At 71.9% G+C, this 56,616-nt stretch carries 52 protein-coding genes (2 of these 52 only partly in view); 23 read left to right on the top strand and 29 right to left on the bottom strand.

Annotated elements, in window-relative coordinates; all coding sequences use genetic code 11:
* A protein-coding gene (locus tag AB0J97_RS07800) for a hypothetical protein (protein ID WP_364085957.1) crosses the window boundary here: on the bottom strand, positions 1–1,423 show its 5' portion. 302 nt of this gene lie to the left of the window's left edge; 1,423 of the gene's 1,725 nt are visible here — the first part of the coding sequence; it begins with the start codon at positions 1,421–1,423; the stop codon falls past the left edge of the window.
* The gene (locus tag AB0J97_RS07795) at positions 1,420–2,355 is read right to left on the bottom strand and encodes a hypothetical protein (protein WP_357705833.1); all 936 of its coding nucleotides are present in this window, start codon (positions 2,353–2,355) and stop codon (positions 1,420–1,422) included. The genes AB0J97_RS07800 and AB0J97_RS07795 overlap by 4 nt, the downstream gene beginning before the upstream one ends.
* A 162-nt stretch (positions 2,356–2,517) precedes the next feature.
* On the opposite strand from AB0J97_RS07795, the gene AB0J97_RS07790 reads away from it, so the two are divergent.
* From AB0J97_RS07790 to AB0J97_RS07745, 10 genes are all read left to right on the top strand, one after another.
* Positions 2,518–2,766 (top strand): acyl carrier protein, encoded by a 249-nt coding sequence (locus tag AB0J97_RS07790; protein WP_357705834.1) that lies wholly within the window; start codon positions 2,518–2,520, stop codon positions 2,764–2,766.
* The gene (locus AB0J97_RS07785) at positions 2,741–3,499 is read left to right on the top strand and encodes an SDR family oxidoreductase (protein WP_364085952.1); all 759 of its coding nucleotides are present in this window, start codon (positions 2,741–2,743) and stop codon (positions 3,497–3,499) included. Before AB0J97_RS07790 ends, AB0J97_RS07785 begins: the two co-directional genes overlap by 26 nt.
* The gene (locus tag AB0J97_RS07780) at positions 3,499–4,815 is read left to right on the top strand and encodes an AMP-binding protein (protein ID WP_364085950.1); all 1,317 of its coding nucleotides are present in this window, start codon (positions 3,499–3,501) and stop codon (positions 4,813–4,815) included. Before AB0J97_RS07785 ends, AB0J97_RS07780 begins: the two co-directional genes overlap by 1 nt.
* A gap of 91 nt (positions 4,816–4,906) precedes the next feature.
* Positions 4,907–5,938: an acyl-protein synthetase gene (locus AB0J97_RS07775; protein ID WP_364085947.1), complete on the top strand. Its 1,032-nt coding sequence runs from the start codon at positions 4,907–4,909 to the stop codon at positions 5,936–5,938.
* A complete protein-coding gene (locus AB0J97_RS07770) occupies positions 5,935–7,203 on the top strand; it encodes an acyl-CoA reductase (RefSeq protein WP_357705838.1) in 1,269 nt (422 codons plus the stop codon). The genes AB0J97_RS07775 and AB0J97_RS07770 overlap by 4 nt, the downstream gene beginning before the upstream one ends.
* A 513-nt stretch (positions 7,204–7,716) precedes the next feature.
* Entirely contained in the window at positions 7,717–9,813 is a 2,097-nt protein-coding gene (locus AB0J97_RS07765; RefSeq protein ID WP_364085944.1) for a hypothetical protein, read from the top strand.
* Between the two features lie 106 nt (positions 9,814–9,919).
* Positions 9,920–11,170, top strand: coding sequence for a glycosyltransferase (locus AB0J97_RS07760; RefSeq protein WP_364085941.1), 1,251 nt, complete (start codon positions 9,920–9,922; stop codon positions 11,168–11,170).
* Positions 11,157–11,855 (top strand): class I SAM-dependent methyltransferase, encoded by a 699-nt coding sequence (locus AB0J97_RS07755; protein WP_357705841.1) that lies wholly within the window; start codon positions 11,157–11,159, stop codon positions 11,853–11,855. Before AB0J97_RS07760 ends, AB0J97_RS07755 begins: the two co-directional genes overlap by 14 nt.
* A gap of 173 nt (positions 11,856–12,028) precedes the next feature.
* The gene (locus AB0J97_RS07750) at positions 12,029–12,703 is read left to right on the top strand and encodes a polysaccharide deacetylase family protein (RefSeq protein WP_364085937.1); all 675 of its coding nucleotides are present in this window, start codon (positions 12,029–12,031) and stop codon (positions 12,701–12,703) included.
* Between the two features lie 28 nt (positions 12,704–12,731).
* Positions 12,732–14,189 carry a hypothetical protein gene (locus AB0J97_RS07745; protein WP_364085934.1) on the top strand — a complete coding sequence of 486 codons (1,458 nt, stop codon included), beginning with the start codon at positions 12,732–12,734 and terminating at the stop codon, positions 14,187–14,189.
* Here the strand turns inward: AB0J97_RS07745 and AB0J97_RS07740 are convergent.
* The 4 genes from AB0J97_RS07740 to guaA form a co-directional block, all read right to left on the bottom strand.
* Positions 14,186–14,650 carry a response regulator gene (locus AB0J97_RS07740; protein ID WP_357705844.1) on the bottom strand — a complete coding sequence of 155 codons (465 nt, stop codon included), beginning with the start codon at positions 14,648–14,650 and terminating at the stop codon, positions 14,186–14,188. The genes AB0J97_RS07745 and AB0J97_RS07740 overlap by 4 nt on opposite strands.
* On the bottom strand, positions 14,647–16,233 hold the full coding sequence (locus AB0J97_RS07735) for a CHASE3 domain-containing protein (protein WP_364085930.1): 1,587 nt from the start codon (positions 16,231–16,233) through the stop codon (positions 14,647–14,649). Before AB0J97_RS07735 ends, AB0J97_RS07740 begins: the two co-directional genes overlap by 4 nt.
* 32 nt (positions 16,234–16,265) lie before the next feature.
* Positions 16,266–17,444 carry a SpoIIE family protein phosphatase gene (locus tag AB0J97_RS07730; RefSeq protein WP_364085927.1) on the bottom strand — a complete coding sequence of 393 codons (1,179 nt, stop codon included), beginning with the start codon at positions 17,442–17,444 and terminating at the stop codon, positions 16,266–16,268.
* 287 nt (positions 17,445–17,731) lie between these two features.
* The gene (gene guaA / locus AB0J97_RS07725) at positions 17,732–19,279 is read right to left on the bottom strand and encodes a glutamine-hydrolyzing GMP synthase (protein ID WP_357705847.1); all 1,548 of its coding nucleotides are present in this window, start codon (positions 19,277–19,279) and stop codon (positions 17,732–17,734) included.
* A 97-nt stretch (positions 19,280–19,376) separates the two neighbouring features.
* On the opposite strand from guaA, the gene AB0J97_RS07720 reads away from it, so the two are divergent.
* Positions 19,377–20,330, top strand: a complete 954-nt coding sequence (locus AB0J97_RS07720) for a hypothetical protein (protein ID WP_364085924.1) — start codon at positions 19,377–19,379, stop codon at positions 20,328–20,330.
* Here AB0J97_RS07720 and AB0J97_RS07715 read toward each other — a convergent pair.
* The 4 genes from AB0J97_RS07715 to AB0J97_RS07700 form a co-directional block, all read right to left on the bottom strand.
* Positions 20,275–21,159, bottom strand: a complete 885-nt coding sequence (locus tag AB0J97_RS07715; protein WP_364085921.1) for an SDR family NAD(P)-dependent oxidoreductase — start codon at positions 21,157–21,159, stop codon at positions 20,275–20,277. The two genes, AB0J97_RS07720 and AB0J97_RS07715, sit on opposite strands and share 56 nt — an antisense overlap.
* Before the next feature lie 39 nt (positions 21,160–21,198).
* Positions 21,199–22,689 carry a DUF885 family protein gene (locus AB0J97_RS07710; protein ID WP_357705850.1) on the bottom strand — a complete coding sequence of 497 codons (1,491 nt, stop codon included), beginning with the start codon at positions 22,687–22,689 and terminating at the stop codon, positions 21,199–21,201.
* Between the two features lie 10 nt (positions 22,690–22,699).
* Positions 22,700–23,941: an MFS transporter gene (locus tag AB0J97_RS07705; protein ID WP_364085917.1), complete on the bottom strand. Its 1,242-nt coding sequence runs from the start codon at positions 23,939–23,941 to the stop codon at positions 22,700–22,702.
* A 106-nt stretch (positions 23,942–24,047) separates the two neighbouring features.
* On the bottom strand, positions 24,048–25,046 hold the full coding sequence (locus AB0J97_RS07700) for a LacI family DNA-binding transcriptional regulator (RefSeq protein ID WP_364085913.1): 999 nt from the start codon (positions 25,044–25,046) through the stop codon (positions 24,048–24,050).
* Positions 25,047–25,096: 50 nt separating this feature from the next.
* On the opposite strand from AB0J97_RS07700, the gene AB0J97_RS07695 reads away from it, so the two are divergent.
* Entirely contained in the window at positions 25,097–25,810 is a 714-nt protein-coding gene (locus tag AB0J97_RS07695) for an alpha/beta fold hydrolase (protein WP_364085909.1), read from the top strand.
* On the opposite strand, the gene AB0J97_RS07690 is transcribed toward AB0J97_RS07695, so the two are convergent.
* Genes AB0J97_RS07690 through AB0J97_RS07670 form a run of 5 tightly spaced genes read right to left on the bottom strand, consistent with a single transcriptional unit; the run spans position 25,785 to position 31,288 of the window.
* Positions 25,785–26,750 carry a pyridoxal-phosphate dependent enzyme gene (locus AB0J97_RS07690; RefSeq protein WP_364085905.1) on the bottom strand — a complete coding sequence of 322 codons (966 nt, stop codon included), beginning with the start codon at positions 26,748–26,750 and terminating at the stop codon, positions 25,785–25,787. The two genes, AB0J97_RS07695 and AB0J97_RS07690, sit on opposite strands and share 26 nt — an antisense overlap.
* Positions 26,751–26,773: 23 nt before the next feature.
* Positions 26,774–27,514 (bottom strand): MBL fold metallo-hydrolase, encoded by a 741-nt coding sequence (locus AB0J97_RS07685; RefSeq protein WP_357705855.1) that lies wholly within the window; start codon positions 27,512–27,514, stop codon positions 26,774–26,776.
* Between the two features lie 5 nt (positions 27,515–27,519).
* Positions 27,520–28,125: a TetR/AcrR family transcriptional regulator gene (locus AB0J97_RS07680; protein ID WP_364085901.1), complete on the bottom strand. Its 606-nt coding sequence runs from the start codon at positions 28,123–28,125 to the stop codon at positions 27,520–27,522.
* Between the two features lie 2 nt (positions 28,126–28,127).
* Positions 28,128–29,786, bottom strand: coding sequence for a GMC family oxidoreductase (locus AB0J97_RS07675; protein WP_364085898.1), 1,659 nt, complete (start codon positions 29,784–29,786; stop codon positions 28,128–28,130).
* Positions 29,783–31,288: a succinic semialdehyde dehydrogenase gene (locus AB0J97_RS07670; RefSeq protein ID WP_364085895.1), complete on the bottom strand. Its 1,506-nt coding sequence runs from the start codon at positions 31,286–31,288 to the stop codon at positions 29,783–29,785. Before AB0J97_RS07670 ends, AB0J97_RS07675 begins: the two co-directional genes overlap by 4 nt.
* Before the next feature lie 124 nt (positions 31,289–31,412).
* Here AB0J97_RS07670 and AB0J97_RS07665 point away from each other — a divergent pair, with 124 nt between their 5' ends.
* Both AB0J97_RS07665 and AB0J97_RS07660 read left to right on the top strand, forming a co-directional pair.
* A complete protein-coding gene (locus tag AB0J97_RS07665; protein WP_364085892.1) occupies positions 31,413–33,533 on the top strand; it encodes a serine/threonine-protein kinase in 2,121 nt (706 codons plus the stop codon).
* A gap of 32 nt (positions 33,534–33,565) precedes the next feature.
* The gene (locus AB0J97_RS07660) at positions 33,566–35,611 is read left to right on the top strand and encodes a beta-propeller domain-containing protein (RefSeq protein WP_364085889.1); all 2,046 of its coding nucleotides are present in this window, start codon (positions 33,566–33,568) and stop codon (positions 35,609–35,611) included.
* A gap of 46 nt (positions 35,612–35,657) precedes the next feature.
* On the opposite strand, the gene AB0J97_RS07655 is transcribed toward AB0J97_RS07660, so the two are convergent.
* Together AB0J97_RS07655 and AB0J97_RS07650 are read right to left on the bottom strand one after the other, a co-directional pair.
* A complete protein-coding gene (locus AB0J97_RS07655) occupies positions 35,658–37,394 on the bottom strand; it encodes a glycerol-3-phosphate dehydrogenase/oxidase (protein ID WP_357705916.1) in 1,737 nt (578 codons plus the stop codon).
* Positions 37,395–37,463: 69 nt separating this feature from the next.
* Complete coding sequence (locus AB0J97_RS07650) at positions 37,464–38,234, bottom strand: DeoR/GlpR family DNA-binding transcription regulator (RefSeq protein ID WP_364085885.1); 771 nt, start codon at positions 38,232–38,234, stop codon at positions 37,464–37,466.
* Between the two features lie 128 nt (positions 38,235–38,362).
* Here AB0J97_RS07650 and AB0J97_RS07645 point away from each other — a divergent pair, with 128 nt between their 5' ends.
* Genes AB0J97_RS07645 through AB0J97_RS07630 form a run of 4 tightly spaced genes read left to right on the top strand, consistent with a single transcriptional unit; the run spans position 38,363 to position 42,102 of the window.
* Positions 38,363–39,235 carry an SIS domain-containing protein gene (locus AB0J97_RS07645; protein WP_364085882.1) on the top strand — a complete coding sequence of 291 codons (873 nt, stop codon included), beginning with the start codon at positions 38,363–38,365 and terminating at the stop codon, positions 39,233–39,235.
* Positions 39,232–40,365: an N-acetylglucosamine-6-phosphate deacetylase gene (nagA, locus tag AB0J97_RS07640; RefSeq protein WP_364085879.1), complete on the top strand. Its 1,134-nt coding sequence runs from the start codon at positions 39,232–39,234 to the stop codon at positions 40,363–40,365. The genes AB0J97_RS07645 and nagA overlap by 4 nt, the downstream gene beginning before the upstream one ends.
* Positions 40,365–41,267: a 1-phosphofructokinase family hexose kinase gene (locus tag AB0J97_RS07635; RefSeq protein ID WP_364085876.1), complete on the top strand. Its 903-nt coding sequence runs from the start codon at positions 40,365–40,367 to the stop codon at positions 41,265–41,267. The genes nagA and AB0J97_RS07635 overlap by 1 nt, the downstream gene beginning before the upstream one ends.
* A 10-nt stretch (positions 41,268–41,277) precedes the next feature.
* Positions 41,278–42,102: a class II fructose-bisphosphate aldolase gene (locus AB0J97_RS07630; protein WP_364085873.1), complete on the top strand. Its 825-nt coding sequence runs from the start codon at positions 41,278–41,280 to the stop codon at positions 42,100–42,102.
* Here the strand turns inward: AB0J97_RS07630 and AB0J97_RS07625 are convergent.
* The 3 genes from AB0J97_RS07625 to AB0J97_RS07615 are packed head-to-tail and all read right to left on the bottom strand — an operon-like array spanning position 42,092 to position 43,873.
* Positions 42,092–42,526, bottom strand: a complete 435-nt coding sequence (locus AB0J97_RS07625) for a GNAT family N-acetyltransferase (protein ID WP_357705866.1) — start codon at positions 42,524–42,526, stop codon at positions 42,092–42,094. The genes AB0J97_RS07630 and AB0J97_RS07625 overlap by 11 nt on opposite strands.
* Complete coding sequence (locus AB0J97_RS07620; protein WP_364085869.1) at positions 42,523–43,299, bottom strand: aminoglycoside phosphotransferase family protein; 777 nt, start codon at positions 43,297–43,299, stop codon at positions 42,523–42,525. Before AB0J97_RS07620 ends, AB0J97_RS07625 begins: the two co-directional genes overlap by 4 nt.
* Before the next feature lies 1 nt (position 43,300).
* Positions 43,301–43,873 (bottom strand): TetR family transcriptional regulator, encoded by a 573-nt coding sequence (locus AB0J97_RS07615; protein ID WP_364085866.1) that lies wholly within the window; start codon positions 43,871–43,873, stop codon positions 43,301–43,303.
* A 70-nt stretch (positions 43,874–43,943) separates the two neighbouring features.
* Between AB0J97_RS07615 and AB0J97_RS07610 the strand changes: the two genes are divergently transcribed.
* Positions 43,944–44,510, top strand: a complete 567-nt coding sequence (locus tag AB0J97_RS07610; protein WP_364085862.1) for a dihydrofolate reductase family protein — start codon at positions 43,944–43,946, stop codon at positions 44,508–44,510.
* Here AB0J97_RS07610 and AB0J97_RS07605 read toward each other — a convergent pair whose 3' ends face one another.
* The 4 genes from AB0J97_RS07605 to guaB form a co-directional block, all read right to left on the bottom strand.
* A complete protein-coding gene (locus AB0J97_RS07605) occupies positions 44,511–45,188 on the bottom strand; it encodes an SDR family NAD(P)-dependent oxidoreductase (protein WP_364085858.1) in 678 nt (225 codons plus the stop codon).
* A gap of 11 nt (positions 45,189–45,199) precedes the next feature.
* Positions 45,200–46,417, bottom strand: a complete 1,218-nt coding sequence (locus AB0J97_RS07600; RefSeq protein ID WP_364085855.1) for an RNA polymerase sigma factor — start codon at positions 46,415–46,417, stop codon at positions 45,200–45,202.
* Positions 46,418–46,555: 138 nt separating this feature from the next.
* Complete coding sequence (locus AB0J97_RS07595) at positions 46,556–47,677, bottom strand: GuaB3 family IMP dehydrogenase-related protein (RefSeq protein WP_357705872.1); 1,122 nt, start codon at positions 47,675–47,677, stop codon at positions 46,556–46,558.
* A gap of 4 nt (positions 47,678–47,681) precedes the next feature.
* Positions 47,682–49,163, bottom strand: a complete 1,482-nt coding sequence (gene guaB, locus AB0J97_RS07590) for an IMP dehydrogenase (RefSeq protein WP_357705873.1) — start codon at positions 49,161–49,163, stop codon at positions 47,682–47,684.
* A gap of 435 nt (positions 49,164–49,598) precedes the next feature.
* On the opposite strand from guaB, the gene AB0J97_RS07585 reads away from it, so the two are divergent.
* Together AB0J97_RS07585 and AB0J97_RS07580 are read left to right on the top strand one after the other, a co-directional pair.
* Entirely contained in the window at positions 49,599–50,609 is a 1,011-nt protein-coding gene (locus AB0J97_RS07585; protein ID WP_357705874.1) for a LuxR C-terminal-related transcriptional regulator, read from the top strand.
* A gap of 39 nt (positions 50,610–50,648) precedes the next feature.
* Positions 50,649–51,026 carry a DUF5319 domain-containing protein gene (locus tag AB0J97_RS07580; protein ID WP_090930411.1) on the top strand — a complete coding sequence of 126 codons (378 nt, stop codon included), beginning with the start codon at positions 50,649–50,651 and terminating at the stop codon, positions 51,024–51,026.
* Here AB0J97_RS07580 and AB0J97_RS07575 read toward each other — a convergent pair.
* The 5 genes from AB0J97_RS07575 to AB0J97_RS07555 form a co-directional block, all read right to left on the bottom strand.
* Complete coding sequence (locus AB0J97_RS07575) at positions 50,987–51,187, bottom strand: hypothetical protein (protein WP_357705875.1); 201 nt, start codon at positions 51,185–51,187, stop codon at positions 50,987–50,989. The two genes, AB0J97_RS07580 and AB0J97_RS07575, sit on opposite strands and share 40 nt — an antisense overlap.
* The gene (locus tag AB0J97_RS07570) at positions 51,184–51,819 is read right to left on the bottom strand and encodes a sigma-70 family RNA polymerase sigma factor (RefSeq protein ID WP_090930520.1); all 636 of its coding nucleotides are present in this window, start codon (positions 51,817–51,819) and stop codon (positions 51,184–51,186) included. Before AB0J97_RS07570 ends, AB0J97_RS07575 begins: the two co-directional genes overlap by 4 nt.
* 553 nt (positions 51,820–52,372) lie before the next feature.
* On the bottom strand, positions 52,373–53,992 hold the full coding sequence (gene groL, locus AB0J97_RS07565; RefSeq protein WP_364085840.1) for a chaperonin GroEL: 1,620 nt from the start codon (positions 53,990–53,992) through the stop codon (positions 52,373–52,375).
* 69 nt (positions 53,993–54,061) lie between these two features.
* The gene (gene groES, locus AB0J97_RS07560) at positions 54,062–54,376 is read right to left on the bottom strand and encodes a co-chaperone GroES (protein ID WP_226899011.1); all 315 of its coding nucleotides are present in this window, start codon (positions 54,374–54,376) and stop codon (positions 54,062–54,064) included.
* Between the two features lie 171 nt (positions 54,377–54,547).
* Positions 54,548–55,402: an NAD-dependent epimerase/dehydratase family protein gene (locus AB0J97_RS07555; RefSeq protein ID WP_364085836.1), complete on the bottom strand. Its 855-nt coding sequence runs from the start codon at positions 55,400–55,402 to the stop codon at positions 54,548–54,550.
* A gap of 104 nt (positions 55,403–55,506) precedes the next feature.
* On the opposite strand from AB0J97_RS07555, the gene AB0J97_RS07550 reads away from it, so the two are divergent.
* Both AB0J97_RS07550 and AB0J97_RS07545 read left to right on the top strand, forming a co-directional pair.
* Positions 55,507–56,001 carry a MarR family transcriptional regulator gene (locus AB0J97_RS07550; RefSeq protein WP_364085830.1) on the top strand — a complete coding sequence of 165 codons (495 nt, stop codon included), beginning with the start codon at positions 55,507–55,509 and terminating at the stop codon, positions 55,999–56,001.
* Positions 56,002–56,043: 42 nt separating this feature from the next.
* A protein-coding gene (locus AB0J97_RS07545; protein ID WP_364085826.1) for a class I SAM-dependent methyltransferase crosses the window boundary here: on the top strand, positions 56,044–56,616 show its beginning. The gene runs 609 nt beyond the window's last position; the window shows 573 of its 1,182 coding nt (coding positions 1–573); the start codon lies at positions 56,044–56,046; its stop codon lies beyond the right edge, outside the window.

Raw genomic sequence — 56,616 nt, 5'->3', positions numbered from 1 at the left:
CCAGGTCGAGGTCGCCCGGGTCGCAGGGACGGCCGGCCATGCCGCAGAGCGTCAGCGTGAGCTGGTCGGCCTCCAGCGGCCACGGCCAGGGGTGGTGGTGGCCGGCCGCGAGCAGCCGTACGGCGAACCGCCACAGGATCCTGCACAGCACCACACGCGGCTCGGGCGGGACGGTCGGCGCGGCGGTCTGGACGATGGCGGCGAACCGCTCGCCGTCGTGGACCAGGCCGTCGGCGGTCACACAGGGACCGCCGTCGGCCTCCAGCCAGGCGGCCAGCGCCGACAGCAGCTCGCGCACGGTCCTGGTGTCCTCGCGGGCGCACGCCTCGACCAGGATCTCCTCGACCACCCGGCCGGCCGGGACGGGACGCTCCTCGCCGTCGGGCAACCGCCGCACACCGGCCCTGGTCAGCTCGTGGACGACGGCCCCCTCCTCGATCAGCCCGAGCGGCAACGCGACCACCCCCTCGGCCGCCGGTTGCCGGGTTTCGGCGCCTTCGCCCTCGGTCTCCGGCCGGCGGGCTCGCGCGCCTGCCTCCTCGGCCTGCGGCGCCCGCCCGGCCGCGCTCCGGTTGGCGGACTCCGGTGTCGGGGGCCGGGTGGCGACCGCGAGCCACAGCGGGGCCAGCTCCTCCCCCAGCCGGTGCCGGAACACCAGCCGGGTCAGCCGCAGCGGGTCGGCCACGTGCATCCGGTCGCCGCCCCTGGCGCTCAGCGGGAACGTGACCGCCTCCGGCAGGTCGAAGGCGAGCGCCTCGCGCGCCAGCAGCGCCCGGGGGGCCTGCCGCCCCGGATAGGCCGCGTAACAGCGCTCGACGCTCAGCCCCGCCGCCTCAAGGGCGCCGTCGAGCGCGCCCGGCCCGCTCGGGTAGCTCGGGTCGAACCCGTGGGGGGCCCACTGGTCGTCGCCGCCCTCCCGGTCGGCGGGCCTGGCCTCGATGAACCTGTCGACGCCCAGGTCGTTGCGCACGCCCAGCACGAGGCGCCCGCCGGGCGCGACGAGCGCGGACAACGCGTGCAGCGACTCGATCCACGCCGCCGCCGGCGCCTCGGCCGAGTGCGTGCGCAGCAGCCCGTCGAGCGCCAGCACCAGCTCGTATGGCTCGTCCGCGTCGAACACGTCGAGCCGCCCGCAGTGGACGGCGAGCTCCGGATGCCGTTCGCCGAGGGCGCAGGCGTCGGGGTAGGACCGCAGCAGCACGGCCGTCTCGCCCGCCCGGCCCACCACGTCGTCGACCAGGACCTGCGGATGCGGCCCGACCAGCAGCACCCGGCCGGTCGCCGGGATCATCCGCCCGACCAGCTCAAGGGCCGCGCCGCGCCAGTCGGTGACGCCGGCCATGTTGGACAGGTCCGACCACAGCAGCATCTCGCCGCCGATCAGGCGGACGTTGTCGGGCGCCTCGTTCACGCGCTCGCTCATGACGTCACCCCGTGGAGCAGGACCGGCCGCCCTGAGGCGGTCGCCTTCGCCCATGGCTCGGGCCGCCCGGCCCCCGCCGCGCCTCCTCCTGCCGGCGCTCCTCCGGGCACCCGCTTCCATCCGAACATTCGCCGTAGCTCCTCCGGTGTCGCCTGATGTTCGAATCCCAGCTCCTGCCGCGCCACCTCGGCGGCCAGCTCGGGATCGACGTGCGTGCCGTGCAGCTCGGGCCAGAGCCGCATGCGGCGCGCCGTGCCGCCGTACTCGGGGCGCTCGTCCTCGTACTGCATCGGGTCTCCGTACACGGCGACCTCGCAGCCGACCGAGGCGCCGTAGAACAGCGCGCTGCCGAGCCGGTTGGAGGCCACCCTGCGGTGGCGCCGCAACTGGATCAGCTGCCGGCGCAGGAAGTCGCGCCCCTTGGTCTCCCACCGGGAGCCGCGCTCACCGTGACAGATGACCTTGAATCCCCTCGATTCGTACGCCCGCCGGATGTCCGGATTCGCATATTCCAGCCAATATAGACAGACAGTTACCGGTTCGGTCTCGACATTTCGGATTTCGTCGGCGAGGTGGGCGTGGTCCCCGATCACGGAGGACTTTTCCCAGCCATGAAAGGGATACCAGATCGTACCCTTCCGCTCGGAGACCACGCCGAGATCCGGCTCCAGGTGAAGGAGGTAGATCCAGGGCGCGCCGATGAGATAGTGGCCACGTCTGCCCATCGACCAGCCTCGACGACGAAGCACGTCAGACCAGACGAAACGGGGATATCCGGGGCTGCACCAGTGGTCGTTCGGGGGAAATCCGTGGAGATAGTTCCATCCGTGTTGAAGGAAGCCCTGGATTCGCTTCGGCGTCTCGTCCGGCACGTCGCAGTACCTGCCCAGAATGCGCGAGTGCCCGTACCAGTGATTGGATTCGTCCATCATTCCCCCTGTAGCGGTTGGCGCGCCTCTTGGGACATTCCCAGCCCCGAACGACGACCACGCGCCGTTATACGCTTCCATTACTCACGTCGGGGGTTTGGTTTCTCCTGCCACCGCAATCACCGCTACACTTCGTCATGGCTTGAGGACAGAGAGTGAGACATTATGAGTCATCTCGACCGCCTGCGGGCCGTCTTCCGCACGGCGCTCAACCTGCCGGCCGACACACACGTCGACCGCCTCGAATACCGCGGCATCCCCCAGTGGGACTCCCTGGCCCACATGGCGTTGATCGCGGCGATGGAGGACGAGTTCTCCGTCATCATCGACACCGACGACATGATCGACATGAGCTCGTTCGCCAAGGCGGGCGAGCTGCTGGAGAAGCATGGAATCGGCGCAGCCGCGGTCTGAGGCCCGCGTCGCCCTGGTCACGGGGTCGACGAGGGGCATAGGCCGCGCCATCGCCACCACCCTGGCCGCGGCGGGCCACACCGTCGTCCTCCACGGCCGCGACGCCGAACGCGCCGACAAGGCCGCCGCCGAGGTGGCCGCGGCGACCGGCGGCCAGACGTGGTCCGTCCACGGCGACGTCGCCGACCGGGCCACGGTCGCCGGTCACATGCGCGACATCGCCCAGCGCCACGGACGGCTCGACGCCCTGGTGGTCAACGCCGGCGTCTACGCGTCCGGCCCGCTGGCCATGGCCCGCGCCGAGACCCTCGACGAGCTCTACCGCACCAACGCCCTGGCCCCGGCCCACACGCTGCAACTGGCCTTCCGGCTGCTGCTGCGCGGGCAGAGCCCGGCCGTCGTGCTGGTCTCCTCGCTCATGGGCCGCGCGGGCGGCGCCAACCAGGCGGCCTACTCCGCGACCAAGGCGTCCGTCATCGGGCTCACCGTGGCCGCCGCCAGGGAGATGGGCCCGGCCGGCATCAGGGTCAACGGCGTGGCCCCCGGCTACGTCGAGACCGACATGCTGAAGACGCTCCAGCCGGAGGCCCGCGAGACGGCGATCTCGGTGACCCCGCTCCGGCGCATCGGCAGGCCCGACGACGTCGCCCAGGCGGTCGCCTTCCTGCTCTCGCCCGGCGCGTCGTTCATCACCGGCCAGGTGCTCGGGGTCGACGGCGGGCTGGTGCCGTGATGTTCCCGTCCGGGCAGGCCCGGCTCGTCGTCGCCGGTGACCAGGAGGGGCTGGGCGGCGACGAGCTGACGCGACGCGTCGGCCGCGTGGCCGACGCCCTGTCCAGGCTGCGGCCGGGGCCGCTGTTCTGCGGCATGCGCAACAACCTGGCGTCCGTGCTGCGGTATCTGGCCGCCTGGCAGACCGGCAGGCCGATCGCGCTGCTCGACCCCGATCTGTCGGCCGCGGCCCTGGCCGACCTGGTGAACCGATTCCGGCCCGCGGCGCTGGTGGGGTTCACCCACGCGCCCGACGGCCCGCCGGGCTCCCGCGGCCAGGCCCCCGACCCGCATCCCGACCTGGCCGTGCTCCTGGCCACCTCGGGCTCGACGGGCAACCCCAAGCTGGTGCGGCTGTCCCGCGAGGCGGTCTCGGCCAACGCCGCCGCCATCGCCTCGGCATTGTCGATCATGCCCGGCGAGATCGCGCCCACGAGCCTGCCGCTGCACTACAGCTACGGCCTGTCCGTGCTCAACAGCCACCTCCACGCGGGGGCGACGGTCGTCCTGACCGAGGCCGGGCTGCTCGAACGTTCCTTCTGGACGCACCTCGACGAGCACAAGTGCACCTCGCTCGCGGCCGTCCCCTACCAGTACGAGATGCTGCGCAGGCTCCGCTTCGACCGCGCCGAGCATCCCACGATCTGCACGCTCACCCAGGCGGGCGGGCGGCTCAATCCCGAGCTGGTGTCCCTGTTCGCCACCCAGGCCGATCGCTTCTTCGTCATGTACGGGCAGACGGAGGCCACGGCCCGCATCGCCGTCCTGCCGCCCGACCGGCTCGCCGACAAACCGGGCTCGGCGGGGCAGGCCGTCCCCGGCGGGCGGCTGACGATCCACGACGGCGAGGTCGTCTACCACGGGCCCAACGTGATGATGGGCTACGCCGAGACCGCCGCCGACCTGGCCAGGGGCGACGACCTGGGCGGGGTGCTGCGTACCGGCGACCTCGGCCGGCTCGACGACGAGGGCTTCCTCCACATCACCGGCCGGCTCAGGCGCATCGCCAAGATCTTCGGCGTACGGGTCAACCTCGACGACGTCGAGCTCCTGCTGCGCGACACCGTGCCGGTCGCGGCGACCAGCGGCGACGACCGGGTGACGGTGTGGGCGGAGGGGCTCGACGCGGCCGGGTGCCGCAACCTGGCCCGCCGGTTGGGCGCCGAGCTGCGGCTGCACTGGAGCGGCATCGACGTACGCGCCGTCGAACGACTGCCGCTGCTGCCCACCGGCAAGATCGACTACCGGACACTGGAGTCGAACCCGGAGGCCGGGTGATGGGGCTGTCCACGGTCGGGGTGGGTGTTCCGGAGGCGCGGACGATGCGGCTGTCCACGGTGGGGGTCGGGTTGTGGGGGGAGGCTGGGCGGTGAGTGTGTTCACGCTCGACGCCGCCGCGCGGGAGGCGGTGCTGACCGGGGAGCTGGCGGCGCTGACCGAGCGGCACCGGCGGGCGTGCCCGCCCTACCGGCGCATCCTCGACGCGATCGACTCCCGTCCGCCCTACGAGCGGGTGATCGACCTGCCGTGGCTGCCGGTGCGGCTGTTCAAGACGCACGAGCTGCGCAGCGTCCCGTCCGAGGAGGTGTTCCGGGTCCTGACCTCCAGCGGCACCACCGGGCAGCGCCCGAGCCGGGTCTACCTCGACCGGGAGGCGGCCGCCGCGCAGCCGCGCATGCTGGCCGCGACCCTGCGGGCGGTGCTGGGCGAGCGGCGGCTGCCGATGCTGATCGTCGACGGCCGCTCGGTCGTCCGCGACCCGACCCTGAGCGCCCGGGGAGCCGGGGTGCTCGGGATGATGAACTTCGGCAGAGATCACACCTTCGTCCTCGACGAGCAGGGCGAGGTCGACACGGAGGCCGTCGAGGCGTTCCTGGCCCGCCACGGCAGGAAGCCGTTCCTGATCTTCGGGTTCACCTTCATGGTCTGGCTCTACCTGCTCGATCTGGGGGCCGACCTGTCCGAGGGGGTGCTGATCCACTCGGGCGGCTGGAAGCGGCTGGCCGAGCAGGCGGTCGACAACGACGGGTTCCGCCGGCGGCTGGCGGCCGACTGCGGGCTGACCAGGGTCCACAACTTCTACGGCATGGTCGAGCAGATCGGCACGGTCTTCCTGGAGGGCCCCGACGGCGACGGGCTCTACTGCCCCGACTTCGCCGACGTCGTCATCCGCGACCCCGACACCTGGCGGGAGGTCCCGCCCGGCGTGCCGGGGCTGATCGAGGTGGTCAGCACCCTGCCCACCTCCTATCCCGGCCACGCACTGCTGACGGAGGACCTGGGCATGGTGCACGGCGTCGACGACGGCCACTGGCCGGGCAAGCGGTTCACCGTACTGGGCAGGCTGCCGAGGGCCGAGGCGCGCGGTTGCAGCGACACGTTCGGGCAGGGCGGCCGATGACCGATCAATCGATCACCGCCCGGATGCCGCGGCTGGGCGACGCGGCCGGGGTCGTGGTGCGCTTCCCGCCCGGCGCCTCGCCCGTCGCCGTCGAGGACCTGCTCGCGCAGATGCGGCAGGGCGTCCCCCTTGAGGTGGGCGACGAGCGGATGCGGGCGTTCCTGGCGGCGTTCGGCAAGCGGCTGCTGCGGCCCGCGCTGGCCCGCCGCCATCCCGAGCTGGGCTCGCTGGGGTTCTTCCTGCGGCCCAGCGAGCTGGCCCGCACCCTCGAAGGGCTGCGCACCTCCCACGTACGCGTGCCGCGCGGCCTGGTCTTCCACCTGCCGCCCGCGAACGTCGACACCGTCTTCGTCTACTCCTGGGCCCTGTCGGCCCTGATGGGCAACCGCAACGTCGTCCGCCTGTCGCCGCGCGCGGGGGCGGTGGCCGAGGTCATCATCGACACGCTGCGGGAGGCGCTGGCCGACGCCGATCCGGTGGTGGCGGCCACGCAGCGCATCGTGTCCTACGACCGGCGGGCCGAGGCCGTCACCGCAGGTCTGTCGGCGGCCTGCGACCTGCGGGTGATCTGGGGCGGCGACGACACCGTACGCGAGGTGCGCCGCCATCCGCTCGCGCCGCACGCCCGCGACCTGACTTTTCCCGACCGGTCGTCGTTCGCGGTGGTGAGCGCGGCGGCGTGGCTGTGCGCGCCGCGCGCGGCCCGGGTGGCGGCGGCCGAGGGGTTCGTCAACGACAGCTACTGGTTCGACCAGGCCGCCTGCTCCTCGCCCCGGACGGTGTTCTGGGTGGGGGCCGACGGCGACTGCGAGGCGGCGCGGGGTGACTTCACCGAGCAGGTGTCGCGGGTGCTGGCCGGGCGCGGGTGGGAGGTCGACGCGGCGATGGCGGTGGAGAAGCGGGTCTCGGTCTACGGGCTGGCCGCCGACGGGCTGGTGGACCTGATCGAGTTCCGGGGCAACGCGCTGGCCAACGTCACGCTGGCGGCGGCGGCCGCCATGCCCCGGCGGTGGCTGGGTGCGGGCACCTTCGCGCACGCGCGGGTGTCGACTCTGGCGGAGCTGATCCCGATGGTCGAGCGTAAGGACCAGACGTTGACGCACTTCGGGTTCTCGCTGGGTGAGCTGGAGGAGCTGGCCCGGGGGCTCGCCGGGCGTGGGGTTGATCGCATGGTGCCGGTGGGGAGCGCGTTGAGCTTCCACCGGGTGTGGGACGGGGTCGACCTGCCGGGCGAGTTCACGCGACTGGTGACCGTGGTCAGATGAGCCCTCGTCGGACGAACCGGCCGCGCACGGGGCTGGGCCACCGATGACGGCGCTCTCTCCGCCTGCCGCCAGGCGTCTGCTGACGACCGTCCCACCACTCGAAGGCACACCACCCCGAAGCCCAGACGCCCACGCCCTCTGTCCCGCCGCTTGGTGCTGAGGGGGTCCTGAGGGAGGGGCCGCCGGCCGAGGGTGAAGCGGCCGGCGTTCTGAGGGAGGGGCCGCCGGTTGAGGGTGAGACGGCTGGTCCGCTGCCTGGGGCTGTCGTTCGGGGGTGAAACGGCTGGTCCGCTGCCTGGGGCTGTTGTTCGGGGGTGAAACGGCTGGTCCGCTGCCTGGGGCTGTCGTTCGAGGAGGAAACGGGTGTGCCTTCCCGTTCGCTGGGGGCTCGGCAGGAGGGTCGGGTTTGTGGGGTTGGTTGAGTAGGGGGTTGGTGGGATGACGGTTGTTCTGGCGGAGGGGGTGGCGGGGCGGCGGGGGCTCCGGTTTCCGGGGCGGGGACTGTTGGGGTGGGTGCCGGCGGGGGTCGTGCTCGGTGCGGCGGTGTGGGTGCTGCTGTGGTGTGGGGTTTCGGTACGGGACCTGGCGGCCTTCGCCGCGTACGTCGGGCTCGGGGTGGCGCTGCCGGGGACGTTGCTGTGGCGGGCCCTCACCGGCGGCGGACGGACGCTCGCCGAGGACGTGGCCGCCGGGCTGGCACTCGGGTACGCGGTCGAGGTCCTGGTCTACATCCCCGCCCGCGCGGCGGGCCTGCCGCTGCTCGTGCTGGGCTGGCCCGTCACGGTCGTCGGGGCGTTCCTCGTGGTGCCGCGGTTGCGGCGTCACTGGCGGGGCCGGGCCGAACGCGAACGCATGCCCTGGTGGTGCGCCTGGTCGCTGGCGGGGGTCGCCGGTTACCTGCTGGCCTTCTGCGCCCGGTCGCTCTACCGGGTGCCGATCACCGACGCGTACGTCGACATGCCCTACCACCTGGCCCTGCTCGGCGAGGTCAGGAACCACGTGCCGCCCACGGTGCCGTCGGTGCTGGGCGAGCGGCTGTCCTACCACTGGTTCGTCTACGCCGAGATGGCGGCCACGAGCTGGGTCACCGGGATCGAGCCGCTGACGCTGGTCTACCGGCTGTCCACGCTGCCGATGACGTTCGCGATGGTCGTGCTCGTGGCGGTGCTCGGGCGGCGGCTCGGCGGCCGGTGGGGGGCGGGGGTCGCGGCGGTCGGCGTCACGTACTTCCTGTTCGCCCCGGCGCTGCAGGAGGGCGTGGTGTTCACCTCGCGGTCGATGTTCACCGCGTGGGCCAGCCCGACGCAGACGTTCGGCGCGTTGTTGTTCGCGCCCGTGGTGCTGGTGCTCACCGCCATGCGGCCGAAGGGGTGGGCGGCGGTGGCCGTGCTGCTGCTCGCGCTGACCGGTGCGAAGGCGACGTTCCTGCCGATGCTGCTGGCCGGGCTGGTGTTCGTGCTGGTCGTGCGGTTGCCGGTGGACCGGCGGCCGCGGCTGGAGTGGGTGGTGCCGACGGCGATCACGTTCGGTTGCCTGCTGATCGCGCAGTTCGTGGTGTTCGGACGGGGGGCGCAGGGCACGGTGGTGGCGCCGTTCGCCACGATGCGCACGTTGTGGGGGGTGGTGGCGGACGTGCAGCCGCCCGCGCTGGCCGCCGAGCCGTGGGGGCCGGTGCTGGTGTTCGCCGGCGTCCACCTGTTCTGCCTGGTCTGCGTGTGGGGCGGCGTGGCGGGGCTGAAGGCGCGGCTGCTGGACCCCGCGGTGCTGTTGCCGGTCGGGATCGGGCTGGCGGGCATCGGCGCGATCATGGTGCTCGGCCATCCCTCCGACGCGCAGCTCTACTTCCTCGAAGGGGTGCGGCCGTACCTGTCGGTGGCCGCGGTGTGCGGGGTGACGGCGGCCATGGATCGGCGGCGGGTGCCGTGGGCGGTGGTCGCGGGCCTGGCCGGGCTGGGGGTCGCGGTGGCCGTCGTGGCCGCGCGGTTGGAGCCGCCGGGCGAGACGCTGGTGCGGGTGATGGTGCCGTACCTGGTGCTCGCGGCGGTGGCCGTGGTGGTGCTGGCGTTCCGGCGGAAGGGGTTCTCGCTGGCGGTGGTGGCGCTGCTGGCGGGGTACGCCGTGCCGACCTCGCTACGGGAGGTGGTCGTGCACGTCGCGCCCGAGTCGTGGGAGCGCGAGCGGCTGATCCCGGCCGGGGCGCTGGAGGCCGGGCGGTGGCTGCGCGACCACTCCTCGCCCGGCGACGTGGTCGCCACCGACCTGCACTGCCGCAACCCGGCGCCCCGCCGTACGTGCGACAGCAGGCACTTCTGGGTCTCGGGGTTCACCGAGCGCCGGGTGCTGGTCGAGGGCTGGGCGTACGCCGAGAGCACGCTGTCGCGCGCCGAGCTGTTCGTGACCCCCTACCTCCAGGTGCCGTTCGCCGACCAGGCCAGGCTGGCGGACAACGACGCGGCCTTCCGCGAGCCGTCGGCCGCGAACGTCCGCAGGCTCCGGCAGAAATACGGCGTCAAATGGCTGTTCACCGGCAATGATCCGGCGTTGGGGAAATACGCCGAACTGCGCTTCCGCAACGCCGACTCCTCCGTGTACGAGCTCACAGCCGGGTAAAGCTTGTCCCCGTTCATGGAATGGTGACGAGAAACGGCACGCGCCCCGCTGGACGCCCCCAGCACCATTTCCGTGAACCTACCGCCACAAGCGATCAGGGAACTCTATGGACACGCGCGCCGCCATGGCCCCTAGCCCCAACGTCCTGGACACCTCGGCCGGCCTGGCGACCGTCGACATCGTCATACCGGTGCTCAACGAGGAACGGGCGCTGCCGGGCTGCGTGCGCACGCTGGCCGGGTTCCTGGAGGACAGGTTCCCGCTGCCGTGGCGCATCACGGTCGTGGACAACGGCAGCACCGACGACACCTGGAACATCGCCACCGGGCTGGCCGCCGAGCACGAGCGGGTGCATGCCCGCCGGCTCGACATCCGGGGCCGGGGGGCCGCGCTCAAGGCGGCCTGGCGGGAGAGCCCGGCCGACATCGTCGCGTACATGGACGTCGATCTGTCCACCGACCTCGGCGCGCTGTTCCCGCTGGTCGCGGCGGTGGCGAGCGGGCATTCCGAGATCGCCATCGGCACCCGGCTCGCGCACAGCGCCCGCACCCTGCGCTCGATCAGGCGCGAGGTGGTCTCGCGCAGCTACAACGCGCTGCTCCGGTACGGGTTCGGGGTCAGGTTCAGCGACGCGCAGTGCGGGTTCAAGGCGGCCAGGACCGACGTGGTCAGGCCGCTCATGGACAAGATCGAGGACGACGCGTGGTTCTTCGACACCGAGCTGCTGCTGCTGGCCGAGCACAACGGCCTGCGCGTGCACGAGGTGCCGGTCGACTGGATCGAGGACACCGACTCGCGCGTCCGGGTGGTCAGGACCGCGATCGACGACCTGAAGGGGCTGGCCAGGGTCGCCTGGTCGATGTCGATGGGCCGGGCCGAGGTCGAGGTGACGCGTTCGGAGCTCACGCCCACGCATCCCGACGCGGTGGTCGCCCGGCCGAGGGCGGTGACGCTGGCGAAGTTCGCCTCGTTCGCCGCGATCGGCGTGTTCTCCGTCCTGCTGTACGCGCTCATCTACCTGCCGTTGCGCGGCGTCTGGGCGCCCGCGCCGGCCAACCTGGGCGCGCTCGTGCTCACCGGGTTCGTCAACACCGAGGCCAACCGGCGGTGGACGTTCAACCGGCTGGGCGGGCGGCGTACCGCGATGCACTTCCGGGCGGCGCTGCTCTTCGTGGCCAACTACCTCCTGACCACCTCCGCCGTGCTCGGGCTGCGCAGCGTCTCTCCGGGGGCCGGGCGGCTGATGGAGATGAGCGCGGTGGTCGCCACGTACGGACTGCTCACCCTGATCCGCTTCACCGCACTGGACCGCTGGGTCTTCTCCCGCACAAGGAACCAGGTACATGGAAACCACTGAAATCCGTCGGCTGCTCGACCTGGAGGACACCCACTGGTGGTACCGGGAGCGGCGCGCGATCCTCCGCAGGGAGCTGCGCGAGCTCGGCCGTCCCGGGCGGGCCCTCGACGTCGGCGCGGCCGGCGGCGGGAACACCCGGGTGCTGGTCGAGGCGGGCTGGGACGCCACCGCGACGGACTACTGCGAGACGGCGGTCGAGGTGGCCAGAGAGCGCGGGCTCAAGGCCGTGCACGCCGACGCGCGGGCGCTGCCGTTCGAGACGTCGAGCATGGACCTGGTGACCGCGTTCGACGTGCTCGAACACATCCACGAGGACCATCTCGTCACCGAGGAGATCGCCCGGGTGCTGGCGCCCGGCGGGCACGCGCTGATCGCCGTCCCGTGCGACATGGCGCTGTGGTCGGCGCACGACGACGCCGTGGGGCACGTACGCCGCTACGGCCGCGACACGTTGACCGTCGTGGTGGAGAAGGCCGGGCTGAAGGTGGACCGGCTGTGGAGCTGGAACGTGCTGCTGCGCCCGCTCGTGGCCCGGCACCGGCGGCGGTCGCAGGGCAGCGACCTGCAGCGGACGCCCGCGGTGGTCAACGCGGGCCTGTCGATGGTGGTGCGCGCCGAGCGCTACCTGCCGGTCAGGTCACTGAAGGGCGTGACGCTCTTCCTGCGGGCCAGGCTGGGACGGTAGGCGCGCGGGCTGCCGGAGCCGGGCCGAGGGCGGGTCCCACGCCGGAGCCGGATCGAGGGAAGGTCCCAAGCTCGCGGAAGGTCCCACGCCGGAGCAGGCCGCGAGCCAGGGCGCAGGTCTCAAGTCGATGTCCGCGCGCACGGGCGGGCCCGGATGGTTCTAGGCTGTCGCCTGTGGTGATTCACGCCCTCCTCGCGGCCACTCTGGCCCTGACCGCCACGCCCGCGGCCGCCGCCCCGAAGATCGACTGTGCCCGGCTCAAGTGCCTGGCGCTGACCTTCGACGACGGCCCGAGCGAGCACACGGCGACGCTCCTCAAGGTGCTCAAGAAGGAAGGGGCCAAGGCCACCTTCTTCCTCGTCGGCAAGCAGGTCGAGCGGCGTCCGGCGCTGGCTCGGCAGGAGGCCGCCGAGGGGCACGCGATCGGCGACCACACCTACTCGCACCCCTCGCTGCCGACGCTGCGCGACGACGACATCATCGAGGAGCTGCGCACCACGCAGGCCCTCATCGAGGACGCCACGGGTCGCCGGCCGAAGATGTACCGCCCGCCCTACGGGCACACCGACGAGCGCGTGCTGCGGATGGCCGACCAGCAGGACCTCGCCGAGATCCTGTGGACGGGCACCACCCTCGACTGGAAGCTGCGCGACGCCAAGAAGATCAAGGCGACGGTGCTCAAGCTGGCCAAGCGCGACGGCGTCATCCTCATGCACGACACGGTCCCGCAGACCGTCAAGGCGATGCCTGAGATCCTCAAGGAGCTCAAGAAGCAGGGCTACACCCTCGTCACCGTCCCGACGCTGTTGCGCGGCAAGGTGCCGGAGTCCGGAGTGAGCTACTTCTGAGCACGCCTCCCTCCGAAGTGCTGGAGCCATGGAGAGTGTCGGTGCCGTAGCGCGTCCCAGGCCGTGGGGCGCGCTCGCGACCTTCCTGATCATCCAGGCGGTGCTCGCCTGCTGGTGGGCGGCCTTCTACCCCGGGCTGTTCAGCCGCGACTCGGTGCTCTATCTCAGCCACACGGTCGTCGGGCCGTGGATGAGCGATCATTCGGTGGCCTACGACGCGCTGCTGTGGCTGAGCTTCACCAAGACCGGTGACCTCGGGGCGGTCTCGTTCGCCCAGACCACGGCGATGGCGGGGGCGCTGACCTATCTGGCGCGGTCGCTCGGGGCGTCGGGGGCGCCGCGGTGGGCCACGACGCTGGTGGCGGTGCTGGCGCCGGTGACGCCGACGGTCGGGGCGTTCACGGTCACGCTGTGGAAGGATGTGCCGTTCACGATCTGCGCGATCATGATCGCGGGGGTCTGCGCGCGCATGGCCGCGCGCCGGCGGGTCTCCCTGGCCGGGCTCGGCGTGCTCATGACGCTGCTCGGGCTCTTCCGCGCGAACGGCTTCCTCGTCGTGGGCATCGCCGTCGTCGTCCTGCTGGTGGTCGTCGCCACGCGACGGGTACGCCTCGCGCTCGTCGGCACGGTGGCGGCCGCCGTGCCACTGCTGCTCACCAACCTCCTGTTCCCGCGGTTCGGCATCACGCCGCCGTCCAGCACGTACGTCTACCACACGGCCTTCGCCGACGTGGCGGTGGCGTTCAGGGAGCGTCCTGAGCTGTTCACCGAGCAGGACAAGGCGCTCATGACCTCGGTCGCGCCGCTCACCAGGTGGTGGGAGGGCGGCACCTGCGCCACGGTCAACCTGCTCATCTGGCGACGCGACTTCAGCTGGCAGGCCGCCGACGCGCACGCGACCGAGCTGCTCGACCTGTGGAAACGGCTGCTGACCAGCGAGCCCGGGATGATCGTCGACGCCCGGTTGTGCCGGGGGGCGATCGCGTGGAGCCCGGTGCAGGACCCGTTCGTGGTGGGCGGGATGACGTACCGGTTCTCCCGGCGGCCCACCGCCGACACGTACGTGGGGCCCGGCAAGGTGCCGGACTTCGCCGGTCGTGGGGTGTTCTCGCTCCGGCCGCTGTCGGCCGAGCTGAACCAGGTGGCCGAGCCGTGGTTGACGGGGGCGCTGGCCCCGGAGTGGGACTGGGTGTTGTGGCGGGGGGCGTCGTGGGCCTACCTGTCGTACGCGGCGGTGGCGCTCGGGGCGCTGGCCCTGCGCAACCGCTATGTGCTCGGGGTGGCGGCGGTCGTGGCCGGGCAGCAGCTCGCCGTGCTGGCCAACATCTCGGCGCAGGACTTCCGGTACATGGCCACGCCGATCTTCGTCGGGCTGCTGCTGGTGCCGCTGCTCGTCGGGAGCGTCGGACGACTGCTGCTCGCCGCGGCCAGGTGGGCGTGGCGGGCGCTGCGCCGCCGGGCCACGCCCGCCGCGGAAGGCGGCTAGGCCAGATCCTGGCCGTCGGGCAGCCGGGTACGGCCGGGCAGCCGCACCACGGTGACGAAGAACTCGTCGATCTGCCGGATGACGGCCATGAACTGCTCCAGGTCCACGGGCTTGGTCACGTACGCGTTGGCGAACAGCTTGTAGCTGCGCAGGATGTCCTCCTCGGCCGAGGAGGTGGTCAGGACGACGACCGGGATCGCCCGCAGCTCCGGATCGCCCTTGATCTTCTCCAGCACCTGCCGCCCGTCGTACTTGGGCAGGTTGAGGTCGAGCAGGACGAGGTCGGGCCGGGGCGCGCCGACGTGCGCACCGCGCTGGTAGATGAAGTCGAGCGCCTCCAGGCCGTCGCGCACGACGTGGAGGTTGTTGCGGATCTTGTTGTCCTCGAACGCCTCGCGGGTGATGAGCTCGTCACCGGGATCGTCCTCCACCAGGAGCACTTCGATGGGCTGGACGGTCATTCGGGTGCTCCTTCGTCGGTGACGGCGGGCAGGGTGAAGCTGATCCGGGCTCCCTCGGTGTGGCCGGTGTCGAGCCAGATCGTACCGCCGTGGTTCTCCACGATCTTCTTGCACATCGCCAGGCCGATGCCGGTGCCGCTGTACGCCTCCCGGCTGTGCAGGCGCTGGAAGATGACGAAGATCTTATCGGCGAACTCGGCGTCCACGCCGATGCCGTTGTCGGTGACCGAGAACAGCCACTCCTTCTCCCGCTGCTCGCAGGTGATCCGGACGCGGGGTGCGCGGTCGGGGGCGCGGAACTTCAGCGCGTTGCCGACGAGGTTCTGCCAGAGCATGCCGAGCATCGTGGGGTCGCCGATCACGTTCGGCAGCGGGTCGGGCCGCTCGATCTCGGCGCCGGTCTCCTCGATCACCGTCGACAGGTCCACCAGTGCCTTGTCGAGCGACTCCTCCAGCTCGACCGGCTTGCGGTCGTCGTACAGGCGGCCGACGCGGGAGAAGGTGAGCAGGTCGTTGATCAGGACCTGCATGCGGGTGGCGCCGTCGACGGCGAAGTGGATGTACTGGACGCCGCGCTCGTCGAGCACGTCGCCGTAGCGCTTCTGGAGCAGCTGGCAGAACGTGGCGATCTTGCGCAGCGGCTCCTGGAGGTCGTGGGAGGCGACGTAGGCGAACTGCTCCAGCTCGGCGTTCGACCGCCGCAGCTCCTCGGCCTGGGCGTCGAGGCCCGCCGCCTGCTCGCGCAGCAGGACGTGCTGCTTGCGGGAATCGTCGAGGGCGAAGACGATCTTCGTGCGCATCGACTCCACGTCCCGTGCGACCTCGCGGATGTCGGCCGGCCCGCTGACGGGGATGACCCGGTCGAAGTCGCCGCCGGCGATGTCGCGGGCGGCTTCGCGCAGTTCGTCGAGCGGACGGCCGATCGCCCGCCGCAGCAGGACCGCCATCGCGACGCCGGCCAGCAGGAACAGGATCAGCATGATGACGAAGGCCAGGTTGCGCACCTGCTCGACCTGCGCCAGCTCCTCCTGGGCGCGCTGGCGGGTCTTGGCCAGCCGGTCGTCCTGCCGGTCGAGCAGCGCCCTGATCTCGTCGAAGGCGTGCTTGCCGCTCTCGATGCGGCTCGCGGAGATGACGCCGTCGGCCCGCTTGTCGGCGGTGAGCGGCTCGGCGTAGTCGCGCCGCCAGGCGGCCGCCGTGTCGCTGACGGCCTGCAGCTCGCCCTTCAGCTCCGGACGGTCGCCGATGAGCGCGGCGATGCGTTCGCGGCTGCGCCGCTCGGCCTCCACGCCCGCCGTGTACGGCTCAAGAAAGTCCTCGTTGCCGGTCAGCAGGAAGCCGCGTACGCCGGTCTCCTGGTCGATGAGCGTGCTGCGCAACTGGGCGGCCTCGATCCTGGCCGGCGAGATGCGCAGGATGACCTGGTCCGACAGCCGGGCGGTGCGGTCGAGCATCACGGTGGCGACCACGACGCAGGTGACCACCAGGACCGACACGGCCGCGATCATCAGCACGAACCAGCCGTGCACGGTCAGCCGCCGCCAGCCCTGCTCATCCGCCCGCGTACGGGAAACCTTCTGCACGGCCCGCCTCTCCGGAGCAGACGCCTGTCCGCTCACGATTCGTCTTTCCAGCGCAGGTGCACGACGGCGACGTCGTCGGCCGTCGCGTCGTGGACGGAGGCCGCCTCGACGTCGGCGAGGATCGCGTCGAGCAGGGCCTCGCTGCCGAGGCCGGTCCACCGGTGGGACAGCTCCAGCAGGCCCTCCTCGCCCAGCCACCGCGGCGCCTCCCCCGGCAGCCGTCGCTCGAAGAGGCCGTCGGTGTAGAGCGTCACGCCGCCGCCCTCGGGCAGCTCCAGCAGGTCCTCCTCCCAATCGGCCTCGATGGGCAGGCCGAGCGCGGGCCCCTGCCGGGGGTCGGCGAGGAGCACCGAGTCGGCCGTGTGCAGCAGCAGGCCGGGATGCCCGGCGCGCCAGACGCGCATGGTGTGCCGGTCGGGCTCCAGGACGACGGTGGACATCGTGACGAAGATCTCCGAGCCGGCCCGTTCGGCCAGGAGGATGCGTTCGAGCTGGCGCAGCAGGGGGACGCCGGTCACGCCGTTGAGCACCAGCGCGCGCCAGGCGATGCGCAGGCAGACGCCGAGCGCGGCCTCGTCGGGTCCGTGGCCGCACACGTCGCCGATCACCGCGTGCACGACCTTGTCGTCGGTCTCGACGACGTCGAAGAAGTCGCCGCCCAGCGTGGACGACCCGCGGCTGGCCCGGTAGCGGGAGGCGACCTCCAGCGGCATCTGCTGCAGCAGCGGCGACGGCAGCAGGCCGCGCTCCAGGCGGGCGTTCTCCTTGGCCCGCATGCGCTCGGTGTGCAGCGCCACGGCCGCCTGCTCGGCCTGCTTGCGCTGGATGGCGTAGCGCAGGGTGCGGCCCAGCCATTCGGCCTCGACCCGGCCTTTGACCAGGTAGTCCTGGGCTCCGGCGGTCACCGCGGCGAGGCCCGCGCCCTCTTCGGCCAGGCCGGTCAGCACGACGACGGCGGCGTCCCCGGCCTCCTCCAGCACCGACGACAACGCGGAGAACTCGTAGGAGTCGGGCAGGCCGAGGTCGAGCAGCACGCACTGGGGGCGCAGCCGGGCCAGCGCCCTGCGCGCCTCGTCGACCGAGCGCGCCCACTCCAGCCGCACGGCGAGGCCGCTGTCCTCCAGCAGCTCCTGGACGATCAGCGCATCCTGCGGATCGTCCTCCACGAGCAACACCAACGGCTGCCGGTCATCCTCACTCGCATGGGCCATGTTGGCAATTGCACCCTTCGTCACCGGCACCGAGCTCTAGCGAATCGACGCCTCAGGTGCCCCACTGCCCACTCCGGCCAAGATTTGGCCCAAACTCACCGACTTTTCCCAGAAAACTTTCCGGTATGCGTCCACGGGCTGAGCAATCGTCACGGGCCAGGATCCGGCGGGCACGGCGAATCGACCTCTTTCCACCATAACCAATGCTCTGACCTGCATTAACCGCTCATGGCCGGACATGCGAACGGTCCGGACCGAAGCCGGCCCGGACCGTCAGCACAACGGCGTCACTCCCACTCGATGGTGCCCGGGGGCTTGCTCGTCACGTCGACGACCACCCGGTTGACCTCGCGTACCTCGTTGGTGATGCGGGTGGAGATGCGCGACAGGACGTCGTAGGGCACCCGCGCCCAGTCGGCCGTCATCGCGTCCTCGGACGTCACGGGCCGCAGCACGACCGGGTGGCCGTAGGTGCGGCCGTCGCCCTGCACGCCCACCGAACGCACGTCGGCCAGCAGCACCACCGGGCACTGCCAGATCTGCCGGTCGAGGCCGGCGCGGGAGAGCTCTTCGCGGGCGATGGCGTCGGCCTCGCGCAGCAGCGCCAGGCGGTCGCGGGTGACCTCGCCCACGATGCGGATGCCGAGCCCCGGGCCCGGGAACGGCTGCCGCCAGACCATGGCGGGCGGCAGGCCCAGCTCTTCGCCGGCCCTGCGGACCTCGTCCTTGAACAGCGCGCGCAGCGGCTCGACCAGCTTGAACTGGAGGTCTTCCGGCAGGCCGCCGACATTGTGGTGGGACTTGATGTTGGCGGTGCCCGTGCCGCCGCCGGACTCGACGACGTCGGGGTAGAGGGTGCCCTGGACCAGGAAGTCGACCGGGCCGTCGGCCATGATGGCGCGCTGCTCGTCCTCGAAGACGCGGATGAACTCGCGGCCGATGATCTTCCGCTTCTCCTCCGGGTCGGTGACGCCCTCCAGCGCCTTCAGGAAGCGGTCGGAGGCGTCGACGACGCGCAGCTTGACGCCCGTGACGGCCACGAAGTCGCGCTCGACCTGCTCGGCCTCGCCCTTGCGCAGCAGCCCGTGGTCGACGAAGACGCAGGTGAGCCGGTCTCCGATGGCCCGCTGGACGATCGCGGCGGCCACCGCGGAGTCGACGCCGCCTGACAGCGCGCAGATGGCGCGGCCGTCGCCGACCTGACGGCGCACGGACTCGACGGAGTCTTCGACGATGTTGAGCATCGTCCAGGACGGACGGCAGCCGGCCGCGTCGAGGAAGTGCTTGAGCACGGCCTGACCGTGCTCGGAGTGGAGCACCTCGGGGTGGAACTGCACGCCGTAGAGGCCGCGCTCGGGGTGCTCGAAGGCGGCGACCGGCGTCTCGCTCGTGGACGCGGTCACCGCGAAGCCCTCGGGGGCCGCGGCCACGCTGTCGCCGTGGGACATCCAGACCGTCTGCGCGGCGGGCAGCCCCTGGAAGATGACGCCCTCGTCGAGCACCTGGAGCGCGGTGCCGCCGTATTCGGCGACGCCCGTGCGGGCGACCTCGCCGCCCAGCGCCTGGGCCATGGCCTGGAAGCCGTAACAGATGCCGAACGTGGGCACGCCGGTCGAGAACAGGCCGTGCGGCACGGGCGGCGCGCCTTCGGCGTAGACCGAGGACGGCCCGCCGGACAGGATGATCGCCTTGGGCTTCTTGGCCATCATCTCCTCGACGGGCATCGTCGAGGGCACGATCTCGGAGTAGACGTGGCACTCGCGCACCCGCCTGGCGATGAGCTGCGCGTACTGTGCGCCGAAGTCGACCACCAGCACTGTGTCGAATTCAGACACCGTGAGAACCCCCCAAAGGCGAAATGCGGTGCCTTCATTGTATCGGCCTCGGGTATTACGCCTGGCCTCACACCCGCACTCGTGCTAACACAGAACGGTGGATCTTGTCTGGCCGGCCTTGGCGTGGGCCGTGTGGGCCGCCGCGCTGGCCGCCGCGTTCGGGTTGACGACGCGCCGGGCCGCCTCTCCCCCGCCCGTCCCTGCTCCCCAGGCGCCGCCGTCCGTCGTCGAGCTCTTACGCGGGCTGCGCGCCGGCGAGGTCTTCCACGCCACGGTCTTCGACCTGGCCAGGCGCGGATTCCTGACGATCCGGGGCGACCGGCTCACGCTCTCCGCGAACGGCGAGGGGCAGTTGTGGCCGTACGAGCGGTGGGTGCTCGACCGGATGGCCGCGCGGCTGGCGGGAGCGCCGCAGGCGCCGGTCGTCGCCGTGATGCCGGACAGCGGCGACCTCGACGCCGAGTTCGTGCCCCTGGTGCGGCAGAGCGCCATCGACCTCGGGCTGGCCCGGCGGCGCTGGCAGAGCATGCTCGTGCCGCTGCTGCTGGCCGCCGCGCTCGCCGTCCCCTGGTACGTCACCATCTCCCAGGCGGGCGTGTCGTGGCCCGGCTGGATCGCCACGGCGGGGGCGTTCGTGGCCGGGACCGCGCTGCTGCTCGGCGGGCGCGGCTTCCTGCTGACGCCGCTCGGCCGCGAGGCCGCCGGGCCCGAGCCCGCGCCGGTGGACCCGCGACAGGAGTGGATCTTCACCGGCGACGGGTGGCGCGGTGTCCTGGTCGAGCCCGCGCCCCGCGACGGCGGCGCGGCCAAGCGGCAGGAGGTCGAGGGCCGGGTGGTCAAGCGCTGGATCGTGACCGAGCACGGCGACGACCTGTCCTCCTCGCGCACCTGTTACGTGGCGGTGCACGACGGCACCTCGGAGCGGGCGCCGGCCTACCGGGCCAAGGAGCGGTTCTACCAGGACGTGCTGCCGGGCGACTTCGTCCGGCTGCTGGTCAATCCCCGGCGTGGGAGCGTGGTGAGCGTGCTGGTCCACGAGCGCCGCTGGTAGCGCCGGGCAGGTCGCCCGACAGCAGGAGCTCGGTCTGCCTGCGCAGGCGGTCGCCGAACTCGGGGTGGGTCAGCACGAGGAATCGTTCCTCGTGGATGGCCCGGACGACGAGGGCGGCGACCTCGGCGGGCTCGACGCCGCGCGCCATGGCCGCCGCGACGGCCTCGCGGGCGGCCGACTCGTCGTCCGTCGGGGTGGTGACCAGGTCGGCCGGGCGGGAGCGGTCGGAGTCGTCGATCCGCGTCCGGACCGCGCCGGGGCAGAGCGCGGTCACGCGGAGCTTGGAGCCCACGGTGGCGAGGTCCTGGGCGAGCGACTGGGAGGCGGCCAGCGCGGCGTACTTGGTGATCGCGTAGCCGCCCGCGCCCGGCGCGGCGAGCAGCCCGGCCACGGACACGGTGTTGACGACGTGCCCCTCGGTGTCCTGCCGGATCATGCGCGGCACGAACGCGTGCACGCCGTGCAGCACGCCCCACAGGTTCACGCCGAGCAGCCAGGCGAAGTCCTCGGCGGTCCTGGTCCACATGTGACCGCCCTGGTAGACGCCGGCGTTGTTGCACAGCACGTGCACCGCGCCCAGCTCGCCGAAGCTCCGGTCGGCCAGGTGCCGCACGGCGGCCGCGTCGGAGACGTCGGTGACCTGCGTGAGCACCTCGCCCGGCCCGGCGGACGCCTTCTCCGCGAGCGCGGCCGTCCCGGCCAGCCCGCCGGGGTCGACGTCGGCCAGCATCAACGCCATGCCCTCGGCGGCGAACCGGACGGCCAGGGCCCTGCCGATGCCGCTGGCCGCGCCCGTCACCACCGCGACCTTGCCGGACAGTTCACGCACCGCCTGAACCTCCCTAGCGCTCGCTCGGTCCCCCCGACGCTACAGGATCGCGCCGAGCAAACCCAGGGGCGGCGAGCCGAGATCGAACAGCGCCTTGTGGAAGCGCTGGAGCGTGAAGCCCGCTCCCCACTGCTCGCGCGCCTGCTCGCGCAGATCGAGGATGAGCAGCTTGCCCCAGGTGTAGCGGCCGTACGTCGGGTCGAAGGAGGCGCGGCGGGCCTCCGACAGCGCGGCGGGACCGGCCAGGTGGGTGTCGGACTCGAAGCGCCTGGCGCCCTCCTCGACCGTCATCTGCCCGGTGTGCACGCCGATCGCGCAGGCCAGCCGGGTGACCCGGATCAGGGCCTCCACCCAGACGCCGATCTCGAAGCGCGGGTCGTCGGGCGCGAAGCCCTCCTCGACGCACAACTCCTCGGCGTAGTGCGCCCAGCCTTCGACGAAGGCCATCGACTGCAGCAGCCGCCGCACGTCCGAGGGGGCCCGGCGCAGCGCGCGGGCGTGCGAGAAGTGGCCGGGGGCCACCTCGTGCACGTTGATGGCGGGCAGCGTGGTGGCGCTGAAGACCTCCAGCCACTCCTCCTGGTCGCGCTCGCTCCAGGACGCGTCCGGCGGGGTGATGTGGTACCAGGAGGGCCCCTCGGGCTCGCCCGGCGAGTTCCACGCCATCATGGCCATGGCCCAGCGGCGCGACTCCGGCGCCAGCCCGACCAGGCACTCGCCGTCGTGGTAGGGCACGAGGTCCTTCTCGCGGGTGAAGGCGATGGCCTGTTCGGTGCCGATCCTGGCCGCCTCGATCACGCCGTCGGCGTCCGGGTGGTCCTTGACCAGCTCGCGTACGACGTCGAGGGGCGGTTCGGAGCGTCCGAGCTTCGCGCAGGACTCGGCGAGCAGCCCCATGAGCCGGTCGCGTTCGGCGTCGGCGCGCTCGGCCAGCCTGCCCAGGTCGACCGGCAGGCCCTCGGCGCTGCTCATGAGCTTGACCAGGGCCGCGCCGCCGAGCGCCGCGTCGGGGTCGCCCTCGGCGGCGGCCCGCGCGACGTGCGCCACGAGCCTGCCGTGGGCCTCGATCGCGGCCTCGTCGGTGATGCCCGCGGCCAGGCCCTTCACCGCGCCCAGCAGGGACGTGGCGACCGGCGCCGCGACCTGGTCGAGCGAGGCGATCGCGGCGTCCACGGCGGCCGGCCACTGCGCCAGGTGGGCGGCCTTGGCGGCGGCGCGCTCGGCCTCGGGGCCGTAGTCGCGGTCGTAGCAGGCCAGGTCGAGGTTGGACAGGTGGATCAGCGGGTTCCTGCGGTGCAGCTCCAGCTCGCCGAGCTGGGCGCGCATGGTCTCCTCGAAGATCTGCAGGTGCTCGGCGTCGTGCGGGTCGGCCGGCGCCTCGCCCTTGCCCAGGCGCTCCAGACCGGCCCGTACGCCCTCGGGAGACAGGTCCTGGATCTGGCCGTCGTACTCGTGCCTGCCGCCCCCTTCGCGCGCCTCGGACACCATCAAGTCGGTGATCGCGCGCAATCTGGGGTCAAGTTCTGTCATGTCGCCGACGCTAGCGCACGGCCCTGATCCTGAGGACCCCGACGGAGCCGACCAGCGAGATCACGATGCCCACGACGAACAGCGCCGGGTAGCCGCCCGTCCCCACCACGACAGCGGCGAGGGCGGGCGCCAGGATCTGCGGCCCGGCGTTGGCGATGTTGATGACGCCCATGTCCTTGCCCGCGTCGTCGGGGTCCGGCAGCACCTTCGTCACCAGGGCCATGTCCACGGCCAGGTAGACGCCGAACGCGATGCCGTGCGCGACGTTGTAGACGATCATGCCCTCGAACGTCGGCATCACCAGCGGGATGCCCAGGAACACCGCCGAGGACAGTCCGGCGACGAGCGCGAACAGCCGGAAGCGGCCGAGGCGGTCGGAGATCGGGCCGATCACGAGCACCGCGAGCAGCGTGGCGGCCTGGCCCATGAGCATCAGCAGGCCCATCGTGGCGACCACCTCGCCCTTGGGGATCTTGATGAAGTCCTCAAGGAGGAAGAGGTTGAAGGTGAAGATGACGAAATATCCGAGCATGACGCCGAAGCGGGACACGAAGGCCCAGGTGAAGTCCGGGCTCTTCAGCGGGCGTACGAACCCGGCCAGGAACGCCCTCAGGCCGAACGGCTCGCGCGCCATCCCCACCGAGGACGTGTCCGGCGTCGCGACCACGACCAGCACCGCCGCGACCAGCAGCAGCACCATCGCCACGTAGTACGCCCCGCCGGCGGCCAACTGCGGGAACACGACGAACATGATCGACGCCGCGATGGTGGCCAGCGGCGTGCCGAGCCCGAACAGGCCGGAGTAGGTGCCGTACCGGCTCGGCGGGACCCGGTCGGGCAGGATCGCGGTCATGGCGGCCTGGTAGCCGTTCATGATGGTCTGCACGCCCGCCCAGCTGATGCCGAGCATGAGCACGCTGCCCGCGTTGGCCTGCGCGAACAGGGCGAGCACGCCGAGCAGGACGCAACCGAGTATCCACGGCGAGCGGCGGCCGAAGCGTGACCTGGTCCGGTCGGAGATCTGGCCGAAGACGGGGTTGGCGAGGGTGGCCATGAGCGGGCCGATCGAGTTGGCCAGGCCCAGCGCGGCCACGTCGTTGACGCCGGTGATGCGCTGCACGTGCACGGGCAGGACGAACGCGCCCACGCTCATCCACAGGAACATGACGGCGACGTTGGCCAGCGGAAGCGTCAGGTGGAGCGGCCCGAGCCGCCGGGTGTCCCTCTGCGCGCCGCTCAGAACTTCAGCCATGGGGGGACCTTTCCGAGCAGTGATGATACGTATCACCGACGATTGCTCTGGACTGTAGGTCGCACGGGAAGGGCTGACAAGACGCGCGTCCAACTCGTTACGCGCCTCAGGCGCTGGCCCTGATCACCAGCCGGGGCTCGAACCGGGCGACGACCTCGCCGGCCACGGACGGCCGCTCTCCTCGGACGATCCCGTCGATCTCGCCCGCCAGGTCGGCCGGGCTCGCGGTGGCGTCGAAGTGCACGCTGGTCAGCCGGGGCCGCATGAGCGTGCAGATCGGCAGGTCGTCGGCGCCGACGACGGCGACGTCCTCGGGGACCCGCAGACCGGCGTCCTGCAACGCGCTGATCAGCAACATCGCGTACTCGTCGTTGTAGGCGAAGACGCCGTCGGGCAGGTCTCCCGCGCGGACGATCCGCCCCGCCTCCTCCTCGGAGAAGGCCAGGTCGATGCGCGCGGCGCCGGGAACGACCTCCCGCACCCCCGCCAGCCGGGCCCGTCCCATGGCGTCGACGCCCTCCTCCCGGGGCACGACGGCCGCCAGCCGCCGGCTCCCCCGTTCGACCAGGTGGCGGGCGGCCGCGGCGCCGAGGGCCCGGTGGTCGAACACCACGGCCGGCACCAGGGGGGAGGGCTGGTCGGACAGGCCGACGACGGCCCGGACGCCCGAGGCGTGCAGCAGGTCCACGGCGGGCCTGGTCAGCCGCGCGGCCTCGACGATGACGGCCGAGGGCCGCAGGGCGAGCCAGCTCCTGGCCGCCGCCACGCCCTTGAGGGTGCGCTCGCCGTACTGGACGAGGGTGTAGCCGCGGGTCCTGAACTCCTCCTCCAGCTCGTCGAACACCTGCTGCGCCAGCCGGCCCACCCTGGCCCGCGACAGCGGCATGAGCACGATGCCGCTGCGGCCCGTACGCAGCGTGCGGGCGGCGGCGTCGGGCACGTAGCCCAGCCGGGCGGCGGCGTCGCGGACCCGCCTGCGGGTCTCCTCGCTCACGCGGGCGTGGGGGTTGTCGGTGAGCACGTAGGAGACCGTGGCCTGTGAGACTCCCGCGGCCCTGGCCACGTCGACGCTGGTCGGCGGGCGGTCCCCCCTTGTCGTGTTCACGGGGTGGATGGTATCAACTGCTTATACGTATAATCAGGAGAGGTTGCCGCATGAAGCTGCACACTCGTGAATGGGGCTCGGGCGACCGCCTGGCCGTCCTCGTCCACGGCATCATGGCCGACTCGCGATGCTGGTGGCGGGTGGGCCCCGAGCTGGCCGCGCGCGGCTACCGGGTCATCGCCGTCGATCTTCCCGGCCACGGCGAGAGCCCCCGCGCCGACGCCTATCCGCCCGAGCTGTTCGCCTCGTCGCTGGCGGAGTCGGTGCCCGCGCACCCCGAGCTGGCCATCGGGCACTCGCTCGGCGGTCTCACGCTCGGCCTCGCCGTCGAACGGCTCATGCCCGTACGGGCGATCTACTCCGATCCGGCCTTCCGCCTGCCGACGCCGGAGAGCGGCGCCCTGGAGTCGATGGCGGAGTTCACCGACGAGACCGGCGAGCTGATCGCCGCTCTGCACCCCGGCTTCTCGGCCGAGGAGGTGGCGGTCGAGGTCGAGATGCTCGCACGCTGGGACCGCGGGTCGGCGCTGTCGCTCGTCGAGGCGTCCGGCATGGACTTCACGCCCGCGCCCGTCGTGCCGTCGCTGGTGCAGGTGGCCGACCCGAGTCTCCTGGTGCCGCCGGCGTTCCAGGAGGAGTTGCGGGGCAAGGGGTTCGAGGTGCGCGTGGTCACGGGGGCCGAGCACACGATCCACCGCCACCTGTTCGAGGACTTCCTGGCGGGGCTGGAGGGCTGGATCAGACCCGCTTCCGCAGCTCGGTGAGGCGTGCGGCGACGTCGAGGCCCTTGGCGGCGGCCCAGGCGTCGTCGTGGTACGTCGCCAGGTGCCGGTCGGCCGCGTCGCCCACCAGCGAGACGACCGTGCCGGTCTCGCCCCTGGCCCGCATGCGCGCGGCCAGGTCGAGCGCGGCCCACAGCGCGGTGCCGGACGAGCCGCCCACCGGCAGCCCGGTGACCTCCCTGATGAGCCGGGCCCCCGCCACGCTCGCCGCGTCGGGCACCGGGACCACCAGATCGACCAGGTCGGGCCGGAACCCCGGCTCCACGCGCGGACGACCGACGCCCTCGATCCGCGAGGGCATGCCGGTGGCGTAGTCGGGCACGTCGAGCGTCCAGCCCGGGAAGTACGCGGAGTTGTCGGGATCGGCGACGGCCACCCGGCAGCCGAACCGCCCGGCCACGGCCCCCAACGTGGCCGAGGTCGCGCCGGTGCCCGCGCCCGTCACCACCCAGTCGGGACGGACCTGGGCGAACAGCTCCTCGGCCAGATCGTGCGGCGCGGCCCGGCCGAACTGGTCGAGGAAGTGGCCGCCGATCCGCCTGGCCGCGTCGTAGATGGCCAGCGGCGGCGTGACGAACCGGCACTCGCCGCCCAGCGCCTCCACCGCGCGAGCCCGCGCCGGGTCGTGCCTCCCCGGCATGACCACGACATAGGGCAGGCCGAGCCGCCGGGCGAACCACGCCTGCGCGACCGCCGCGTTGCCGCCGGTGGCCTCGACCACGGTGGTGCCCTCGGTGACCAGGCCGTCGAGCACCGCCTGCCGGAACAGGGCCCTGGCGTGCCGGTGCCGCAGGCTGCCCGTCGGCTGGCCGGACTCGTCCTTCAGCAGCAGGCGCACGCCCGGGACCCGGACGGGGAAGTCGATCAGCCTGGTGGGGGGCCCGGCGGCCAGCGCGTCGAGCGCGCGCGTGCTCCAGCTCACCGGACCACCATGTCAGGACGAGGTCAGGAAAGCTCCACCTGTTCGCCAGGGGCGAGCAGCACGAACCGCTCGCCGAGCCCCGCGAACGCCTTCTCCAGCGTGTCGCGGCCCTGCGTGAAGTGCGCCCACTGCTCGAAGTGCAGCGGGACGACGTGCCGCGCGCCCAGGATGTCGGCGGCGGTGACGGCGTCCTCGCTGGTCAGCGTCAGGAAGCCGTCCACCAGCGGGGTGCGCGCGCCGCCCGCGAACAGCAGCGCCACGTCGATCTGGGGGAACCTGGCGGCCACGGCCCGTACGACGTCGAGCGAGGCGTTGTCGCCGCTCACGTAGACGGTGGGCAGGCCCTCGCCGCTCAGCACGAAGCCGGTGACCTCGCCCGTCAGGTGCTCGGTCCCGTCGGGGCCGTGCTGGGCGGGCACGCCGGTCACCCGCACCGGGCCGACCTCGGTCTCGCTCCAGTTGGGCAGGGCGCGCACCGGCTCGCCCACCCGCTCGGCCGCCGACGCGGTGGACAGCGCCAGCGGCACCGTGGCGAGGAGCGCGCGGCCCGCATTGTCCAAGTTGTCGGGGTGCTGGTCGTGCGAGAGCAGCACGGCGTCCACCGGGCCCACCTCGTCAGGGGCGAAGGCGGGGCCGGCCGTCTTCTTGAGCACCCTGGCGCCGACCGGGTGGTCGCCCGGCGCGTCGAAGGTGGGGTCGACCAGCAGCCGCACGCCGCCCAGCTCGATGACGGCGGTAGGACCACCGGCGTAACGAATCTTCATGTCCGTCAACGACACGGCGGCACGGCGGGTTTATTCCGCAGGCCGTCGAGCACCCGGGTCAGCGTGCGGTGGCAGAGCGCGCGGAAGTCGGGCGCCGCCATGCCCATCCGGCCGCTCAGGTACTGCTGGACCAGGCCCTGGGTGCTCGCCGTGACCGCGAGCGTGGTCTCCAGCGGGTCGTCCTCGCGCAGCACGCCCGTGCGCATTCCCTCCTCGACCAGCGCCACGACCACGCTGAACGGCGGGCCCTGGCCGTCGCGGAAGTCGTCGGGGAAGCGGCGGGCCCGCGCCCAGGCGTCGGAGGTCAGGAAGTGGTACAGGTGGGGGCTGCCGAGTGCGAAGTCGAGGAAGTCGTCGAGCGCCGCCCTCACGCGTTCCTCCAAACCGCCCGTCCGGGGCCGGCGGGCCCACGCCTCGGCCAGCTCGCGGGCGGCGGCGTCGGCGACGGCACGCAGCAGGGCCTCCCTGTTGGGGAAGTGCCGGTAGATGGCCATGGCGGTGACGCCCACGGCCTCGCCCACGCGCCGCATGCTGACGGCCTCGGCGCCCTCCTCCAGCAGGATGCGCCGGGCCACGGCCTCGATGCGCGCCGCCGTCCCTCGCTCACTCACGTTTACAGTGTATACAGACGCAGTGCGCCCGGAGCCCGCTCCGGCACGGCCGGACTGCGGGGCGCCACCGGGGGCAGCCGCACGTACGGCGCGCCCGGGGCGGGCCTGGGGTCGGGGTTGCCCGCGTTGGGCCACAGGGACATGGCCCGTTCGGCCTGCGCGGTGATGGTGAGCGACGGGTTCACCCCCAGGTTGGCCGACACCGCCGAGCCGTCCACCACGTGCAGCCCCTCGTGGCCGTGGACGCGGTGGTAGGCGTCGATCACACCGGTCTCGGGCGAGTCGCCGATCACGCAGCCGCCGAGGAAGTGGGCCGTGGTCGGGATGTCGAACAGGTCGAGCCAGGTGCCGCCGGGCACCCCGCCGATCTCGGCCGCCGCGTGCCGTACGGCCTCGTGCCCGGCCGGGATCCAGGTCGGGTTGGGCTCGCCGTGGCCGCGGGCCGACCGCAGGCCCCAGCGGGTGCGCCGGATGGTGATCGAGTTGTCCTTGGCCTGCATGACCAGCGCGATGACGGTCCGTTCCGACCAGCGGCGCAGGTCGAGCAGGCGTAGCGCCTCCATGGGCCGCGCGGCGACCTCCCGGAGCAGGCCGCGCCAGCGGGACTGGCCGCCGTCCACGAGCAGGGTGCGGAGCAGGCCCATGGCGTTGGAGCCGTCGCCGTAGCGCACGGGCTCGATGTGAGTTTCGGCGTCGGGGTGGATGGAGGAGGTGATGGCCACGCCCTTGTTGAGCTTCTCGCCGCCCGCCGAGGTGCGTTCGAAGCCGAGCAGGGCCTCGGAGTTGGTCCTGGTCAGCGTGCCGAGCCTGGGTGACAGGCGGGGCAGGTCGCCGGTGGCGCGCAGCTTGTGCAGCAGGCGCTGGGTGCCGTACGTGCCGGCCGCGAAGATCACCTGCTTGGCCGTGAACGAACGGCGGCGCAGCGCCGACCCGGTCCGGCGGGCGACGACCCGGTAGCCGCCGGAGGGCAGCGGACGCACCGAGGTGACCGTGCACTCCGGGTAGACCCGGGCCCCCGCCTGCTCGGCCAGGTGGAGGTAGTTCTTGACCAGCGTGTTCTTGGCGCCGTGGCGGCAGCCCGTCATGCACTGCCCGCACTCGATGCAGCCGCGCCGCTCAGGGCCCGCGCCGCCGAAGTACGGGTCGACGCCGTCCTCGCCGAAGTAGACGCCCACCGGGGCCAGGTGGAAGGTGTCGCCGACGCCCATCTTGTCGGCGACCCTGCGCATGATGTCGTCGGCGCGGGTGAAGGTGGGGTTCGTGACCGCGCCGAGCATGCGTTTGGCCTGGTCGTAGTGGGGGGCCAGCTCCGACTTCCAGTCGGTGATGCCGGCCCACTGCGGGTCGCGGAAGAAGGGGTCGAGCGGCTCGTAGAGGGTGTTGGCGTAGACCAGCGAGCCGCCCCCCACCCCGGCTCCTGCCAGCACCATCACGCCGGTGCCGCGTTCGCCGCGCAGCACGTGGATGCGCTGGATGCCCTTCATGCCGAGCCAGGGCGCCCACAGGAAGTCGCGCAGCTTCCACGACGTGGCCGGCAGCGTGGACTCGTCGAAGCGGCGGCCCGCCTCCAGCACGCCGACCTTGTACCCCTTCTCGCTCAGCCGCAGCGCCGAGACGCTGCCGCCGAACCCCGAGCCGATGACCAGTACGTCGAACGTCACTTGATCCGCAGCTTCCGCATCGTCTTGAGGGTGCCGGCCAGGACGTCGGCCCACGTCTCGTACGTCAGGTCGAAGGGCGGCTCGAAGCCCAGCCAGGACGCCTGCGAGGCCACGGTCTTGGACTCGGTGTACCGCAGCAGGCCCTCCGCGCCGTGCCGGCGGCCGAGACCGGACGCCTTCATGCCGCCCATGGGCGCGTCGTAGGAGGCGTAGGCCGAGCCGTACCCCTCGTTGATGTTGACCGTGCCGGCCTTGACGCGGGCGGCCAGGGCGCGGCCGCGGGCCAGGTCGGTGGTCCAGATGGAGGCGTTCAGGCCGTAGATGGTGTCGTTGGCCAGCTCGACCGCCTCCTCCTCCGAGGTGAAGGGGTAGAGGGCGACCACCGGCCCGAACGTCTCGTTGCGGCACAGGTCCATGTCGTCGCGCACGCCGGTGAGCACGGTCGGCTCGTAGAACAGCGGGCCGAGGTCGGGTCTGGCCCGCCCGCCGGTCAGCACGGTCGCGCCCTTGGCCACGGCGTCGTCCACGTGGGCGCTGACCGCGTCGAGCTGGCGTCGCGAGGTGAGCGAGCCCATCTGGACCGACCAGTCGTGGCCCGCGCCGAGCTTGAGGTTCCCGACCTGCTTGACCAGGCGCGCGGCGAAGTCGTCGAACACGGACGCGTGCACGTACAGCCGCTCGATGGACAGGCAGAGCTGGCCCGCGTTGGTGAAGCAGGCCCTGATCGCCCCCTGGACGGCGAGCGCCAGGTCGGCGTCGGCGAGCACCACCATCGGGTTCTTGCCGCCGAGCTCCAGCGAGCAGCCGATGAGCCGCTTGGCCGCCTCCTCGGCGATCTTCCTGCCACCCCTGGTCGACCCCGTGAACGCGACGTAGTCGGCGTCGTCGAGCAGCGCGTCGCCGATCTCGGCGGGCTCGCCCAGCACGACCTGCCAGATCTCGCGCGGCATGCCCAGCTCGGCCAGCAGGTCGATGGTCCACAACGTGGACATGGCGGTCTGGGTGTCCGGCTTGTGCACCAGCGCGTTGCCGGCCAGCAGCGCGGGCACGGCGTCGGTCACGCCCAGGGAGAGCGGGTAGTTCCACGGGGAGATCAGCGCGACCACGCCCTTGGGCTGGCGCAGCTCGGCCACGCGGGTGGCGCCGGGGAAGATGCCCTTGCGGCCGCGCGGCGCGAGCAGGCCGGGGGCCCGCCGCGCGTAGTAGAGGCTGCACCCGGCGACGTCGAGCACCTCCTCGAAGGCGTGCTTGCGGGCCTTGCCGGTCTCGTCCTGGACGATGTCGAGGATCTCGTCCCTGCGGTCGAGGATGGCGTCGTGCAGCAGCAGGAACGGTCTGGCCCGCGCCGCGGCGGGCCTGGCCGCCCACTCGGCCTGGGCGGCCCTGGCTCGCTCGTAGGCCAGGCGTACGTCGTCGGCCGTGGAAATGGGCAGCTCGGCGAGCGGCTCGCCGGTGAAGGGGGCGGTGATCTGCCGGGTCTTGCCGCTGGACGTGACGTGCATGCCAGAAGGATATTCCGCTTGGCTACCGGCGGGTAGTTTTTGCGGATTCGCGGGGTGGGGTCAGAATCCTCTTATGCCATCGTTCGCTCCGCTACGGCCGGGAGATCCGGCGAGTCTGGCCGGCATGGATCTCCTCGGCAGGCTTGGCGAGGGCGGCCAGGGTGTCGTCTACCTCGCGAAAGATCATTCCGGCACGCACGTCGCCGTCAAATGGCTGCGTCCCGACCTGTCCGGCGACGACGTGAGCGTCGAACGGTTCCTGCGCGAGGTCCAGGTGGCCCAGCAGGTGGCGCCGTTCTGCACCGCGGCCGTCCTCGGCACCGGCGTCGAGCAAGAACGGCCGTTCATCGTCAGCGAGTTCATCGAAGGGCCGTCGCTGCAGCGGGTGGTGCAGGAGGAGGGGCCGCGCACCGGGTCCACGCTGCACCGGCTGGCCATCGGCACCGCGACCGCGCTGGCCGCGATCCACCAGGCCGGCATCGTCCACCGCGACTTCAAGCCCGCCAACGTCATCCTGGGCGCGGACGGCCCGCGGGTGATCGACTTCGGCATCGCGCGGGCGCTCAACGCCACCTCGACGATCAGCAGCATGGTCGTGGGCACGCCGTCGTACATGCCGCCCGAGCAGATCATGGGCCACACCGTCGGGCCGGCGGCCGACATGTTCTCCTGGGCGAGCGCGATGGTCTACGCGGCGTCGGGGCGGGCGCCGTTCGGCAGCGACACCATGCCCGCCGTGATCAACCGGGTCCTCAACCAGCAGCCCGACCTGGGCGTGCTCGACGGCGCGCTGCGTGACGTGGTGGCCGCGTGCCTGGCCAAGGACCCGGCGCAGCGGCCGACGGCCGAGCAGGTGATCATGCGCCTGCTCCAGCACCCGATGCCGGCGAACTCGCCGATCCTCGCGGCGGCCGCCGCCGAAGCCGTCCCGGCCGGGCCTCCCCGGCCCGGACCGATGACCGCGCCCCCGCAGGGGCCCTTCCAGGGACCGCATCAGGGGCCGCCGCCGGGGCCGATGACCGGGCCCGTGCCCGGGGGCCCGCAGCCGTACCCGCAGCAGTGGCATCCGGCCGGACCGTACGCGCAGCCCACCCACCCGAACGTGCACCCCGGGCACCCGGCCAGGAAGAGCAGGGCGCCGCTGGTCATTGGGGTCACGCTGGGCGTCGCCTTACTCGTGCTGGCCGGGCTCGCCGTGCTCATCGCCAACGACAGGGCGACCGTGGCCGCCGACGACGGCCGCGCGACCCCCGCGTCCGCCCAGCCGTCCGACCGGAGCCTCCCGACCGTCTCGCCGTCGGTCGCGCCGCCGGTCGCCGAGGTCTCCGTCCCCAAGGAGGGCCCGCGCCAGGCGCTGCCCGGCGCCGCGATCGGCCTGTACGAGAACACCTCCGACGCCATCGTCCTGACCTCGTACGAGATCTACGACAAGAAGAAGGACGACTGGATCGACCACGCCAGGGACTCGCTGCGCGGCCCGTTCCGCAAGTACGCCGGCAACTGGGAGTCGAACGTCTCCCCAGGCGGCCGCTACCTGGCCACCCGGGGCCGCAAGTACACCGACGACAACTACGACTACATCATCGTCAGCGACCGCCAGACGGGCGAGCGCACCACGATCAAGACCGTCCGCGGCCCGCTGATCGCCAGCATCCGCGGCTGGTCCGAGGACGGCTCGAAGATCCTGCTCAACATCGAGCGGAAGAGCGGCGAGACCTGGACCTACCCGGGCTTCGTCATCGTGGACGTCGCCACGAAGAAGGCCAGGATCGTCATGGTGGACGACACCGCCGTCCGCAAGACCGCCTTCGGCTGGGACGGCGAGGGCCAGGGCGTGGTCAACGTCTTCGGCCCCGAGAAGAACCGCAGCCTGCGCTTCTTCGACGCCGCCGGCAAGGCCACGCGCGACGTGCGCTCGATCGGCACGCTGCCCGCCGGCACCCAGGACATCTTCTCCCCCTCGGGCGAGTCGTTCCTGTCCACCTGCCCCAACGGCAGCGACGGCGACACCTGCGTGTGGGACACCGAGTCGGGCGACCGCACGCACAAGTTCACCTCCGACTGCGACAAGGTGCTCGGCTGGTACGACGACAGCCGCCTCTACTGCTGGGAACAGGACAACAACACCAAGGACGAGATCCAGGTCGTCGACTTCAAGGGCACCCTCCTGCGCAGGATCCTCGACGTGCCCGGCGACGTGGACTTCAGCCCGGTCTTCACCGCCAACCCGGCCAAGGGCTCCTGAACCATCCGGCCCGCGCAGCCGTCAAGGAGGTCATGAAGACGCTGATCCGTACGGCCGTGACCGCCGCGGCCCTCGCCACGGTCACGGCGGCCTGCACCTCGGCGGCGACGGGCCAGGCGCCCGTGCCGAAGGTCACGCTCGACGCCGTCCGCCTGGTCGCCTACGACAGTTGCGACGACATGCTGTCGGGCCTGCGGGAGCACGCCGCGGAGAACGTCGGCCCCTGGGGCTTCGGCGGCCCGCAGATCATGTACATGGAGGACACCGCCACCACCGCGAGGGCGAAGACCACCTCCGACACCCCTGAGCACTCCACCACGAACGTGCACGAGGCGGGCGTGGACGAGCCCGACCTGATCAAGACCGACGGCAACCGGATCGTCACGGTCGTGGACGGCAACCTGCGGATCATCGACACCGCGTCCAAGAAGGTCACCGCGTCGCTCAAGCTCACCAAGAAGGACGAGCCGACCTTCGCCCCCGCCGACCTGCTGCTGTCCGGCGACCGCGCGCTGGTGCTGTTCCGCGGCGGCGACATCATGCTCAAGCGCTTCGCGCCGCCCGGCGAGACCCGCTACGTCGTGGTCGACCTGGCCGGGCAGCCGAAGGTGCTCAGCACGATCCGGGCGCAGGGCTCGTACGTGGACGCCCGGATGATCGGCTCCACGGTCCGGCTCGTCACCCGCAGCCAGCCCGACATCACCTTCCCCGAGCCCAAGAGCCCGGACACCACGGAGGCCGACCGCAAGAAGGCCAACCAGGCCGTCGTACGGCAGGCGCCGCTCACCGCCTGGCTGCCCACGGTCGAGATCACCAGCGGGTCCGGCACGGTCAAGAAGGACACGGTCAAGTGCGAGCGGGTCAGCCACCCCGCCGACTACACCGGCACCTCGCTGCTGACCGTCCACACCATCGACCTGGCCCAGGACGTCGCCGCGACCGGCACCGAGCCCATCAGCCTGGCCGCCGACGGCGACACCGTCTACGGCAGCGGCAAGAGCCTGTACGTCGCCAGCAACCCCCGCTGGTGGTTCCCTGTGGTCACCGACCCGATGCCCGTCGAGCCCGTGCCGACGGCCACCGACGGGGCCCCGGCCGTCGAGCCCACGCCGAGCGACCCGGCCGTGACCACCGGCCCGGCCGAACCGGCGGTCACCAGCAGCGCCCCCGCCACGCCCGCCACGTCCGCGCCCGCCACGTCCGCCACGTCCGAGCCCGCCCCCGACCCCACTCCGACGGCCCCGCCCGAGGAGACCGAGGTCCACCGGTTCGACATCGGCGCCCCCGGCGCCCCCACGTACGTGGCCTCCGGCAAGGTCCCCGGCCGCCTGCTGAACCAGTACTCGCTGTCGGAGTACGAAGGCCACCTCCGCGTCGCCACCACCCTCACCTCCACCGACGGCAAGAACAGCGCCAGCAGCGTGTACGTGCTCGCCGCCGACACCATGGCCAAGGTCGGCGAGGTCGGCGGCCTCGGCCGGGGCGAGCGCATCTACTCGGTCAGGTTCATCGGCCCGGTGGGCTACTGCGTGACGTTCAAGCAGGTGGACCCGCTCTACACGCTCGACCTGCGCGACCCGGCCGCCCCCAAGGTGACCGGCGAGCTGAAGATCACCGGCTACTCGGCGTACCTGCACCCGGGCGCCGACGGCCGGCTGATCGGCATCGGCCAGGAGGCCAGTGACAAGGGCAGGACGCTCGGCACGCAGGTCTCGCTGTTCGACGTCAGCGACCCGGCCGCCCCGCGCAGGCTGTCGCAGCTCTTCCAGAAGGAGGCGGGCTCCGAGGCCGAGTGGGACCCGCACGCGTTCCTGTACTGGCCCAAGACCGGCCTGTCGGTGATCCCGCTGATGACCCCCAAGGAGTCGGGCGCGCTGGTGCTGAAGATCGACGACTCGGCCGTGACGAAGCTCGGCATGATCAAGCACCCGACGCACCAGGCCGAGGACTACGCCTACCAGCCCGGCATCCAGCGTTCGATCATCATCGGCGACGCCCTCTGGACGCTGTCCTGGGACGGCCTCCAGGTCAACGACGCCACGACGCTGGCCCGTCAGGGGTGGATCGCGCTGCGCTGACCCCCGCGGCCCCTCGCGAGGGCGGGTGACCGGTCCGCCGGGACGGTCACCCGCGCTCCGGCGCGACGACGGGGACGATCTCGGGCGCGCCCAGCCGGATGGCGTCGGCCTCCTGGTCGGAGTCCTGCTCCTGCGAGCGCCGCTCGGCCTCGACGCGCTTGGTGTAGTACTCCACCTCCCGCTTGACCTGCTCGGCGTCCCAGCCGAGCGGCCCGGCCAGCAGCTCGGCGGCCTCCTGGGCCACGGCCAGCCCGCGGTGGAAGGTCTCGATGGAGATGTGCGTCCGCCTGGTCAGCACGTCGTTGAGGTGCCTGGCGCCCTCGTGGGTGGCGGCGTAGACGATCTCGGCCCGCAGGTAGTCGTCGGCCCCGGCCAGCGGCCTGCCCAGCGACGGATCGCCCTCGACCAGCACCAGCACCTCGTCGATGAGCGAGCCGTAGCGCTGGAGCAGGTGCTCGATCCGGGCGACGTGCAGGCCCGAGGTGTGGGCGAGGCGGTAGCGGGAGTTCCACAGCGCCTGGTAGCCCTCGGCCCCGGCCAGCGGCACGCGGTCGGTGCACGAGCGCGGCACCCGCTGGTCGAGCCCGTGCGCCACCGCGTCCACCGCGTCGCGCGCCATGACCCGGTACGTCGTGTACTTCCCGCCGGCGATCATCACCAGCCCCGGCACCGGATGCGCCACGACGTGCTCGCGCGACAACTGCGACGTCTGGTCGGACTCCCCCGACAGCAGCGGCCGCAGCCCGGCGTAGACGCCCTCGACGTCGTCGCGGGTCAGCGGCACCGCCAGCACCTCGTTGACGTGGTCGAGCAGGTAGTCGATATCGGTGCGGGAGGCCGCCGGGTGGCCCTTGTCGAGCGTCCATTCGGTGTCGGTGGTGCCGATGATCCAGTGGCGGCCCCACGGGATCACGAACAGCACCGACTTCTCCGTGCGCAGGATGACGCCGGTGCTGGAGTGGATGCGGTCGCGCGGCACCAGCAGGTGGATGCCCTTGGAGGCCCGTACGTGGATCTGGCCGCGCCCGCCGACCAGCTCCTGGATGTCGTCGGTCCACACGCCGGTGGCGTTGACGACCTGCTGGGCTCGTACGTCGAACTCCGCGCCGGTCTCCAGGTCGCGCGCCCGCACGCCGGTGACCCGCTCGCCCTCCCGCAGGAACCCGACCACCTGGGCGCGCGGCGCGACCCGGGCGCCGTAGGTGGCGGCGGTGCGCAGCATGGTCATCACGTAGCGGGCGTCGTCGACCTGGGCGTCCCAGTACTGGACGGCGCCGGTGAAGGCGCTCTTCTTCAGCGCCGGGGCCAACCGCAACGCCCGTGACCTGGACAGATGCCGATGGCCCGGCACCCCGCGGGTGAGCCCGGAGGCGAAGCCGAGCGTGTCGTAGAGCGCCACCCCGGCCCCCACGTATGGACGCTCCCACCCGAAATGGGTCATCGGGAACAGGAACGGCACCGGCCGGACGAGGTGCGGGGCCAGGCGCTGGAGCAGCAGGGCCCGCTCCTGCAAGGCCTCGCGCACCAGCTCGAAGTTGAGCTGCTCCAGGTAGCGCAGGCCGCCGTGGATGAGCTTGGACGAGCGCGAGGAGGTGCCGGAGGCGAAGTCACGGGCCTCCAGCAGGGCCACGTCGAGCCCTCTGGTCGCGGCGTCGAGCGCGGTCCCGGCCCCCACCACGCCGCCGCCGACCACGACCACGTCGAACTCCTGGGCGGACATCTCCGCCAGCGCCGCCGCGCGCTCGGCCGGCCCGAGCCGGGCCACACTCCTACCAGCCGTCATCATCCCCCCATGGGTCGTCTGCGGTCAGTACCTACCCGTACGCCCGGTTCCATGTAACGCCGGACGGATTCAGGCGCGTACGACCTTGACGCCCGCGTCGGTGAGCCGGCCGGTGAGCTCGTCGGAGAGCCGGGCGTCGGTGACCAGCGTGTCGATCCGCTCGATCGGGCAGATGCGGGAGAAGGCCCGCCGGCCCACCTTGGAGGAGTCGGCCACCACGACGACCTGGGCGGCACGGCTGATCAGCAGGTTGTTCACGCTGGCCTCGCCCTCGTGGTGGGCCGAGGCGCCGAGGTCGACGTCGATCGCGTCGACGCCGAGGAAGGCCACGTCGAGGGTGACCTGTTCGAGCACGCCCGAGGCCAGCGGGCCGATCAGCTCGTACGACTGCTGCCTGGCCACCCCGCCGGTGACCACGATCTTGACGTGCTGCCGCACGGTCAGCTCGGCGGCGATGTTCAGGGCGTTGGTGACGATCGTGAACCCGCTCTCCAGCGTGGACAGCGTGGCGAGGGTGCGGGCCAGCTCGGAGGTCGTGGTGCCGCCGTTGAGGCCGACCACGGCCCCCGGGGTGACCAGGCCGGCCGCCGCGGCGGCGATGCGGTGCTTCTCGTCGGCGTGCCTGGCGGTCTTGTAGCGCAGCGGCAGGTCGTAGCTGACGCTCTGGGTGACGGCTCCGCCGCGGGTGCGCATGAGCATCTGCTGCTGGGCGAGCTGGTCGAGATCCCGCCGGATCGTGGCGGTGGAGACGTCGAGCGCCTCGGCCGCCTCCTCCACCGACAGCCGGCCCTCCTGCGCGAGCAGCTCCAGGATGGCGTTCCAGCGATCGTAGCGGGACACGAAGCCTCCAATGAGATCCGGACAGGATCAAGCGTGGCACAGACGGACAGGTCTGAGCGACCACTGCACAAAGATGCGCTTTTACTGTATAAAAAAGGCAGAAACAAACAACTACGGGGAGGAACGCGGTGACCACCCATACCGAAGCCGAGATCGAGTCCCAGCCGTCCTGCTGGCGGCGGGCCGTGGCCGACGTGCCCGCCGGCGCGCTGCCCCAGCCCGGCGAGCGGGTGGCCGTCATCGGCTGCGGCACGTCGTGGTTCATCGCGATGGCCTACGCCACGCTGCGCGAGCGGGCCGGGCAGGGCGAGACCGACGCGTTCGCCGCCTCCGAGGCGCCGGTCGGCCGCTCGTACGACCGGGTGCTCGCGCTGACCCGCTCGGGCACCACGACCGAGGTCCTGGAGCTGCTATCCAGGACGGACGCCCGCACCACGGCCATCACCGCCGACCCGAAGACGCCGGTCATGACGGCCGCCGACGAGGTCATCGTGCTCGACTACGCCGACGAGACCTCAGTCGTGCAGACCCGCTTCGCCACCACCCAGCTCGCCATGCTCCGCGCCAGCCTCGGCGAGGACCTCACGGGCGCGATCGCCGACGCCGAACGGGCCCTGGCCGAGCCGCTGCCCGCCGAGCTGATCGAGGCCGAGCAGTTCAGCTTCCTCGGCAGCGGCTGGTCGGTCGGCCTGGCCCAGGAGGCCGCGCTGAAGATGCGCGAGGCGTCGCGGTCGTGGACGGAGGCGTACCCGGCGATGGAGTACCGGCACGGCCCGATCAGCATCGCGGGCCCCGGCCGCGTCACCTGGATGCTCGGCACCGCCCCCGAGGGCCTGCGCGAGCAGGTCGAGGCGACCGGCGGCACGTTCGTCGAGAGCGGCCTCGACCCCATGGCCGAGCTGGTGCGCGCCCAGCGGGTGGCGGTCGCGCGGGCCTTCGCCCGTGGGCTGAACCCCGACGAGCCCATGCACCTCACGCGATCTGTGATCCTTTCTTCATGAGCCTTACTCTCGCCGACGCCCGGATCGTGACCCCCGAAGGGGTGCACGAAGGATGGCTGACCATCGAAGACGGCCGCATCACGCATGTCGGCCACGGATCGGCGCCCAGCCCCGGCCTGAGCCTCGGGGGGCGGCACGTCGTCCCCGGGTTCGTCGACATCCACAACCACGGCGGCGCGGGCGGGTCGTTCCCGACCGGCGACCAGGACAAGGCGCGCGACGCCGTGGCCCTGCACCGGCGGCACGGCACGACCACGATGATGGCCAGCCTGGTCACCGACGCGCTCGACGGGCTGTCCAGGGCCGCCTCCTCGCTGGCCGAGCTGTGCGAGGAGGGGCTGCTGGCGGGCATCCACTTCGAGGGGCCGTACATCGCCAAGGCGCGTTGCGGCGCGCACGACCCCTCCCTGCTGCGCGAGCCGTCGCCGCAGGAGCTGTCCGGGCTGGTCAAGGCCGCGCGCGGGCACGCGCGCATGGTCACCGTCGCCGCCGAGCTGCCCGGCGGCCTCGACACGATCCGCACGGCCGTCGGCGAGGGCCTGATCGCGGCGCTCGGCCACAGCGACGCCGACTACGACCAGGCGATCGCCGCCATCGAGGCGGGCGCCACCGTCGCCACCCACCTCTACAACGCGATGCCGCAGCTCGGCCACCGCGCGCCCGGCCCGATCGCCGCCCTGCTGGAGGACGAGCGGGTGACGGTCGAGCTGGTCAACGACGGCGTCCACGTGCACGCGGCGATGTTGCGCCTGGCCTACGAGGTGGCCGGCCCCGGCCGTACGGTACTGATCACCGACGCGATGGCGGCCACGGGCCTCGGCGACGGCGACTACGTGCTCGGCCCCATGCGGGTGCGCGTGAGCGACGGCGTGGCCAGGCTGGTCGAGGGCGGCTCGATCGCGGGCTCCACCCTCACCATGGACGCCGCCTTCCGCCGCGGCGTGCGGGAGCTGGGCATGTCGCTGCCCGACGCGGTCCAGGTGGCCTCGCTGACCCCCGCCCGGGTGCTCGGCCTGGCCGAGGAGATCGGCTCGATCGCCGTCGGCAAGGCCGCCGACCTGGTCGTGCTCTCCGGCGAGCTGGAGGTCGACGGCGTGATGAAGAACGGCGACTGGATCACGGAGCCCTGATGATCATCACCGTGACGCTCAACGCCGCGCTCGACGTGACCTACGAGGTCCCGTCCGTCACCTGGGACGGCGTCAACCGGGTCGGCGCCGTCCACCGGCGCGCCGGCGGCAAGGGCGTCAACGTGGCCCGCGTGCTGGCGGCCCTCGGCCAGGAGGTCCTGGTCACGGGGCTGGCGGGCGGGCCCACCGGGCAGGCGATCGAGCACGACCTGCGGGCCGCCGGCCTGCCCGCCGCCCTGACCGGCGTCGCCGCCGACTCCCGCACCACGCTGGTGGTCTCCGAGCCGGGCGGCGCCACGTTGTTCAACGAGCCCGGCCCCGAGGTCACGGCGGCCGAGCTGGCGGCGTTCACGGAGCACTACACGTCGCTGCTGGCCGAGGCCGAGGCCGTGGTCATCTCCGGCAGCCTGCCCCGCGGCGTGCCGGCCGACGTCTACGCGACCCTGGCCTCCCTCGCGGCCGGCGCGGGCGTGCCGGCCATCGTCGACGCCGACGGCGACCCGCTGCGCCACGCGCCGGAGGGGCGCCCGTCCGTCGTCAAGCCCAACGCCGAGGAGCTGGCCAGGGCCGTCCCCGGCGGCACCCCCGAGGAGGGCGCCCACGCGCTGCGCGAGCGGGGGGCCGAGGCCGTGGTCGTCTCCATGGGCGCCGACGGGCTGCTCGCGGTGACGGGCGAGGGCACCTTCCGGGCGCGGATGCCGTACACCGTCCAGGGGAACCCGACCGGGGCCGGCGACTCGCTGGTCGCGGGGCTGGCACTGGGCCTGGTCGAGGGCTCCCCGTGGCCCGACAGGCTGCGGCGGGCCGCGGCGCTGGGCGCGGCGGCCGTCGCCGCGCCGGTCGCCGGCGACTTCGACGGCGAGGTCTACGCCGACATACACCCCCAGATCATCATCACGTAAGGAGCTCGTCATGGCCCTCGCCGGAATCGGCGACATCGTCCGGCAGTCCCCCGCTGGGGTGGGCGCGTTCAACGTGATCCAGCTGGAGCACGCCACCGCCATCGTGGCCGGCGCGGAGGCGCTCGGCCTGCCGGTCGTGCTGCAGATCAGCGAGAACTGCGTGCGCTACCACGGCGCTCTGGAGCCCGTCGCGCTGGCCGCGCTGGCCGTCGCGCGCCGCGCGGAGGTGCCGGTCGCGGTCCACCTCGACCACGCCACCGACCGCGCGCTGGTGGAGGAGGCGGTGTCGCTGGGCCTCGGCTCGGTCATGTACGACGCCTCCGCCCTGCCCGACGAGGAGAACGTGGCCGCCACGGCCGAGGTCGCGGCCTGGTGCCACGAGCGCGGCGTCTGGGTGGAGGCCGAGCTCGGCGAGGTCGGCGGCAAGGACGGCGTGCACGCGCCCGGCGCCCGCACCAAACCCCACGAGGCGGTCGACTACGTCGCCAGGACCGGCGTCGACGCGCTCGCCGTGGCCGTCGGCACCTCGCACGCCATGACCACCAAGGACGCCGTGCTCGACCTGGAGCTCATCGCCGAGCTGCGGGCGGCGGTGCCGGTGCCGCTGGTGCTGCACGGCTCGTCCGGCGTGCCCGACGACGTGCTGCGCGAGGCCGTCCGCAACGGCATGAAGAAGATCAATATTGCCACCCACCTGAACAAGGCGTTCACCCGGGCCGTACGCGACTACCTGGCCCACGACGAGCGGGTGGTCGACTCCCGCAAATACCTCAACGCGGGCCGCGACGCCGTGGCCCGCGAGGTGAGTCACCTGCTGGGCGTGCTCACCGGCTGAGCTCCTTGCGCATCCGCACGGCCGAGCGGCCTTCGAGATCGACCCGGCCGGTCTCGACGTAGCCGAGCGAGGTGTACAGCGCGATGTTCGAGGCCATCTTGACGTTGGTGTAGAGGCGCAGGGCGGGCAGGCCGAGCCGGGCGGCCTCCTGCTCGGCGTAAGCCAGCAGGCCGCGGCCGATGCCCCTGCCGTGCAGGTCGGGCCGGACCGCGACGTTGTCGACCAGCAGCGCGCCCTCCTCGGGGATGAGCACGACGAGCCCTTCGAGGCCGTCGGTGACGTGCACCCGGCCCGCGGCGATGAGGGCCGGGTAGTCGGCCTCCATGGGCAGCGGCCGCGTGCCGATGATCTCGGCCCAGGGCTGGTAGGCGTCGTGGACGAGTTGTTCGACGGCGGCCCTGTCGGCCTCCTGCGCCAGTCTCATGCGCCCAATGATCGCAGCACCCTGTCGACCTGACGAGCGAAGGTGCCGGGGGGATTGCGCGGGCTGTCGTGCGAGAGCAGGAACAGCCAGACCAGGCTCTGCAGCTTGCGGCAGTCGCGCAGCCGGCGTTCCTCCGGCCCGCTCAGCTCGAACCGGCGGGCGATCTCCACCTCGCCGTCCACCCACATCGAGACGTGCTCGGACAGCTCGGCCAGCTCGTGGGCCAGGTCGCTGCGGCCGGAGTCCTCGAAGTCGACGATGCGCACGCGGACGCCGTCCCACAGGAAGTTCGCCAGGTTGCCGTCACCCGCCCCGAACGCCGGCCGCACCCCCGCCTCACCGGGACGCCAGGCCTCCAGCCAGCGCACGCCCTCCTCGACCGCGCGGTCGGCCAGCGGGTCGCGGGGCCGCCAGGCGGCCGCCCGTTCCCTGACCCAGTCGCTGACCGCCTCGATCTGCCACGGACGTACCGGGACGGCCTGGAGCACGCCCGACGGGACGGCCCCGTACAGCTCGGTGAGCGCCGCGGCCATGGCGGCCAGGGGCGACTCCTCGGCGGCCAGGCCGCGCAGCGGCTCGCCGTCGATCCTGGTCATGCGCACGACGCCGGCCTCGAAGGCGATCGGCCGCGGAGACAGGCCCGGCGCGTGCTCGGCCAGCAGGGTGAGCGCCCGCCACTCGCGCTCGGCCGCGCCCGGCTTGCCGTCGATGTAGCGCTTGGTGACGACGTCTCCGTCGAAGTCGAGGAGATGGGTGTGCACAAGATCGGCCATGCTACGGCAGGATACGCTCGACCGCCTGCCGTACGAGCTCGCGGATCTTGTCCTCGCCGAACACGTCGGGCAGCGTGAGCCGTTCGACCACCAGCCAGTTCATCGCCAGGTAGAGCAGCTCCACGCTGGTGGCGTCGCCGGGCAGCCCCGACTCCAGGTGGTAGCCGACGTTGGCCTCGACGTCGGCGCGGATGCGCTCGGTCAGCACGGCCCGCAGCTCCGGCCGCCTGGTGGCCTCCAGCCGCAGCTCCAGCAGCGCCAGGTAGCCCGGCGTGAACGCCGAGATCCGGTCGACCAGCTCGATCATGAGCCGCACCACGCGCTCCCGGTCGCGGGGGCCGGACAGGCTCTCGGCGATGGTCTGCGCGTCCGGCTGTAGCCGCTCGTAGATCCGGCCGCCGGCCTGGGTGAAGAGCTCGTCCCGGCTGGCGAAGTAGTTGGAGGCCGTGCCCGTCGGCACCCCGGCCTGCGCGTCGACCGCGCGGAAGGTCAGGCCGCGGGCGCCCTCGGCGGCCAGCACCTCGATCGCGGCGTCGACGAGCGCCGCCCGCCTGGCCAGGTTCTGTCGGACCACGTTGACACCACTCCATCTGTAGTACTACGGTATGACCACTTCACTCATAGTACTTCAAACGGAGTTGCGTATGCGCAAGCTTGTCTACTACGTCGGCGTCTCCATCGACGGTTACATCGCCGGCCCCGGTCACGAGGTGGACTTCTATCCCGTAAGCGAGGCCCTGATGGGCTACATCAACGGCGAGGTCCCCGAGGCCGTGCCGACGCACATCAGGGCCCAGATCGGCCTCGACGCGCCCAACCAGCGCTTCGACACCCTCGTGATGGGCCGCGGCACCTACCAGCCGGCGCTAGACGTCGGCATCACCAGCCCGTACGCCCACCTGCGCCAGTACGTCGTGTCCAGCACGATCGGCAAGATCGACGACCCGGCCGTCGAGCTGGTCGAGAGCGACCCGCTCGCCCTGGTGCGCCGCCTGAAGCAGGAGGACGGCCTCGACATCTGGCTCTGCGGCGGCGGCAAGCTGGCCGCGGCCCTGCTGCCCGAGATCGACGAGCTGATCATCAAGTCCTACCCGGTGGTGGCCGGAGCGGGCGTCTCCGCGTTCGACGGGGCGTTCCGGCCGACCACGTTCACCCTGACCGGCACCCGACAGTTCGAGGGCGGTGTGGTCCTCATGACCTACACCCGCTGATCACCACGGCAGCGGCACCCCGTCGCGGAAGAACCCACCGGTCGGCCCGCCGTCGGACAGATCCGCCGCCCACAACACGCTCCGCGCGCCCTCGGCGACCGGCCGCCCGCCCGGGCCGCCCATGTCGGTCGCCACCCAGCCCGGGCAGACGGCGTTGACCAGGATGCCGTCGCCGCGCAGCTCGGCCGCGAGCATCTTCGTCAGCGCGTTCAGCGCCGTCTTCGACACCGTGTACGCGGGCGTGCCACCCCCCATCGAGGCCAGCGAGCCGACCTCGCTGGAGACGTTGACGATCCGCCCGTGCGCGCCGGCGCGCAACAGCGGCAGCAGTGCGAGGGTGACCCGCCAGGCGCCCAGCAGGTTCGTCTCCAGCGCCTCCGACACCACGCCCAGGTCCGCGTCGCAGGCCCGCTGCCAGGTGTCGTAATGGATGGCGGCGTTGTTGACCAGCACGTCGACCCGCCCATGAGTCGACTCCAGCTCCCGCGCCAGCCCTGCCGCCGACCGCTCGTCGGCGACGTCGAGCCGGCGCGCCAGCACGTCGCCGGGGATGCCCGCCGCGGCGTCGCGGGCCTTGCGCTCGTCCCTGGCGGTCAGCACGACGGTGTCGCCGGCCGCCGCGAGCTGCTTGACCACCTCCAGCCCGATCCCCCGATTGGCCCCTGTGACCACACACACCCGGTCCACCTTCACGTCCCCCTCAACGTCGCGCGTCTGCGGCGCAGGAACTCCCGCTCGACCTCGTTGCCCGCGCAGGCGATCGCCTCGCCGTACGCCCGCGCCGCCTCCCCGTCGCGTCCCAGCCGTCGCAGCAGGTCGGCCCGTACGGCGTGGAACAGGTAATAGCCTGTCACCTCCAGCCCCTCGACCAGCGTCAGCCCCGCCTCGGGCCCGTCCACCTCGGCCACCGCCACCGCGCGGTGCAACGCCACGACCGGCCCCGGCGTGAACGTCAGCAGCAGGTCATAAAGCTGGACGATCTGCCCCCAGTCGGTCTCCCCCACGCTCGGCGCGTCGCCGTGCACGGCGTTGATCGCGGCCTGCACCTGGTACGGCCCCGGCCGCCCCCACCCCAGGCAGCGCCGCACGATGTCCTGCCCCTCCTCGACCAGCGCGCGGTCCCAGAGCGCGCGGTCCTGCTCGGCCAGCGGCACCAGCTCCCCGCCCGCGGTCCGCGCCGGCCTGCGCGCCTCGATCAGCAACATCAGCGCCAGCAGGCCCCACACCTCGGGCTCGTCCGGCATCAGCTCGGCGAGCAGCCGCCCGAGCCGGACGGCCTCCGCGCACAGGTCCTCCCGGACCAGCCGCTCGCCCGAACTGGCCGTGTACCCCTCGTTGAAGATCAGATAGACGACCGCCAGCACCGCGCGCAGCCGGTCCGGCAGATCCGCCGCCGCCGGCACCCGGTACGGGATCCCCGCCTGCCGGATCTTGTTCTTGGCCCTGACCAGCCGCTGGGCCATGGTCGCCGCCGGCACCAGGAACGCGTGCGCGATCTCGTCCGTGGTCAGCCCGCCGAGCAGCCGCAACGTGAGCGCCACCCGCGCGTGCGGGGCGAGCGCCGGATGGCAGCAGGTGAAGATCAGCCGGAGCCGGTCGTCCCGCACGGGCCCCTCCTCGGCGGGCTCGTCCCGGGCGTGCAGCAGCGCCGCCTGCACGTGCCTGTCGTGGCGGCCGGACTCCCTGCGCAACCGGTCGACGGCCCGGTTCCTGGCGGTCGTGATGATCCAGCCGGCGGGGCTCGGCGGCGGGCCCGCCTGCGGCCACTGCCGCGCCGCCACCGCGAACGCCTCCTGCACCGCCTCCTCGGCGACGTCGATGTCGCCGAACGCGCGGACGAGCACGGCCACCGCCCGGCCGTACTCCTCCCGGAAGGCGCGTTCCACCTGATCGTCCCGGTCGGACATCCTGCAACCACCTCGCCGTGACGGGCCGTCCCTGTGCATGTCCTGAACGAACGGCGGCCCCCGGAATCGACACGGCGCCCGCCGGAAAACACTCGGCTCCCGGAGGTCGCAACCCCCGGGAGCCGTCGCGGACGTCGGTCAGCGCTGGATCGGCGCGACCACGACCTCGACCCGCTGGAACTCCTTGATGTCGGAGTAGCCGGTGGAGGCCATCGTGCGCTTGAGCGCGCCCATCAGGTTCATCGAGCCGTCGGCCACGCTGGAGGGGCCGTGGAGGATCTGCTCCAGCGTCCCGACCTGGCCGAACTCCACGCGGCGGCCGCGCGGCAGGTCGGGGTGGTGGGCCTCGGAGCCCCAGTGGAAGCCGTGCCCGGGGGCCTCGGACGCCCTGGCCAGCGGCGAGCCCACCATGACGGCGTCGGCCCCGCACGCGATGGCCTTGGCGATGTCGCCCGAGGTGCCCATGCCGCCGTCGGCGATCACGTGGACGTACCGGCCGCCGGACTCGTCCATGTAGTCGCGGCGGGCCGCGGCCACGTCGGAGATCGCGGTGGCCATCGGCACGGCCACGCCCAGCACGTTGCGGGTGGTGTGCGAGGCGCCGCCGCCGAAGCCGACCAGCACGCCCGCCGCGCCGGTGCGCATCAGGTGCAGCGCCGCGGTGTACGTGGCGCAGCCGCCCACGATGACCGGCACGTCGAGCTCGTAGATGAACTGCTTGAGGTTGAGCGGCTCGGCGCGGCCCGAGACGTGCTCGGCCGAGACGGTGGTGCCGCGGATGACGAAGATGTCCACCCCGGCGTCGATCACGGCCTTGTGGTACTGGACCGTGCGCTGCGGCGACAGGCGGACGGCCGTCGTCACCCCGGACGCCCGGATCTCCTCGATGCGGCGCCCGATCAGCTCTTCCTTGATCGGCGCGTCGTAGATCTCCTGGAGCCGGCGGGTCGCGGCCGCGGCATCGAGGGCGGCGCACTCCTCCAGCAGCGGGGACGGGTCCTCGTAACGCGTCCAGAGCCCTTCGAGGTCGAGCGGGGCCAGGCCGCCGAGCCGGCCGATCTCGATCGCGGTGGCGGGCGAGACCACGCTGTCCATGGGGGCGACGACGACGGGCAGCTCGAACCGGTAGGCGTCGATCTGCCAGGCGATCGACACCTCTTCCGGGTCACGGGTGCGTCGCGAGGGCACGAGCCCGATCTCGTCGAGCGCGTACGCCCTCCGCCCGGTCTTGCCCCGGCCGATCTCCACCTGCTGAGTCATGAACTTACCTTCTGTGATAGTTCGGAGCTTCCACGGTCATCTGGATGTCGTGGGGGTGGCTCTCCTTGAGGCCCGCTGCCGTGATCGGCATGAGCTCGCAGTCGGTGTGCATCTGCGTGATCGTGCGGCAGCCGGCGTACCACATGCCCTGGCGCAGCCCGCCGATGAGCTGGTGGGCGACGGCCGCGACCGGCCCGCGGTAGGGCACCTGCCCCTCGATGCCCTCGGGGATGTACTTGTCCTCGCCGCCGACGTCGGCCTGCGCGTAGCGGTCCTTGCTGAAGGAGGTGCCGCCGCGCTCGCGGTTGCGCACCGCGCCGAGCGACCCCATGCCCCGGTACGACTTGAACTGCTTGCCGTTGATGAAGATCAGCTCGCCCGGCGACTCCTCGCAGCCGGCCAGCAGCGAGCCCAGCATGACCGTGTCGGCGCCGGCCGCGATGGCCTTGACGATGTCGCCGGAGTACTGGAGGCCGCCGTCGCCGATCACCGGCACCCCGGCGGGACCGCACGCCTTGGACGCCTCGTGGATGGCCGTCACCTGCGGCGCGCCCACCCCGGCCACCACGCGGGTAGTACAGATCGAGCCCGGGCCGACGCCGACCTTGACCGCGTCGGCGCCCGCGTCGACCAGCATCTGGGCGCCCGCCCTGGTCGCGATGTTGCCGCCGATGACCTGGACCTTGCTGTTGGCCTTGAGCTTGGCGATCATGTCGGCCAGCCCCTTGGAGTGGCCGTGGGCCACGTCGACGACGACGACGTCGACGCCGGCCTCGATCAGCGCCTTGGCCCGCAGCTCGGCGTCGCCGCCCACGCCCACGGCCGCGCCGACCAGCAGGCGGCCGTCGGCGTCCTTGGTGGACAGCGGGTACTGCTCGCTCTTGGTGAAGTCCTTGACCGTGATCAGGCCGCGCAGCCTGCCGTCGGGGTCGACCAGGGGCAGCTTCTCGATCTTGTTCTGCCGCAGCAGCGCGAACGCCTCGTCACGCGACACCCCGACCGGCGCGGTGACCAGCGGCATCTTGGTCATGACCTCGCGCACGGGGCGGGTCTGGTCGCTCTCGAAACGCATGTCGCGGTTGGTCACGATGCCGACCAGCGTGCCCGCCACGTCCGTCACCGGCACCCCGGAGATCCGGTACGTCGCGCACAACCGTTCGACGTCGGCCAGCGTGTCGTCGGGGCTGCAGGTGACCGGGTTGGTCACCATGCCGGCCTCGGACCGCTTGACCAGATCGACCTGCTGGGCCTGCTCCTCGACCGACAGGTTGCGGTGAAGGATGCCGATGCCGCCCTGGCGCGCCATGGCGACCGCCATGCGGGCCTCGGTCACGGTGTCCATGGCCGCGCTGACGAGCGGGATGGACAACGTGATGTCCCGTGACAGGCGGGACCCCGTGTCTGCCTCACCTGGCTGGAGATCGGAGTAGCCGGGCACCAGCAGCACGTCGTCGAAGGTCAAACCCATCTCGGTGAACTTGGACATGCCTCGGCCCCCTCCTGACCTCTGCGCTGATTGACCTAAGTCTAGGGCCTGCCTCCAAAACGCAATGAAGCCGGGAGTACGACGACCCCCATGGTCCGTCGTCCTCCCGGCTTCGCCGTCCGGAACGTCAAAAGTGCCGGGGGATGGGACGGTCGGTGATCCGTCCCATACCCCGGCCACCGGCACCCAGGCCCCGCGGCGCGTTCACGCCACCGAACCCCCCTCCGCGTCCTGATGGCGGCTGCCGCAAGGCCCCGCTTCAGGGTGCCGACGCTAGGTAAAGCCTGCGTCACTCAGCGGCACGGCGCAATGTGAAAACGTGCAATTGCACGAAGTTGCACGTTCCGCCGATGATTCCGGGCAAGGTCCGGACACGCACGCGGCAGGGGGTTATCCTCGCGGCACGCCCGTGTCCCCCCGACGGAGCCGCCCATAATGCGAAACCAGCCTCGGCGTGTTGCAGAGCCCTTCGAGACGCTGGGCCTCGACCCGGCGCAGACCGCCCTGTACACGGCGTTGCTGCGCCTGCACAGAGCCACGCGCACCGACCTCGCCCAGGCCATGGACGGCCCCGTCGAGAAGGTCGGACGCCAACTCGACGACCTGGTCAAGCTGGGGGTGGTCGACGAGCAGTCCGGCGAGTACCTGGCCAGGCACCCGGCGGCGGCGCTCGGCCGGGTCATCGCCGAGCGGCTCGACCGGCTGGCCGAGGAGAGCCGCAGGATCGATTCCGCGCTCGGCTCGATCCGCGGGCTGATCCACGACTACGATGCCGGTCGCGATTATCAGAGCGGAACATTTCCGGTGGAGATGGTGAACGGCGCGGACGTGCTCTACGAGAGCGTCGTCGGCATAGCCGTGCAATCGCCGCCGATGGAGTTGTTGACCGCAATCCCCGACGAGCGCACAATGGCAGATTTTGTTCGTAAATTTGCGGACCCATGGATTGATGCGCAGAAACGGCAGCTTCTTACCGTCCAGGTGATCATCCCGGTCTCCACGCTGAGCCTGCCGGGCGTACGCGAGCAGCTCACCCGCCTGCTCGACACCGGCGGCAAGGTGCGCACACTCGACCGGGTGCCGAGCTGGTTCATGACGGCCGGGCCCGAGGTCGCCGGCCTGCCCGCGCTCTGGGGCGGCAACCTGCCCGACCACGCCTACAACTTCTACCTGGTGCGCACGCCGATCGTCGTCGGCGTGCTGCGCTCGCTGTTCCACGAGCTGTGGGGCCGCGCCGTGCCCCTGCCCTGGGGGCGCAGGGGCGACGGGATGGTCCAGGTGCTGCGCCTGGCCGCGCAGGGCGTGTGCGACGACTCCATCGCCCGCCAGCTCGGCGTCTCGGTCCGGACCGTACGCGCGAGGTTCGCCGACGCCATGGCCGAGCTGGGCGCGCAGTCGCGCTTCCACGCCGGCGTGGAGGCCGCCAGACGGGGATGGCTCAGCTAATACTCTCCGCCGGGGCCGCTTCGGTCATATGGTGGGAAGGTGCTGGAAGACGTCCCCCGCGACCCGTTCGCGGACGACCCGAACGACCCGTCCTCGGCGATGGGCGCTCTCGACGACGCCGAGCCACTCACCGCGGCCGAGCGCGACGAGGCCATCACCGACCTGGCAGACGTCGAGGTCTTTCGCTCCCTGCTCGAACCGCAGGGGGTGCTGGGCCTGGTGCTCGACTGCCCCGAGTGCGGCGAGCAGCACTTCTTCGACTGGGAGCTGCTGCGCGGCAACCTTCGCCAGATGATCGAGAAAGGCCAGCCGCAGGTGCACGAGCCGGCCTTCCACCCCGACCCCGCCGACTACGTCAGCTGGGAGTACGCCCGAGGCTACGTCGACGGCGTCATCGACACGGAGGAGCGCCGCTGATCGACTTCCGAGACATCGTCCAGTAGCGCGCCCAGCAACCGCACCGCAGGGTCGGACGAGTCACGCGCCCGGCCCTGTGCGACCGCGTCGAGCAGCTCGTCGGTCTTACGCAGGTCGTCGGCCTCGAGGAGCGCATGGAGCTCGTCGTCCTCCGGCGTCAAGCCGACTCCAGCTCGGCCATCTGCCGCAACCTGGCCAGCGCCCGATGCTGGGCTACGCGGACCGCACCTGGTGACATACCGAGTACATTACCGGTCTCCTCGGCGGACAGCCCCGACACCACCCGCAACAGCAGCAACTCCCGCTGGTTGTCGGGCAGCCTGGCCAGCAGTCTGCGCGCGTGCTCGACCTCGATGTAGCGGACCACCGTCTCCTCGGGCCCCGGGCCGTCGTCGGGCCCGTCAGGCAGGTCCTGGGTGGGCACGGCCGAGCGCACCGAGCTGCGCAGCGCGTCGGCCACCTTGTGCGAGGCGATCCCGAACACGAAGGACGCGAAAGGGCGCCCCATGTCCCGGTATCGCGGCAACGCGGACAACACCGCGATGCACACCTCCTGGGCTACGTCATCGGCAATGTGATATTGCCCTGAAACCCTGCCCAGCCTGGCGCGGCAATACCGCACCACCATGGGACGCAACTCCCCGAGCAGAGATTCGATCGCACTGCGATCTCCCTGCACGGCGAGGCTCGTCAGTTCCCTTAGGTCGGAGTCATCCGTTCGTGCCGGAAGTCTCGACGCGAGCCTTACCCCAATTTTGGCGTCGGCGACGCTTCCCTCGCTCACGATAGGCATGATGCCCGCACTGATCCGGCCTGTCCCCATGGCGAACGGCTACGGATTGGTCACATTGAAGCGGCGATAACTACCAGTAATCGAATGACCACACTAAGCCTTAAGAGCTGACATAATATTTCACCTGATAACCCGAAATGCACGACAATTGCCAGGCCCCGACGCTTAACCTCCACTCCCGGTTTACTCCCATAATCCACCTCTTCCCTCACTTTTTCTCACCGCATGCCCTCAGCCACCAGGAGCCCCAACCGTATTTCCGGCCCCACCCGAACGCCTCCCACCCCTCGGGGCGCGCCCGGAAGCCACCGACAGCCACATCGGAAGGACCGCGACAGGCTGGAAGGGCCGGCACCCCGCACCAGAGGGCTCGGCGCGCGCCAGGACCGCATCTGAGGCCGACAACCCGCGTGACGACCCACGTCCGGAGCAGCCGGAACGGCCGGGAAGCCGACGGCCCGCGTTCGGAGGAATCAGAGGGGGCCGGGAACGCCGACGGCCCGCACCGGAGGGAACCGGTGCGGGCCGTACAGGCGCGGGGGAACCAGGCGGGTCAGTGACCGTGGCCGTGGCCGTGGCCCTGGCCGGCGGCCGGAGCCTCGTCCTCGGGCTTGTCCACCACGAGCGCCTCGGTCGTCAGGAGCATGCCCGCGATCGAAGCCGCGTTCTGCACCGCGGACCGCGTCACCTTGACGGGGTCGATGACGCCCTGGGCGACCAGGTCGACGTACTCGCCGGTGGCGGCGTTGAGGCCCTGGCCGGCGGGCAGCTCGGCGACCTTGTGGGTCACCACGTAGCCCTCGAGGCCGGCGTTCTCGGCGATCCAGCGGGCCGGCTCGACCAGCGCGCGGCGCACGACGCCGACACCGGTGGCCTCGTCGCCCGTCAGGCCGAGGTCGTCGAGCTCCTTGCCCACGTGGATGAGGGCCGAGCCACCGCCGGAGACGATGCCCTCCTCGATCGCGGCGCGGGTCGCGGAGATCGCGTCCTCGAGACGGTGCTTCTTCTCCTTCAGCTCCACCTCGGTGGCGGCGCCGACGCGCAGCACGCACACACCGCCGGCGAGCTTGGCCAGGCGCTCCTGCAGCTTCTCGCGGTCCCAGTCGGAGTCGGACTGCTCGATGGCAATCTTGATCTCCTTGACGCGGTCCTCGATCGCCTGCTGGTCACCGGCGCCGTCGACGATGGTCGTGGCGTCCTTGGTGACGACGACGCGGCGGGCCGTGCCGAGCACCTCGAGGCCGACGTGCTCGAGCTTGAGGCCGACCTCCTCGCTGACGACCTGGCCGCCGGTGAGGATGGCCATGTCCTGGAGCATCGCCTTGCGGCGGTCACCGAAGCCCGGGGCCTTGACGGCCACGGAGGTGAAGGTGCCGCGGATCTTGTTGGTGACCAGGACGGCCAGGGCCTCGCCCTCGACGTCCTCGGCGACCACGAGCAGCGGCTTCTTGGTCTGGGCGACCTTCTCCAGCAGCGGCAGGAAGTCGGCGATGGAGGAGATCTTGCCCTGGGTGAGCAGGATGTACGCGTCCTCCAGGACGGACTCCATGCGCTCGGGGTCGGTCACCATGTAGGCCGACAGGTAGCCCTTGTCGAACTGCATGCCCTCGGTGAACTCGAGCTCCATGCCCATGGCGTTGGACTCTTCGACGGTGAGGACACCGTCCTTGCCCACCTTGTCGAACGCCTCGGCGATCAGCTCGCCGATCTTGGCGTCCTGGGCGGAGATGGTGGCGACGTTGGCGATCTCCTTCTTGTCGCCCACCTCGCGAGCGCTGGCCAGCAGCCGGTCGCTGATCTCCTTGGCGGCCTTGTCGATGCCACGCTTGAGCGACAGCGGCGAGGCGCCGGCGGCCACGTTGCGCAGGCCCTCGCGGACCATGGCCTGGGCCAGCACGGTGGCGGTGGTGGTGCCGTCGCCCGCGATGTCGTTGGTCTTGGTGGCTACTTCCTTGGCGAGCTGGGCGCCGAGGTTCTCGTAGCGCTCCTCCAGCTCGATCTCACGAGCGATGGTCACACCGTCGTTCGTGATCGTCGGCGCACCGAACTTCTTGTCGATGACGACGTTACGGCCACGCGGGCCGAGGGTTACCTTCACGGCGTCCGCGAGGGCGTTGACACCGCGCTCAAGCGCGCGGCGGGCGTCCTCGTCGAACTGCAGGATCTTCGCCATGCTGAAAGTCCTCTCCTGGCGTCGAAAGCCCCGGGCCCTCAAGAGCGCCCGGGGCTCGACACAACCGGCCTACTTCTCGATGATCGCGAGAACGTCGCGGGCGGAGAGCACGAGGTACTCCTCGCCGCCGTACTTGACCTCGGTGCCGCCGTACTTGCTGTAGAGGACGACGTCGCCCTCGGAGACGTCGAGCGGAATGCGCTTGTCGCCGTCCTCATCCCAGTTGCCGGGGCCCACCGCGAGGACCTTGCCCTCCTGCGGCTTCTCCTTGGCGGTGTCCGGGATGACCAGACCGGAAGCGGTGGTCTGCTCTGCCTCAAGCGGCTGAACCACAATGCGGTCGCCGAGCGGCTTAACGGGAACCTTGGTGGCGGTCGTCACGATCGGACCTCCCCTTCAGATTTGAATGATCTAGAAGAGGCGACCAGCGGGGCCTGCCGTCGCGGGTGTCAGACCTGCCTCGTCGCACGTTGGCACTCTCAAGGTGAGAGTGCCAACAGGAAACATATGCAAGAGGGCCTTGACAGTCAACACGAACGCGTCTGCTCAGAGCGATCAGACGTAGGAGCCCTCCACCAGATCGGCGACGACACCGGGCCGGGAGGGGTTCCAGCCGAGCTCGGCGCGCGTGCGTGTCGCGCTGACGCGCTGGCCGAGCGCCAGGGCCTCGGCGAAGCCTTCCCCCAGCACCTGGGCCGCCTCGGCCACCGGCCAGGGCTCGGCCTGCGGCTTGACGCCCGCGGACCGGGCCGCCGCCTCGGCCACGTCGGCGACGGACACGGCCTCCTCGCTGATGCCGTGGTAGACGCGGGCGCCGCCCCTCTCCAGGACGGCGACGACGAGGTCGGCCAGGTCGTCGACGTGCACGAACGTCCAGGTGTGCGGCTCGCCGCCGGCGGTGACGTACACGCCGGCGCCGCGCTCGGCGGCCTGCGCGCGCATCAGGGCGGGGATGCCCCCGCCGCGCCCGTGGACGACGGCGGGCCGGATCACCGAGCCGCCGCCGTCGGTGACCAGCCGCTCGATCTCGTGCCGGTACGCCACGAGCGGAATCGGGTCGGCCGGGCTGTCCTCGTGCCCCTCGGCGGTGGCTCCCAGCACCCACACGCCGCTGGTGAAGACGACCTTCCGGCCCGACGCGACGAGCACGCCGATCGAGGCGAGGTCGGCCTCCTTGTCGCCGCCGAGCTGGGCGGCGACCACGATCGCGTCGATGTCCGGGGTGATCGCGGCGGCCAGCGCGGCGGTGTCGGCCAGGTCCCCGTAGCGCTCGTCCGCCACGCCCGGCACCCGCCTGGACCCGTCGGCGGCGGGCCGCACCAGGACGGCCACCTCGTGCCCCTGATCGGCCAGCCGCTCGACCACAGCGCCGCCGATGTAACCTGTCGCGCCCAGCACCAGCACCTTCATGATGAACCTACCTCGAACATTTCCATGTTGAACATTTCGACGTCGTGGACACTATCGCACGACCCCGAACATTTCAACGTCGAAGCTTTGGTAAGGTGATCCCCGTGGATGACGCGGTCGACGCGATACTCGGACAGTGGGCACGGACACGGCCCGACGTCGACGTGTCCCCGATGGGCGTGATCGGCCGGGTCTCACGGGCCTCGCGCCTGCTGGAGCGCGGCGTGAAGGACTTCTTCGCCGAGCACGGCCTGGAGGCGTGGGAGTTCGACATGCTGGCCACGCTGCTGCGCAGCGGCGCCGACGCCATGTGCATGAAGGACCTGTCCTCCTCCGCCATGGTCAGCCCCGGCGCGCTCACCAACCGGATGGACCACCTGGTCCGGCGCGGCCTCGTCCACCGCTGGCCCGCGCCGCACAACCGCCGCATGACGCTGGTCGCCCTCACCGACGAGGGCAGGAGGGTCGCCGACGAGATGCTCGTCCGGCACGCCGCCAACGAGGAGCGGCTGCTCGCCGGGCTGTCGGAGGAGGAGCGCGGAGCCCTGGCCGGGCTGCTGCGCACGCTCCTGGTGTCCCTGGGCGACACCACCCTGTGAGCCGTCCCGAGTTGTGAGCGACCCCGAGAGCGGAGTGCGTACATGGATCTCGACGCCTTCGGCGAACTGCTGACCCCGCACGGGCAGCGGGCGCTCGCCGAGGCCGCCGAGCTGACCGGGACCGATCCGGTGGCGGCGGCGACCAGGCTGCGCCGCACCTACGACGCGGCGCTCACCTCCGCCGCGCTCACGCAGGCGGCGCTGCGCGAGCGCGCCAGGGCGAAGTTCGGCGCGGACGCCGCGGTCATGTACTTCACCCCGCACGGCCTGGAACAGTCCACCCGCCGGGAGGTCGCCGACCACCGCGCCCGCCGTATGGGCGGCGCCCGGGTGATCGACGCCTGCTGCGGGATCGGCGGCGACCTCCTGGCGCTCGCCCGCGCCGGCTGCGAGGTCGACGCCGTCGACCTCGACCCGCTGACCGTCGCCGTGGCCACGGCCAACGCCGACGCGCTCGGGCTGGCCGACCGGGTGCGGGTGCGCGCGGGCGACGCGGCGCAGGTCCGGCCCGAGGAGTACGACGCGCTGTTCGCCGACCCGGCCCGCCGCAGCGGCAAGGGCCGGACGTTCGACCCGATGGCCTACTCGCCGCCCTGGCCGGTCGTGCTCGACCTG

This window comes from Nonomuraea sp. NPDC049607 (assembly GCF_040675375.1).
GTDB lineage: Bacteria > Actinomycetota > Actinomycetes > Streptosporangiales > Streptosporangiaceae > Nonomuraea.
This window is presented reverse-complemented; position numbering and strand designations above follow the sequence as displayed.

What these genes read in the sequence shown, in the direction of transcription:
- AB0J97_RS07760 (WP_364085941.1), top strand. Translation starts at nt 9,920, where the DNA reads ATGGACACGCGCGCCGCCATGGCCCCTAGCCCCAACGTCCTGGACACC.
- AB0J97_RS07620 (WP_364085869.1), bottom strand. Translation starts at nt 43,299, where the DNA reads ATGGCCGATCTTGTGCACACCCATCTCCTCGACTTCGACGGAGACGTC.
- AB0J97_RS07755 (WP_357705841.1), top strand. Translation starts at nt 11,157, where the DNA reads ATGGAAACCACTGAAATCCGTCGGCTGCTCGACCTGGAGGACACCCAC.
- AB0J97_RS07770 (WP_357705838.1), top strand. Translation starts at nt 5,935, where the DNA reads ATGACCGATCAATCGATCACCGCCCGGATGCCGCGGCTGGGCGACGCG.
- AB0J97_RS07790 (WP_357705834.1), top strand. Translation starts at nt 2,518, where the DNA reads ATGAGTCATCTCGACCGCCTGCGGGCCGTCTTCCGCACGGCGCTCAAC.
- AB0J97_RS07785 (WP_364085952.1), top strand. Translation starts at nt 2,741, where the DNA reads ATGGAATCGGCGCAGCCGCGGTCTGAGGCCCGCGTCGCCCTGGTCACG.
- AB0J97_RS07635 (WP_364085876.1), top strand. Translation starts at nt 40,365, where the DNA reads ATGATCATCACCGTGACGCTCAACGCCGCGCTCGACGTGACCTACGAG.
- AB0J97_RS07595 (WP_357705872.1), bottom strand. Translation starts at nt 47,677, where the DNA reads ATGACTCAGCAGGTGGAGATCGGCCGGGGCAAGACCGGGCGGAGGGCG.
- groL (WP_364085840.1), bottom strand. Translation starts at nt 53,992, where the DNA reads ATGGCGAAGATCCTGCAGTTCGACGAGGACGCCCGCCGCGCGCTTGAG.
- AB0J97_RS07730 (WP_364085927.1), bottom strand. Translation starts at nt 17,444, where the DNA reads ATGGCCCATGCGAGTGAGGATGACCGGCAGCCGTTGGTGTTGCTCGTG.
- AB0J97_RS07660 (WP_364085889.1), top strand. Translation starts at nt 33,566, where the DNA reads ATGAAGACGCTGATCCGTACGGCCGTGACCGCCGCGGCCCTCGCCACG.
- AB0J97_RS07795 (WP_357705833.1), bottom strand. Translation starts at nt 2,355, where the DNA reads ATGATGGACGAATCCAATCACTGGTACGGGCACTCGCGCATTCTGGGC.
- AB0J97_RS07585 (WP_357705874.1), top strand. Translation starts at nt 49,599, where the DNA reads ATGCGAAACCAGCCTCGGCGTGTTGCAGAGCCCTTCGAGACGCTGGGC.
- AB0J97_RS07705 (WP_364085917.1), bottom strand. Translation starts at nt 23,941, where the DNA reads ATGGCTGAAGTTCTGAGCGGCGCGCAGAGGGACACCCGGCGGCTCGGG.
- AB0J97_RS07670 (WP_364085895.1), bottom strand. Translation starts at nt 31,288, where the DNA reads ATGCACGTCACGTCCAGCGGCAAGACCCGGCAGATCACCGCCCCCTTC.
- AB0J97_RS07555 (WP_364085836.1), bottom strand. Translation starts at nt 55,402, where the DNA reads ATGAAGGTGCTGGTGCTGGGCGCGACAGGTTACATCGGCGGCGCTGTG.
- AB0J97_RS07655 (WP_357705916.1), bottom strand. Translation starts at nt 37,394, where the DNA reads ATGACGGCTGGTAGGAGTGTGGCCCGGCTCGGGCCGGCCGAGCGCGCG.
- AB0J97_RS07570 (WP_090930520.1), bottom strand. Translation starts at nt 51,819, where the DNA reads ATGCCTATCGTGAGCGAGGGAAGCGTCGCCGACGCCAAAATTGGGGTA.
- AB0J97_RS07745 (WP_364085934.1), top strand. Translation starts at nt 12,732, where the DNA reads ATGGAGAGTGTCGGTGCCGTAGCGCGTCCCAGGCCGTGGGGCGCGCTC.
- AB0J97_RS07780 (WP_364085950.1), top strand. Translation starts at nt 3,499, where the DNA reads ATGTTCCCGTCCGGGCAGGCCCGGCTCGTCGTCGCCGGTGACCAGGAG.
- guaB (WP_357705873.1), bottom strand. Translation starts at nt 49,163, where the DNA reads ATGTCCAAGTTCACCGAGATGGGTTTGACCTTCGACGACGTGCTGCTG.
- AB0J97_RS07740 (WP_357705844.1), bottom strand. Translation starts at nt 14,650, where the DNA reads ATGACCGTCCAGCCCATCGAAGTGCTCCTGGTGGAGGACGATCCCGGT.
- AB0J97_RS07610 (WP_364085862.1), top strand. Translation starts at nt 43,944, where the DNA reads ATGCGCAAGCTTGTCTACTACGTCGGCGTCTCCATCGACGGTTACATC.
- AB0J97_RS07710 (WP_357705850.1), bottom strand. Translation starts at nt 22,689, where the DNA reads ATGACAGAACTTGACCCCAGATTGCGCGCGATCACCGACTTGATGGTG.
- AB0J97_RS07685 (WP_357705855.1), bottom strand. Translation starts at nt 27,514, where the DNA reads ATGAAGATTCGTTACGCCGGTGGTCCTACCGCCGTCATCGAGCTGGGC.
- AB0J97_RS07600 (WP_364085855.1), bottom strand. Translation starts at nt 46,417, where the DNA reads ATGTCCGACCGGGACGATCAGGTGGAACGCGCCTTCCGGGAGGAGTAC.
- nagA (WP_364085879.1), top strand. Translation starts at nt 39,232, where the DNA reads ATGAGCCTTACTCTCGCCGACGCCCGGATCGTGACCCCCGAAGGGGTG.
- AB0J97_RS07665 (WP_364085892.1), top strand. Translation starts at nt 31,413, where the DNA reads ATGGATCTCCTCGGCAGGCTTGGCGAGGGCGGCCAGGGTGTCGTCTAC.
- AB0J97_RS07695 (WP_364085909.1), top strand. Translation starts at nt 25,097, where the DNA reads ATGAAGCTGCACACTCGTGAATGGGGCTCGGGCGACCGCCTGGCCGTC.
- AB0J97_RS07630 (WP_364085873.1), top strand. Translation starts at nt 41,278, where the DNA reads ATGGCCCTCGCCGGAATCGGCGACATCGTCCGGCAGTCCCCCGCTGGG.
- AB0J97_RS07625 (WP_357705866.1), bottom strand. Translation starts at nt 42,526, where the DNA reads ATGAGACTGGCGCAGGAGGCCGACAGGGCCGCCGTCGAACAACTCGTC.